Genomic DNA, 57,671 nt, shown 5'->3' with positions numbered 1-57,671 from the left:
GCGGGCGATCCACTTGAAGTTCTTTTCGGTTCCGGCCGCGCCCACCAGCACGGGGATGTGCGGCTGTACGGGCTTGGGCCACGCCCAGCTGGGCCCGAACTTGACGAACTCGCCGTCGTAGGCGGCTTCCTCCTTGGTCCACAGCTCGCGCATCGCCTCGATGTATTCGCGCAGCATGGTGCGGCGCCGCGCAGGCGGCACGCCGTGGTCGGCGAGTTCGTCGGTGTTCCAGCCGAAGCCCACGCCGAGGCTGACCCGTCCGCCGGACAAATGGTCGAGGGTGGCGATGCTTTTCGCCAACGTGATCGGGTCGTGTTCGACGGGCAGCGCGACCGCCGTGGAGAGCCGCACCCGCGACGTGACGGCGCACGCCGCACCCAGGCTTACCCATGGGTCTAGCGTCCGCATGTAGCGGTCGTCGGGCAGCGACGCGTCGCCCGTCGTCGGGTGCGCCGCCTCACGCTTAATCGGGATATGCGTGTGTTCTGGCACGTAGAAGGTCGTGAAGCCGTGGTCGTCGGCAAGCTTCGCGGCCGACGCCGGAGAGATGCCGCGGTCGCTGGTAAAAAGCACAAGCCCGTAATCCATGGGGAGAATTAGAACGTGTTCTACCTCCGCTGAGCAAGCTGCCGGCGCGCCTGCCGTTCCGGGCGAGGCCCACGGCGCGGATCGCGGTCCAAGCCGGTGGTCACGGCACGGGCGTTCCGAAGTGCGCTAGCGTGGTTGGTCGATCGCGTCGCAACGCAACCGCCGGGCACGGCGTTTATGGAACGGCGCGCCCGCAAGCACAGCGTCGCGACCCCACCGTGGCGCCCGCAAAGGCACTTCACAGGCAACGCAACAGGAGGAGCCAATGACCTACTCGCCCGGCAGCCCCGGATACCAACCCTCGCCGCAGGGCGGCTCCTACGCAGGCGCCACTCCGTCGTTCACCAAGGACGACGACGGCACCACCAAGCTCCCGCTCTACCTCAACATCGCGGTGGTCGTGCTCGGCCTGGCCGTGTACCTGCTGAACTTCGGGCCGACGTTCACCATCGGCGCCGACCTCGGCCCGGGCGTCGGTGGACGCGCCGGCGACGCGGGCACGGCGGTCATCATCGCACTGCTGGCCGCGCTGTTGGCCGGCCTGAGCCTGTTGCCCAAGGCGAAGAACTACGCCGGCATCGTCGCGGTAGTCGCGGTCCTCGGGGCATTGCTGGCCATCACCGAGATCATCAACCTGCCCACCGGCGTCTCGATCGGCTGGGCGATGTGGCCTCTCGTGGCGTGCGCCGTGCTCCAGGCGATCGCGGCCGTCGTCGTCGTCCTGTTGGAGGCGGGCGTGATCACCGCGCCGGCGCCGCGGCCGAAGTACGACCCCTATGCCCAGTACGGCCAGTACGGGCAGTACGGCCAATACGGCCAGCAGCCCTACTACGGTCAGCCGGGCCAGCAGCAGTCGCCGCAGCACCCGGGATACGGCTCGCAGTACGGCGGCTATGCCAGCCAGGCCCCGACCCAAGCCGCGGTTCAGACCGGCGGTTTCGGTGCCCAGCCCGCGCCGCAGTCCGGGCCCCAATCGGCCGCGCAGCAAGGGCCGTCCACCCCGCCCACGGGCTTCCCCAGCTTCAGCCCGCCGCCGGCGGCCGGCTCGGGCTCCGAGGGTTCGCCTCCCAATTACTCCAACCAGGGCGGGGCCCAGCAGTCCTACGGCCAGGAGCAGCAGCCGCCCTCATCGCCGTCTGGTCCAGCGCCGGCCTAACCGTGCGCCCTCGCGCCTAAGTCGGGACGTGCGCCGAGAGTGAAAAGGGTGTCGGAAGGCGCGGACAACCGGCCGGTGGGCGCTCGACAGGCCCGTGACCTCGTCCGGGTCGCGTTCGGCCCCGCGGTGGTGGCCCTGGTCGTCATCGCCGCGGTCACGCTGCTGCAGTTGTTGATCGCCAACAGCGACATGACCGGCGCGCTGGGCGCGATCGCGAGCATGTGGCTCGGCATCCACCAGGTGCCGGTCTCGATCGGCGGTCGCGAACTGGGCGTGATGCCGCTGTTGCCGGTGCTGTTGCTGATCTGGGCTACCGCGCGCAGCACCGCCCGGGCCATCTCGCCGTATTCCTCGTGGCTGGTGATCCGCTGGGTCGTCGCGTCGGCGCTCGGCGGGCCCCTGCTGATCGCCGCGATCGCCCTGGCGGTCATCCACGATGCATCGTCGGTGATCACCGAACTGCAAACCCCCAGCGCACTGCGCGCGTTCGCCGGCGTGCTGGTGGTGCACACCATCGGCGCCGCGTTCGGCGTGTGGTCGCGGGTGGGGCGACGGTCGTTGGCGGTGTTGAGCCTGCCGTTGTGGCTGGGCGACGCGCTGCGCGCGGCCTCCGCGGGGGTGCTGGCGTTGGTCGGCCTCTCCGGCTTGGTCACCGCGGCCTCGCTGGTGGTGCATTGGGCGACGATGCAAGAGCTCTACGGGATCACCGAGTCGATATTCGGCCAGTTCAGCCTCACGGTCCTGTCGGTGTTGTACGCGCCCAACGTCATCGTGGGCACCTCGGCGATGGCGGTCGGGTCCAGCGCTCACCTGGGCTTCGCGACCTTCAGTTCGTTCACCGTCTTCGGCGGCGACATCCCGGCGCTGCCGATCCTGGCCGCGGCGCCCAGGCCGCCGCTCGGGCCGGTGTGGGTCGCCCTGCTCATCATCGGCGCCTCGTCCGGGGTGGCGGTTGGGCAACAATGCGCCCGGCGCGCGTTGCCGCTGATCCCGGCGACGGGCAAGCTCCTGGTCGCATCGGTCGCCGGCGCGTTGGCGATGTGCCTGCTCGCGTACGGCGGCAGCGGCCGGCTGGGCAACTTCGGCGATGTCGGCGTCGACCAGGGCGCCCTGTTGATCGGGGTGTTCTTCTGGTTCTCGGTCGTGGGCGGCGTCACGCTGGTGATGAGCGGCGGCATCAGGTCCCGGCCCCGGCGGCGCAAACCCGCGCCGGCCGCGGCGGAAGAACCGGCGGACTTTGCGGAGGTCTTCGAAGAGCCCGCGGCCGAGCCGGACGACGAGCCGCCGGCCGACCACGACGACGTCGACGCGCACGGCGCGCCGGTCAGCGACGACGACGCATCGATGAGCGACGACGACGGGGTGCCGCCGCACGACGACGTCGGGGCGCCGCCGAGCGCGACCGACCGCGAGTCCGACGACTAGCTGCCACTAGGCTCTCTGCTTGTGGCCGAACCGCTCCATGTGCCCCCGAGTGCGCCGGCACGAGTGGTGGTGCTGGCATCGGGCACCGGATCGTTGCTGAGCTCCCTGCTCGACGCCGCCGTCGGCGAGTACCCGGCCCGCGTGGTCGCCGTCGGCGCCGACCGCGACTGCCTGGCCACCGAGATCGCCGCGCGGGCGGCACTGCCGACGTTCACCGCCCGGCTTGGCGAACACCCCGACCGCGCCGCCTGGGACGCGGCCATCACCGCAGCCACCGCCGCGCACTCGCCCGACCTGGTGGTGTCGGCTGGTTTTATGAAAATACTTGGGCCACAGTTCCTTTCGCGATTCTATGGACGGATCATCAACACCCATCCGGCGTTGTTGCCGGCGTTCCCGGGCGCGCACGGAGTGGCCGACGCGTTGGCCTACGGCGTGAAGGTCACAGGTTGTACGGTGCATCTGGTGGACGCCGGGACGGACACCGGGCCGATCCTGGCCCAGCAATCCGTGCCGGTGCTCGACGGCGACAGCGAAGAGACCCTGCATGAACGCATCAAGGTCACCGAACGGAAGCTCCTGGTGGACGTGGTGGCCGAGATCGCGACCGGAGGCCTGACCCTGGTCGGAAGAACAGCGACGATCGGACGAAAGGCGACCAAGCGATGAGCACCGACGACTGGCCGGAGACGGCGAAAAGGCCGATCCGCCGCGCGTTGATCAGCGTCTACGACAAGAGCGGCCTCGTCGACCTCGCCCGCGGGCTGACGGACGCGGGCGTCGAGATCGTCTCGACCGGGTCGACGGCGAAGACCATTGCCGAGAAAGGCATTCCGGTCACCCGGGTGGAGGAGCTGACCGGCTTTCCCGAGGTGCTCGACGGGCGGGTCAAGACGCTGCACCCGCGGGTGCATGCCGGCCTGCTCGCCGACCTCCGCAAACCCGAACACGCCGCGGCGCTCGAGGAACTGGGTGTCGCCGCGTTCGAGCTCGTCGTCGTCAACCTGTATCCGTTCAGCGAGACCGTCGACTCCGGCGCCAGCATCGACGAGTGCGTCGAGCAGATCGACATCGGCGGGCCGTCGATGGTCCGTGCCGCCGCGAAAAATCATCCCAGCGTGGCGGTGGTCGTCGACCCACGCGGTTACGACGGCGTGCTCGCCGCGGTGCGACACGGTGGTTTCACCCTGGCCGAGCGAAAGAAGCTGGCGGCGCTGGCGTTTCAGCACACCGCGGACTACGACATCGCCGTGGCGGGCTGGATGGAGTCGACGCTGGCGCCCGAGCACCCGCCGACCGCGTTCCCCAAGTGGTTGGGGCGCAGCTGGAGCCGATCGGCGATGCTGCGGTACGGCGAGAACCCGCACCAGCAGGCGGCGCTCTACAGCGACCCCGGCGCCTGGCCGGGACTGGCGCAGGCCGAGCAGCTGCACGGAAAAGAGATGTCGTACAACAACTTCACCGATGCGGACGCGGCCTGGCGGGCCGCCTTCGACCACGAACAGACCTGCGTGGCGATCATCAAGCACGCCAACCCCTGTGGAATCGCGATCTCGACGGAATCGGTGGCCGATGCGCACCGCAAGGCCCACGAATGCGATCCGTTGAGCGCATTCGGCGGGGTCATCGCGGCCAATACCGAAGTCAGCCTCGAGATGGCCGAGTATGTGAGCACCATCTTCACCGAGGTCATCGTCGCGCCGGCCTACGCGCCGGAGGCGTTGGAAGCCCTGACGCGGAAGAAGAACATCCGGGTGCTGGTGGCCTCCGAGCCGCTGACCGGGGGCACGGAGCTGCGACCGATCAGCGGTGGGCTGCTGGTCCAGCAACGCGACGAGCTCGACGCGCACGGCGACAACCCCGCCAACTGGACCCTGGCGACGGGATCACCGGCCGACCCCGCCACGCTGACCGACCTGGTCTTCGCCTGGCGGGCGTGCCGCGCGGTCAAATCGAACGCCATCGTGATCGCCGGCGGCGGCGCCACCATCGGCGTGGGCATGGGACAGGTGAACCGGGTCGACGCCGCACGGCTCGCGGTGGAAAGGGGCGCCGACAGGGTCCGCGGCGCGGTCGCGGCCTCGGACGCGTTCTTTCCCTTCCCCGACGGACTCGAGACGCTGACCGCCGCGGGGGTCAGGGCGATAGTCCATCCCGGCGGCTCGGTCCGCGACGATGAGGTGACCGCGGCGGCAGCCAACGCCGGGGTCACGTTGTACCTCACCGGCGCCCGCCACTTCGCCCACTGAGCGCTCAGCGCGTGAGGCGGTTACGCAACGCGTAGCGTGGAGTGGTGCCATCACCCAGCAATCTGCCCCGGACCGTCGGTGAGCTGCGTGCCGCCGGCCATCGTGAGCGGGGAGTCAAACAGGAAATTCGGGAAAACCTGCTGACGCGTCTCGCCGACGGCGCGGATGGGGAAGCGGTATGGCCGGGCATCCTCGGTTTCGACGACACCGTTCTGCCGCAGCTGGAGCGGGCGCTCATCGCCGGGCACGACTTCGTCCTGCTCGGTGAGCGTGGTCAGGGCAAGACGCGGCTGCTGCGCGCCCTGGTGGGCCTGCTCGACGAGTGGACGCCGGTGATCGCCGGGGCGGAATTGGGCGAGCATCCCTATTCGCCGATCACCCCGGAGTCGATCCGCAAGGCCGCCACCCTGGGCGACGACCTGCCGATCGAGTGGCGGCACCGCAGCGAGCGCTACACCGAGAAGCTGGCAACTCCGGACACCAGCGTCGCCGACCTCGTCGGCGACATCGACCCGATCAAGGTCGCCGAGGGCCGCAGCCTCGGTGACCCGGAGACCATCGCCTACGGCCTGATCCCGCGGGCACACCGCGGCATCGTCGCGGTCAACGAGCTGCCCGACCTCGCCGAGCGCATTCAGGTGTCGATGCTCAACGTGATGGAGGAGCGCGACATCCAGGTCCGCGGCTACACCCTGCGTCTGCCGCTGGACGTTTTGGTGGTGGCCAGCGCCAACCCCGAGGACTACACCAACCGGGGCCGCATCATCACCCCGCTCAAGGACCGGTTCGGCGCGGAGATCCGCACCCATTACCCGCTCGAGCTCGACGCCGAGGTCGGCGTCATCGTTCAAGAGGCGCACCTGTCCGCGCAGGTCCCCGACTACCTGATGCAGGTGATCGCCCGGTTCGCCCGGTACTTGCGGGAATCCAACTCCGTCGATCAGCGCTCCGGGGTGTCGGCGCGGTTCGCGATCGCCGCGGCCGAGACCGTGGCCGCCGCCGCCCGCCACCGCGGCGCGGTGCTGGGGGAGACGGACCCCGTCGCCCGCGTGGTCGACCTCGGCACGGTGATCGACGTCCTGCGCGGCAAGCTGGAATTCGAGTCCGGTGAGGAGGGCCGCGAGCAGGCCGTGCTCGAGCACCTGCTGCGCCGGGCCACGGCCGACACCGCCTCCCGGGTGCTCGGCGGCATCGACGTCGGATCCTTGGTGTCCGCTGTCGAAGGCGGTTCCGCGGTCACGACGGGTGAGCGCGTGTCGGCCAAGGACGTGCTGGCCGCGGTTCCCGCGCTGCCGGTGGTCGACAAGATCGCCGCCAAGGTCAACGCCCAGTCGGAGGGTGAGCGCGCCGCGGCGCTGGAACTCGCCCTCGAGGCGTTGTATCTGGCCAAGCGGATCGACAAGGTGTCCGGGGAGGGCCAAACGGTCTATGGCTAGGTCTGATGGTGACGATCCGTCGCGCCCGGCTTCGCCGGGCTTGCGATCGTCACGCGGGCATTCGTCGCGATACTCGGCGTACACCGGCGGGCCGGACCCGCTGGCCCCGCCGGTAGATCTGCGCGAGGCTCTCGAGCAGATCGGGCAGGACGTCATGGCGGGCACGTCGCCGCGCCGCGCGCTGTCCGAGCTGTTGCGCCGCGGCACCAAGAACACGCCCGGCGCCGACCGGCTGGCCGCCGAGGCGAACCGCCGCCGGCGGGAGTTGTTGCGCCGCAACAACTTAGATGGCACCCTGCAGGAGATCAAGAGGCTGCTCGACGAGGCCGTGCTGGCCGAGCGCAAGGAACTGGCTCGCGCGCTCGACGACGACGCGCGGTTCGGCGAACTGCAGCTCGACGCGCTGCCGTCGTCTCCGGCCAAGGCCGTTCAGGAGCTCTCCGACTACAACTGGCGCAGCAACGAGGCCCGCGAGAAGTACGACCAGATCAAGGATCTGCTCGGCCGCGAGATGCTGGATCAGCGTTTCGCCGGCATGAAGGAGGCCCTCGCGGGCGCCACCGACGAAGACCGCCAGCGGGTCAACGACATGCTGAACGACCTCAACGACCTGCTGGACAAGCACGCCCGCGGTGAGGACACCCAGCAGGACTTCGAAGACTTCATGAACTCCCACGGCGAGTTCTTCCCGGAGAACCCCCGCAACGTCGACGAGCTGCTGGACTCGCTGGCCAAGCGGGCCGCGGCCGCGCAACGCTTCCGCAACAGCCTGAGCCCGGACCAGCGCGCCGAGCTGGATGCCCTGGCGCAGCAGGCATTCGGGTCGCCGTCACTGATGCAGGCGCTGAACCGGCTCGACGCGCACCTGCAGGCCGCGCGGCCAGGGGAGGACTGGACGGGGTCCGAAGAGTTCTCCGGTGACAACCCGTTCGGGATGGGCGAAGGCACCCAGGCGATTTCGGACATCGCCGAACTGGAGCAGCTGGCCGAGCAGCTGTCGCAGAGCTATCCCGGCGCCACCATGGACGACGTCGACCTCGATGCGCTGGCACGGCAACTCGGCGACCAGGCCGCCGTCGACGCCCGCACGCTCGCCGAATTGGAACGCGCACTGGTCAATCAGGGATTTTTAGACCGGGGTTCCGACGGGCAGTGGCGGCTCTCGCCGAAGGCCATGCGCAGGCTGGGCGAGACGGCGTTACGGGATGTGGCGCAACAACTTTCCGGTCGGCGCGGAGAGCGGGACCACCGGCGCGCGGGCGCGGCCGGTGAACTCACCGGCGCCACCCGGCCCTGGCAGTTCGGTGACACCGAGCCGTGGAACATCTCGCGCACGCTGACCAACGCGGTGTTGCGGCAGGCGGGAACGGCCAGCCTGGACACCGCCGGATCGCTGAAGATCACCGTCGACGACGTCGAGGTCTCCGAGACCGAGACGCGCACTCAAGCCGCGGTGGCGCTGCTGGTCGACACCTCGTTCTCGATGGTGATGGAGAATCGCTGGCTGCCCATGAAGCAGACGGCGCTGGCGCTGAATCACCTGGTGTGCACCCGGTTTCGTTCGGACGCCTTGCAGATCATCGCGTTCGGACGGTACGCCCGCACGGTGAGCGCCGCGGAGTTGACGGGTCTCGAGGGCGTCTACGAGCAGGGCACCAACCTGCACCACGCGCTGGCGTTGGCCGGTCGGCACCTGCGGCGGCATCCCAACGCGCAGCCCGTCGTGCTGGTGGTGACCGACGGCGAGCCCACCGCTCACCTGGAGGACTTCGACGGTGACGGCACGACCGTGTTTTTCGATTACCCGCCGCACCCGCGGACCATCGCCCACACCGTGCGCGGGTTCGACGACATGGCACGCCTCGGCGCGCAGATCACCATCTTCCGGTTGGGCAGCGACCCCGGCCTCGCGCGCTTCATCGACCAGGTTGCCCGGCGGGTCGAGGGGCGCGTCGTGGTGCCCGATCTCGATGGCCTGGGCGCGGCCGTGGTGGGCGACTACCTCCGGTCTCGCCGCCGCTAGTCCCTTGCCGACCACGGGGATAGGTGCTCGCTCCAGCGGGTACAGGGACCGAGAAGGAGGAGATGCATGAGCAAGGTTCCAACGATCGAACTCAACGACGGTGTCAGCATTCCGCAGCTCGGCTTCGGCGTTTTCCAGATCAAGCCCGACGAGACCGCGGCGGCGGTCAAGACCGCACTGGAGATCGGCTACCGGCATATCGACACCGCCGAGATGTATGGCAACGAAAAGCAAGTCGCACAAGGCATCCGCGACGCCGGTGTCGACCGCGCCGACGTGTTTGTCACCAGCAAGCTCAACAATGGCTTTCACCTACCCGACGATGCTCGCCGTGCCTTCGACCAAACGCTGAAGGCCCTGGATTCGGACTACGTCGACTTGTTCCTCATTCACTGGCCGTTGCCCACCCTCTACGACGGCGACTTCGTTTCGACGTGGAAGGTCTTCGAGGAGTTCGCCCGCGACGGGCGCGCCCGCAGCATCGGCGTCTCGAATTTCCAAGTCGCACACCTGGAACGGCTGGCCAACGAAACCGACACCGTCCCGTCGGTCAATCAGATCGAGCTTCATCCGTATTTTCAGAACACGCAGGTTAGGTCGTACGATCGCGAGCACGGCATCGCCACCGAGGCGTGGGCGCCGATCGCGCAGGGCAAGGTGCTCGACGATCCGGTGATAAACCGCATCGCCGAGGCGCGCGGCAAATCGGCGGCGCAGGTGGTGCTGCGCTGGCACATTCAGCGCGGCGACATCGTGTTCCCCAAGTCGGTCACCCCGGAGCGGGTCAAGGAGAACTTCGAGATTTTCGACTTCGAGTTGGATGACTCCGACATGGACGCGATCTCAGCGCTGGACAAGGGTGAAGCGGGGAGGAACGGGCCCAACCCCGATAAGTTCGACTACGTGCCCGGCTGACTGCTAGCCGTGGGGCCGGCGGGCCTTGCGAATGATGCCGACGGCGCCCCACAGCGAAAAGCCGCGGATCTTCACCTTCGGTGCGCCCGGGGTGCCCTGGCCGAGGACGCTGCGGTCGAAGTTGCCCATGACGCCGCGGCCGTGAATCTCGACGTTCACTTCCGGCGGCAGCAAAATCTTCGTCGCCCCCATGATCGAGATCGCGTGGATGTCGACCTCGGTCGAGGTGAAGTCGGCGTAGCGCAGATCCACCACGCCGTTGCCCCAGAAGGCGAAGGTGGTGAGCTTCTTGGGCACGTTCCACCGACCGCGCCGTTCGAAGCCGCTCAACAGCGCCAGCAGCAGCGTGGACGGCGCCGGATTCGGTTTGGCACCGCGGCGCGGGTTGATCTGTGAGCCAGGCAGGTCGGCGCGCAGCTGATCCAGTTCCTCGTATGTGGTCGCCGCGTAGGCCCGGGTCAGGCGGTCTTCGTAGTCCTTCAGCTGCAGTCGGCCTTGCTCGGCCGCGTAGGCCAGCAACTGCGCGAGCTGGATGCGATCAGTGTCGGCAGCACGCGACGATTCGTCGCGCGTGTCCTTCGCGTCGCGTTGCGCAGAATTGCTCATTACCCACGAGCCTACGACGTCCGGGTCTGGGTGCAAGACGATTGGTCAAACTGCAACCTTGCGCCGCGCCGGCAGGGTTGGCCCGCGGCTTTTGTTTGACACCTGGCTAATTTGCCCAGCTCGGGGCGCGCTTTTGCAGGAACGCCAGCATGCCTTCGCGCGCTTCGTCGGACACGAAGAGCCGGGCGGATTCTTCGGCGAGGCGTTCCGCGTCGCGGTCGAAGCCGTCCAGCACCGCCGCCGTCGTCAGCGCCTTGGAGGCGGCAAGCCCCTGGGGCGAACCGCGGCCCACGTCGGCGAGCAGCGCTGCCACCGCCGCGTCGACGTCCTCGGCGGCCATCGTGATGAGCCCGATGGCCGCCGCCTCGTCGGCTCCGAATGTCTCGCCGGTCAGGTAGTAGCGCGCCGCGGCGCGGGGCGACAGCCTCGGCAGCAGCGTCAGCGAGATGATCGCTGGGGCGACGCCGATTCGGGCCTCGGTCAGGGCGAAGGTGCTACGCGGACCGGCGACGGCGATATCGCACGCGCCGACGAGCCCGAACCCGCCGGCGCGGACGTGCCCGTTGATGGCCGCGATCACCGGCAGCGGCGAGGAGACGATGGCCCGCATCACCGCGGTCATCTCGCGGGCCCGGGCGACGGCCATGTCGTATGTCGACGGTGGCGGCCCGCCTCCCGCGGCGGCGCCGCGCTCGCGATCGCCACCAGGGTCTCCCGCGCCGGCTTCGCTCAGGTCCGCACCGGCGCAGAAGGTGTTACCGGTATGTCCGAGCACGACCGCACGCACTCTCGAGTCCGCGGCGGCGTCACGCAGGCCCCGATGCAGCTGCTCGACGAGCGCGGTCGACAGCGCGTTGCGGTTGTCGGGCGAGTTCAGCGTGAGCCGCGCGAACGGCCCGGCGGTATCGGCCGGACCGGCGTAGTCGACCGGCGTTTCCATCAGTACGACCGGGGCAGGCCCAGCGACGTCTGCGCCACGAAGTTGAGCACCATCTCCCGGCTGACGGGGGCGATCCGCCCGAGTCTGGCCGAGGCGAGCATGGCGGCCACCCCGTATTCCTTGGTCAGCCCGTTGCCGCCCATCGACTGCACGGCTTGGTCGACCGAGCGCGTGGCCGCCTCGGCGGCCGCGTATTTGGCCATGTTGGCGGCCTCCGCCGCGCCCGCGTCGTCACCGCTGTCATACAGCGTGGCGGCCTTCTGCATCATTAGCTTGGCCAGTTGCACCTCGATGTGGCACTGCGCCAACGGATGCGAGAGTCCCTGGTGCGAGCCGATCGGCGTGCCCCATACCTGGCGGGTTTTGACGTAATCGGCGGCCTTGTCCAGAGCGAACCGTCCCATTCCGACCGAGCTGGCGGCGCCCATGATCCGCTCGGGGTTCAGGCCCGCGAACAGCTGGGCGATCGCGGCGTCCTCGGAACCCACCAGCGCGTCGGCCGGCAGCCGGACATCGTCAAGGAAGACCTGGAACTGCCGTTCGGGGCTGATCAGCTCCATTTCGATTGGCGTATAAGTCAATCCGGGGGCATCGGTGGGCACCACGAACAGGGCCGGGCGCAGCTTGCCGGTTTTGGCCTCCTCGGTGCGGCCCACCACCAGGACGGCCTGCGCCTGGTCGATGCCGGAAATGTAGACCTTCTGGCCCTTGAGAATCCAGTCGCTGCCGTCGCGGCGGGCGGTCGTGGTGATCTTGTGGGAGTTGGAGCCCGCGTCGGGCTCGGTGATCGCGAAGGCCATCGTCAGGGTGCCGTCGGCGATGCCGGGAATCCAGCGTTTCTTCTGCTCCTCGGTGCCGAACTTGCTGATGATGGTGCCGTTGATGGCCGGCGAGACCACCATCAGCAGCAGCGCGCTACCCGCCGCCGCCATCTCCTCCATCACCAGCGAGAGCTCGTACATGCCCGCGCCGCCGCCGCCGTACTCCTCGGGCAGGTTCACCCCGAGGAAGCCGAGCTTGCCCGCCTCCGACCACAATTCGTCGGTGTGTTCCTGGGCGCGGGCCTTTCTCAGGTAGTACTCGCTGCCGTAGCCGGCGGCCCACGCGGACACCGACTTACGCAGTGCCTTCCGCTCCTCGCTCTCGATGAAGCTGGTGTCGGTCATGCTGGATCTCCTTCTGCTTGCGGCGCTTCCACTCTTGCCAGGACGGCGCCCACTTCGACTTGCTGGCCGGTCTTGACGTTGAGTTCGACGAGCACGCCCTCGGTCGGCGCGGTGATGGTGTGTTCCATCTTCATGGCCTCGAGCCAGATCAATGGCTGCCCGGCGTCCACGGTGTCGCCGACCGCGGCCCCGACCCGGATTACGTTGCCGGGCATGGGCGCAACCAGCGAACCCTGTTCGACGGCCGAGCCCGGCTCCGGGAAGCGGGGCAGCGCGACCAGATGGACGGGTCCGCGTGCTGAGTCGATGTAGACCTCCCCGCCGTGTCGCGCGACCGTGAAGCCGCACCCCACGCCGGAGCCGTCGGCCAGCACGACCTCGTCCGGTGCGGCGGAGACCAGCCGGACCGGCTCGTCGTCTGCCAACAGCAATCCCGTTCTGCCGAAACGATATTCGACCCGGTGCTCGCCGCCGTCGGCGTCGCGGTAGCTCTTCGACTGGTAGCCGGAGGGCAGGTTGCGCCAGCCGCTGGGTAGCGATCCCAGGACGGGTGCGGACGCGCGGTTGTGCGCGGCGTCGGCGAGCGCGGCGGCGATCGCCGACAACCGGACGGTGGTGCCGTCGGCCAGGGGCGCCGTCAGCTCCTGCAGGCCGTGCGTGTCGAAAAACGCGGTGTCGGTGGCGCCGTCGAGAAAAGCGGGGTGGCGCAACACGTTGACCAGCAGCTCGCGGTTGGTGCGCAGGCCGTGCAGCCGGGTGCGGGCGAGCGCGTCGGCGAGTACCAGCGCCGCCTGCCGGCGCGTCGGCGCGTACGAGATGACCTTGGCCAGCATCGGGTCGTAGTGAATGGACACCGTGGATCCGGCGACGATGCCCGAGTCGAGCCGGATGCCGGTCCGGCGCCCCAGCGTGCGGAATTGCGACTGGACCGCGGGCACCTCGAAGCGGTGCACGCGGCCGGCCTGCGGTTGCCAGCCCTGCGCGGGATCCTCCGCGTAGAGGCGGGCCTCGATCGAATGTCCGTGCGCGGCGGGTGGTTCGGCGTCGAGCCGGTCACCGTCGGCGACGGCGATCTGCCATTCCACGAGGTCGAGTCCGGTGGTTTCCTCGGTCACCGGGTGCTCGACCTGCAGCCGGGTGTTCATCTCCAGAAAGTAGAACTCGCCGTTGTCGTCGGCGAGGAATTCGACGGTCCCGGCGCCCGTGTAGCCGATCGCCTCGGCGGCAAGCCGGGCCGCGTCGAACAGTTTGGCCCGCATGCCCGGTGTGCGCTCGACCAAGGGGGAGGGGGCCTCCTCGATGATCTTCTGGTGTCGGCGCTGAATGGAGCATTCGCGTTCCCCGACGGCCCAGACCGTGCCGTGGGTGTCGGCCATGACCTGAACTTCGATGTGGTGCCCGGTGGGCAGATAGCGCTCGCAGAACACCGTCGCGTCGCCGAACGCGGACTGCGCCTCCCGGCGGGCCGCTTCCACTTCGCCGGCGAGCGCGGACAATTCGCGCACCACCCGCATTCCCCGGCCTCCGCCGCCGGCGGAGGCCTTCACCAGCACCGGAAGCTGCGCCTGAGTTACCGTCTCCGGGTCGAGCTCGTCGAGCACCGGAACACCGGCGGCGGCCATCAGCTTCTTGGATTCGATCTTGGAACCCATCGCCCGCGCCGCGTCCACCGGCGGCCCGATCCATGTCAGGCCCGCGCCCTGCACGGCCGCCGCGAAATCGGCGTTTTCCGAGAGGAACCCGTACCCGGGGTGCACCGCGTCGGCACCCGCGGCGCGGGCGGCCGCAATGATCGCCTCGGCGTTGAGGTAGTCGTTGGTGTTGGGCAGCCGCACGCTGGCGTCTGCCTCCGCGACGTGGGGCGCGGCGGCGTCCGGGTCGGTGTAGACGGCGACGGTGCCCAGGCCAAGCCGCCGGCAGGTGGCGAAGACCCGTCGGGCGATCTCGGCCCTGTTGGCGACTAGCACTCGAGTAACCATGGGGCTCACATCCGGAAGACGCCGAAGTTCGACGTCCCCTTGATCGGGCCATTGGCGATGGCGGACAGACACATTCCCAAGACGGTGCGGGTGTCGCGCGGGTCGATGACCCCGTCGTCGTAGAGCATCCCGGACAGGACCAGCGGCAGCGACTCGGCCTCGATCTGTCCCTCGACGGCGGCCCGCATCGCGGCGTCGGCCTCTTCGTCGACCTGCTGGCCGCGGGCTTCGGCGGCGGCCCGGGCCACGATCGACAAGACGCCCGCAAGCTGAGCGCCGCCCATCACCGCGGATTTGGCGCTGGGCCAGGCGAACAGGAACCGGGGGTCGTAGGCGCGGCCGCACATGCCGTAGTGGCCGGCGCCATAGGAGGCGCCGATCAACAGCGAGATGTGCGGGACGGTCGAGTTGGAGACCGCGTTGATCATCATCGAGCCGTGCTTGATCATCCCGCCCTCTTCGTAGTCCTTGCCCACCATGTAGCCGGTGGTGTTGTGCAGGAACAGCAGCGGGGTGTTGGAGCGATTGGCCAGCTGGATGAATTGGGTCGCCTTCTGTGACTCCTCGCTGAACAGCACGCCGCGCGCGTTGGCCAGGATGCCCAGCGGGTAGCCGTGCAGCCGAGCCCACCCGGTCACCAGCGACGACCCGTACATGGCCTTGAATTCGTCGAATTCGGAGCCGTCGACGATGCGGGCGATCACCTCACGCGGGTCGAACGGGACGCGCAGATCCGCGGGCACAATGCCGATCAGCTCCTCGGCGTCGAACAGCGGATCGACGACCGGGCCGGGCGCGGGCCCCTCTTTGCGCCAGTTCAGCCTGGCGACGATGCGGCGCCCGATACGGATGGCGTCGAGCTCGTCGACCGCGAAGTAGTCGCCCAAACCGGATACGCGGGAATGCATTTCGGCGCCGCCCAGCGACTCGTCGTCGGACTCCTCGCCGGTGGCCATCTTGACCAACGGGGGACCGGCCAGAAACACCTTGGAACGTTCCTTGATCATCACCACGTGGTCGGACATGCCGGGAATGTAGGCGCCGCCGGCGGTGGAGTTGCCGAAAACCAGGGCGATGGTGGGGATGCCGGCCGCCGACAGGCGGGTGAGGTCGCGGAACATCCGCCCGCCTGGGATGAAGATCTCTTTCTGCGTCGGCAGGTCCGCCCCGCCGGATTCCACCAGCGAGATGACGGGCAGCCGGTTTTCGAATGCGATCTGATTGGCCCGCAGGATCTTCTTCAGCGTCCAGGGATTGCTGGTACCGCCCTTGACGGTCGGGTCGTTGGCGACGATCAGGCATTCCACGCCGGACACCACCCCGATGCCGGTGACGGTGCTGGCGCCGACGGTGAACGCGCTGCCGTAGGCCGCCAGCGGGCTGAGCTCGAGGAACGGGGAGTCGGGGTCGACGAGCAGCTCGATGCGTTCCCGGGCGGTCAGCTTGCCGCGGCCGTGGTGGCGCTCGACGTACTTGGGGCCGCCGCCCGCAAGCGCTTTGGCGAGCTCGCCATCGATCTCCTCGAGCCGCGAGGCCGCCGTCGACGCGGCGTCGGTGTAGGCGGCGGATGTCGCGTCGAGCGTCGACTGTAGGACGGTCATGACTGATATCCAAGCGTTTTCGCGGCCAGTGAGGTCAGGATCTCGGTGGTGCCGCCACCGATGCCGAGGATCCGCATGTCGCGGTATTGGCGTTCGACTTCGGATTCGGCCATGTAGCCCATGCCGCCGAACAGCTGGACGGCCTGGTTCGCCACCCATTCGCCGGCCTCGACGGCGGTGTTCTTGGCGAAACACACCTCGGCGATCAGGTTGGTTTCGCCGGCCAGCTGGCGCTCCACCACGTGACGGGAATAGACCCGGGCTACGTCGATGCGCCGGGCCATCTCGGCCAGCGTGTTCTGTACCGACTGCCGCGAGATCAGCGGCCTGCCGAAGGTCTCCCGGTCGCGGCACCACTGCACAGTCAGGTCCAGGCATCGCTGGGCGCTCGAATACGCCTGCGCGGCAAGGCCGATCCGCTCCGCGACGAAGGCCCGTGCGATCTGCAGGAACCCGCTGTTCTCGGCGCCGACGAGGTTGGCCGCCGGTACCCGGGCGTCGATGAAGGACAGCTCGGCGGTGTCGGAGGACCGCCAGCCCATCTTGGCCAGCTTGCGGCTCACCTCGAAACCCGGTGTGCCTTTTTCGATCACCAGCAGCGAAACGCCCGCCGCCCCGGGTCCGCCCGTGCGCACCGCGGCGACGACGTAGTCGGCGCGAACGCCGGAGGTGATGTAGGTCTTGGCGCCGTTGACCACGTAGTGATCGCCGTCCCGCACCGCCGTGGTTCTCAGGTGCCCGACGTCCGAACCGCCGCCGGGCTCGGTGATCGCCAGCGCCCCGATCTTGTCACCGGCGAGCGTCGGCCGGACGAACTCCTCGATCAGCCGCTGATCGCCGGAGGCGATCATGTGCGGCACCGCGATGCCGCAGGTGAACAGCGACGCGAACACCCCTCCGGGGGCGCCGGTCTGATGCACCTCTTCGCAGATGATCACCGCGTCGGCGCCGTCGCCGCCGCCTCCGCCGACCGCCTCGGGAAAGTTCGCACCCAGCAGCCCGGCCGCCCCGGCGCGCCGGTGCAGCTCGCGCGGCAGCTCGCCGACGCGCTCCCACTCGTCGGCGTGCGGCAGGATTTCGCGTTCGGTGAAGGAGCGCACCGTCTTTCGCAGCGCTTCGCGCTCGGGCGTCGTCCAAAGATTCATAACAACCTTTCGGGGATGTCGACGTGCCGGCCGCGCAGCCATTCGCCCAAACCCTTGGCCTGCGGATCGAACCGGGCCTGGTAGGCGACGCCCTGGCCCAGGATGCCGTCGATGACGAAGTTGACCGCGCGCAGGTTCGGCAATACGTGGCGGGTGACGGCTAACTCCGCGGCTTCGGGCAGCAGCTCCTTGAGCAGCTCGACGGTCAGCGTGTTGGCCAGCCACCGCCATTGCTCGTCGGTGCGGACCCAGACCCCGACGTTGGCCGACCCGCCCTTGTCGCCGCTGCGGGCCCCGGCGATGCGGCCCAGCGGCATCCGGCGCGTCGGGCCATCGGGCAGCGGCTCCGGCAGGGGTGCGGGCTCGGCGGGTGCCAGTTCCAAAGTGTCTGTAGCGCAGGGGATCTCGACCCTGGTGCCGTCGGCGTGCACCGCGACGTGGGGCACCTCCGTGGCGTCGACGTAGCCGGCGGTGAAGACGCCGTAGACCTGACCATCACCCGGCGGGGCGGTCACGTGAAAGCCCGGATAGCTGGCGAGCGCCAATTCCACCGCGGCCGAAGAGAACTGGCGCCCGACGTTGGCAGGGTCGGGGTCGCGAACCACGCAGTGCAGCAGCGCGCTGGCGGCTTCCTCGGTGTCGGCGTCGGGGTGGTCGGTGCGGGCCAGCGACCACTGCAGCTCCGCGGGCTTGACGGTCAGCGCGGCCTCCAGCTGCCGGCGCACCAAGTCGGCCTTGGCCTCGATGTCCAAACCGGTCAGCACGAAGGTCATGGAGTTGCGGAATCCGCCGATGCTGTTCAGCGACACCTTGTAGGTGGGCGGCGGCGCCTCGCCTCGCACCCCGCCGATGCGCACCCGGTCGGGGCCGTCGGGGGACAGCTCGATGGTGTCCATCCGGGCCGTGACGTCGGGGTTGGCGTAGCGGGCTCCGGTGATTTCGTACAGCAGCTGCGCGGTGACGGTGTCGACGCTCACCAGGCCGCCAGTGCCGGCGTGCTTGGTGATCACCGATGAACCGTCGGCGTGCACCTCGGCCATCGGGAAGCCGGCGTGGGTCAGGTCGGGTACCTCCGTGAAGAAGGAGTAGTTGCCGCCGGTGGCCTGCACGCCGCACTCGATGACGTGACCGGCGACCACGGCGCCGGCCAGCTGGTCGTAGTCGGTGCGGCCCCAGCCGAAGTGCGCGGCGGCGGCTCCCACGATCACCGAGGCGTCGGTGACCCGGCCGGTGACGACCACGTCGGCGCCGTCGGCCAGGCAGTCGACAATGCCCCAGGCGCCGAGGTAGGCGTTCGCGGTCAGCGGGCTGCCCAGGCCGAGGTCGGCGGCGCGGGCCAGCAGGTCGTCGCCTTCAACGTGGGCGACGCGGGCCGGGATGGCGAGGCGCTCGGCCAGGGCGCGTATCGCGTCGGCCAGCCCCGCCGGGTTGAGGCCGCCGGCGTTGGCGACGATGCGCACGCCCCGGTCGCAGGCCTCGCCGAGACAGTCCTCGAGCTGGGTCAGAAACGTCTTGGCGTAGCCGCGCTCGGGATGCTTCATGCGGTCGCGGCCGAGGATCAACATGGTCAGCTCGGCCAGGTAGTCACCGGTGAGGTAGTCCACCGGGTCATTGGAGCCGCCGGTGAGCATCTCGCGCATCGCCGACAGCCGGTCGCCGTAGAACCCGGAGCAGTTCGCTATCCGGACCGCGTCGCGACCAGGAGCTGAGGCCATGCCGTCCTCCAATCTGCGATTCACCGGTGAGCGCAAACCAACCAACCAACCGGTAGGTTAGCGGGTCGCGCCGGTGCCCCGTCAAGGACGCCCCCCGGCTCCCGTGTCGAGATTGCCGCCACGGCCGTCGACGGCGCCCGGACCACGGCCGTCACGGCAATCTCGGCGCCTGACGGCTTCGTTTTGGTGCCCGGCAGGCCACCGACTATCCTGGTAGCAATCGTCGCACGTTCGGCCGCACCGGCCACGCCGCGCGACAAGCCCCCGACCCGAGGAGTTAGGCCCGACCATGGCCGTACCCAAGCGCAGGATGTCGCGCGCGAACACCCGTAGCCGTCGCGCGCAGTGGAAGGCCACCAAGACCGAGCTCGTCGGTGTGACGGTCGCCGGCCAGAAGCACAAGGTGCCCCGCCGGCTGCTCAAGGCGGCCCGGCTCGGTCTCATCGACCTGGACCGGCGTTAGTTAATCTCGGCAAATACCCGGCGCGCCTCTCAGCCCGCTCTCAGGCGTCGGGACGACACTAGGCCCGTGCGGATACTGGTCGTCGACGACGATCGCGCAGTGCGTGAGTCGCTGCGCCGATCGCTTTCCTTCAATGGCTACTCGGTCGAGTTGGCCCACGACGGGCTGGAGGCGCTCGAGATGATCGCCAGCGACCGGCCCGACGCGCTCGTGCTGGACGTGATGATGCCGCGGCTGGACGGGCTCGAGGTCTGCCGTCAGCTCCGCAGCACCGGCGACGACCTGCCGATCCTGGTGCTCACCGCCCGTGACTCGGTCTCCGAGCGGGTCGCCGGGCTCGACGCCGGCGCGGATGACTACCTCCCGAAGCCGTTCGCGCTCGAAGAACTGTTGGCCCGGATGCGGGCGCTGCTGCGCCGGACCAAGCCGGACGACGATGACGCCGAGTCGGTGGCCATGAAGTTCTCCGACCTGACGCTGGACCCGATGACCCGCGAAGTCACCCGCGGGCAGCGCCAAATCAGCCTCACCCGCACGGAATTCGCCTTGCTGGAAATGTTGATCGCCAATCCGCGCCGCGTGCTCACCCGCAGCCGGATCCTGGAAGAGGTGTGGGGCTTCGACTTTCCCACTTCCGGCAACGCGCTGGAGGTCTATGTCGGCTATCTGCGCCGCAAGACCGAGGCCGACGGTGAGCCACGGCTCATCCACACGGTGCGCGGCGTGGGCTATGTCCTCCGGGAGACGCCGCCGTGACGAGTCCAATTCTGCGATGATCAGGTACCAACGGCCCCAACGCGTGCCGCTGCGCGCCACCAGCTCGTTGTCCCTGCGGTGGCGCGTCATGCTGCTGGCGATGTCGATGGTGGCCATGGTCGTCGTGCTCATGGCGTTCGCCGTCTACGCGGTGATTTCGGCTGCTTTGTATAGCGATATCGACAATCAGCTGCAGAGCCGGGCGCAGCTGCTGATCGCCAGCGGCTCACTGGCCGCGGACCCCGGCAAGGCCATCGAGGGCACCGCCTATTCGGACGTCAACGCGATGCTGGTGAACCCGGGCCACTCGATCTACACGGCCCAACAGCCGGGTCAGACGCTGCCGGTCGGCGCGCCGGAAAAGGCGGTGATCCGCGGTGACCTGTTCATGTCACGGCGCACCGCATCCGATCAACGAGTCCTGGCCATTCACCTGCCCAATGGCTGCTCCCTGCTGATCTCCAAGAGCCTCAAACCGACCGAGGCCGTGATGACCAGGTTGCGCTGGGTGTTGCTGATCGTCGGCGGCATCGGCGTCGCGGTCGCCGCGGTGGCGGGCGGCATGGTCACCAGGGCGGGCCTGCGTCCGGTGGCCCGCCTGACCGAGGCGACCGAACGGGTTGCGCGCACCGACGACCTGCGGCCGATTCCGGTGTTCGGTAGCGACGAATTGGCCAGGCTCACCGAGGCTTTCAACTTGATGCTGCGGGCTCTGGCCGAGTCCCGCGAGCGTCAGGCGCGGCTGGTCACCGACGCGGGGCACGAATTGCGCACGCCGCTAACGTCGTTGCGCACCAACGTCGAACTGCTGATGGCCTCCATGGAGCCGGGGGCGCCGCGGCTGCCCGAGCAGGAAATGGTCGAGCTCCGCGCCGACGTGCTGGCGCAGATCGAGGAATTGTCCACCCTGGTGGGTGATCTCGTGGACCTCACCCGCGACGACGCCGGCCAGGTGGTGCACGAACCGGTCGACATGTCCGAGGTCATCGACCGCAGCCTGGAGCGAGTCAGGCGGCGCCGCAACGACATTCACTTCGACGTCGACGTGACCCCCTGGCAGACGTACGGAGACGCCGCGGGGCTGTCGCGCGCCGTGCTGAACCTGATGGACAACGCGGCCAAGTGGAGCCCGCCGGGCGGTCACGTCGGCATCACCATGCGGCAACTCGACCCGTCGCACGCCGAGTTGGTGGTCTCCGACCAAGGCCCGGGCATCCCGCCCCATGAGCGGCGGCTGGTGTTCGAGCGGTTCTACCGGTCGACGACGGCGCGCGCCATGCCGGGTTCCGGCCTCGGGCTGGCGATCGTCAAGAAGGTCGTGCTGAATCACGGTGGATTGCTGCGTGTCGAGGACACGGTGCCGGGCGGACAGCCGCCGGGGACATCGTTCTACGTGCTGCTGCCCGGCCGGCCGATACCGCCGTCGGCGTATCCGACGCCGCCGCCCGGCGGCGCGGGGGAGGACTCCGTCACCGAACCGACGGTTCGGGTGACCGGCCAGTCGAACTCTCGGGAACCCGCGAACGTTATCTCAGTGGACTCTCAGTCCGCCCGGGCAACGTAGGTGTGCAGCTACTACTGTTGAAGAGCCTGTCGAACCGACGAGCCGAATACTGAGATAGAGGAAGAGCGACCTAGCGCTATGACGAATGACCCGAGGTATTCGCCACCGCCGCAGCAGCCGGGGTACCACCCCGCGCCGAATCAGACTGCGCCCACCCCGAGCCACCCGGGGGCCTCTGCCTACGGCCACGGGCATCAGCAACCGTATGGCCAGCAGTTCGACTGGCGGCATCAACCGCAGACCAACCAATTCCGCCAGCCGTACGACCCGTTCGGCGGCACCGGTCCCGGCCGCATACCCGGCGGAACCGGGGTGGGCCCGATTCCCGGCGCCACCGGCACCGGCCCGATTCCCGGCATGCTGCCGCCGATGCCGCAGGGTCCCCAGAAGCGTTCCCGCGCAGGGCTTTTGGCCGTCGGCGCGCTGACCATCGCGGTGGTTTCGGCCGGTATCGGCGGGGCCGCGGCGACGGCCGTCGAGTTGGGCACACATACGACCACAAGCAATGGGCACACCGTCATCGGCGCGCCCAGCGTCCCGGCGGCCAACATGCCGCCGGGCAGCGTCGAACAGGTCGCCTCCAAGGTGGTGCCCAGCGTCGTGATGCTGGAGACTGACCTGGGCCGTCAGTCCGAGGAGGGCTCCGGCATCATCCTTTCCGCCGACGGGCTCATCCTGACCAACAATCACGTGGTCGCGGCGGCCGCGGGGCCGCCGAAGGCGCCCGTGGTTCCCGGTGCGCCCCCCGGCGGTCCGCCCGGCGGCCCCGCCGGGCCGGCTCCTAAGACGACCGTGACCTTCGCCGACGGACGCACCGCACCGTTCACGGTCGTCGGTGCCGACCCCACCAGCGACATCGCGGTGATCCGCGTGCAGGGCATGTCCGGCCTGACCCCCATCTCCCTGGGCTCCTCGTCGGATCTGCGCGTCGGCCAACCTGTGGTGGCCATCGGGTCGCCGCTGGGCCTGTCCGGCACCGTGACCACCGGGATCGTCAGCGCGCTGAACCGGCCGGTGTCCACCACCGGTGAGTCGGGCAACCAGAACACGGTGCTGGACGCGATCCAGACCGACGCCGCCATCAACCCGGGTAACTCCGGTGGCGCGTTGGTCAACATGAACGGCCAGCTGGTCGGCGTGAACTCGGCGATCGCCACCTTGGGCGCGGACTCGCCGGACGCCCAGAGCGGTTCGATCGGCCTCGGTTTCGCAATCCCGGTCGATCAGGCCAAGCGCATCGCCGACGAGCTGATCAGCAGCGGCAAGGCATCCCACGCCTCCCTCGGCGTTCAGGTGACCAACGACAAGGGCTCCCCGGGCGCCAAGGTCGTCGACGTGGTGCCGGGCGGTGCGGCCTCGACCGCCGGCGTGCCCAAGAACGTGATCGTCACCAAGGTGGACGACCGCCCGATCAACAGCGCCGACGCCTTGGTCGCCGCGGTGCGGTCCAAGGCGCCCGGTGACAAGATTTCGCTGACCTTCCAGGATCCCGCTGGTGGTGGCAGCCGTACCGTGCCGGTGACTCTGGGGAAGGCGGATCAGTAATGCGAGTCGAAGAACCCTCGGCGGCCGGATTGTCCGAGCTCGGTTATACGGTGGCACCCATGGAAACGGGTGCGGAGTTGGTTGTTGGCCGGGCCCTGGTAGTGGTGGTCGACGATCGCACCGCCCACGGGGATGAGGACCACAGCGGGCCGTTGGTCACCGAACTGCTGACCGAGGCGGGCTTCGTCGTCGACGGCGTGGTCGCGGTCGCGGCCGACGAGGTCGAGATCCGCAACGCGCTCAACACCGCGGTGATCGGCGGGGTGGACCTGGTGGTCTCGGTCGGCGGCACCGGAGTCACGCCGCGCGACGTCACGCCGGAGGCGACCGTCGAAATCCTGGATCGGGAAATCCTCGGCATCGCCGAGGCCATTCGTGCCTCCGGGCTGTCGGCGGGGATCATCGACGCCGGGTTGTCCCGCGGTCTCGCCGGCATCTCCGGCAGCACGCTGGTGGTCAACCTGGCCGGTTCCCGCTATGCGGTGCGCGACGGGATGGCGACGCTGAATCCGCTCGCCGCCCAGATCATCGGGCAGCTGTCGAGCCTGGAGATTTAACCGGCCCTACGCCTCGGCGTCGGCGCGCGGTCCGTGCTCCGGCGGGGGCGTCGTGGTGATGGTGCCGCCGTGTCGACCGGACGAGTCGCCGTTCGTCTGCGCGAGCAGGTCGCGGATCTCCTTCAACAGAACGATTTGTGCGTCGTCGGCCTGCTCGACCTCGCCGCGCCTGCGCAGCGTCGTGTACGGCAGCACGATCACGAAGTACACCACCGCCGCGATGATGACGAAGTTGATAGCGGCCGACAGCACGTTGTTGAGATCGATGGTCTGGCCGCCGCCGATGCTGATCCGCAGGATGCCGATGTTCGACTTCTCGTTGACCCCGACGCGGTTGATCAGCGGCTTGATGATGCTGTCGGTGAACTGGGTGACCAGCGCGGTGAAGGCGGTACCAATGACCACCGCGGTAGCCAAGTCGATGATGTTGCCTCGCGAGAGAAACTCCTTGAACCCTTTGAACATTCAGATGTCCTTCCTCGGATTGGGCAGAGTTTGCTATCAGCTGCGGGGCCAACAGCGGCGAGGCACTCAGTGCAGGGTGAGGGTCACCGCCTGACCCAGCGCCGTCCCCGCCACCGTGTTCGCCACGCGAGCCGGCAGCGCAACCAAGACTACGCGGTCGGCGTCGGCGGCCTGGACCTTCGGCTTGGCCGACACGAGCACCACGACGGCATCGGTGGCTACCACCCTGGGCGCGGCCTGGGCCGCCTCCGGCGCCGCCGTAGCCGGCGTCGCCAGCACGTCGACGACGTCGCCGACGCGGACGAGGTCGATCAGGGCACTGTCGGCCAGGCGCAACGGCACGATGCGGGCACCGGGCCCTGCGGTCGACTCGGCCAGCCGGCTGCCGAGCAACCGGACATCGGTGAGCACCTCGCCGCGCCGCATCGGACCGGCCAGCGTCGACGCTGTCACCGCGTTCACGTCGGCCAGAGATCCATCGGGAATGGTTGCGGCCAAACGCTTTTCGAGGCGAACATCGGCCGCTGTCAGCGCGGCACCCGGTCGAAGGTCGTGAGCGGCGACCACCACCTCGGCGTAGTCACCGGCCGGGTCGGAGCGCAGCGCTGCCACGCCGGCCAACGCGACCAGCCCGCCTGCGGCGACACGCCGCGCCAGCACGGTCCGCGTCCAATCCGGCCGCAGCAGCAACAGGCGGCCGAACAGGTCTGGATTCAGCGAGGACTCGCCCACACCGCAACGTTAGGCGCGCCGCTGTCCGCGGCGAATGCCGTCGGGTGCGGCGTTTGTGGATAACCCGGTTAGCTCGAGGCGGCTGCGGTGGACGCCGTGGAATTGCTGGTCGACTTTTCGCTCGAGCCGGACTTCTCGCTCGACGCGCCGTTGGAGCCTGACGCTCCGTTGGAGCCCGAGTCGGTCGACGAGGACCCGTTGGTCGAGCTCGTGGCCTTCTTGCCGGACTCGCGGCTGTCGGTGCGGTAGAAGCCGCTGCCCTTGAACACCACGCCGACGGAGTTGAAGCGCTTGCGCAGCCGCCCGGAGCAGCGCTTGCAGGTGGTCAGCGCGTCGTCGGTGAAGGCCTGCACGATGTCGAAGCGATCGTCGCACTCGGTGCACTGATAGCTGTAAGTCGGCACGAAAACCTCCGGATGATTGCAAAGTCTGTTAGCACTCTAACGTCTCAAGTGCTAGAACCGCCACGTGACGTCACTCATTCCCGAGTTTGAGAGCGACTAGGCCCCCTCGCGGCGTCAGGGCGTCGGTCATCGGAATGTCGTGCGGCTCGGCGGGCAAGTGGTCGACCAACTCCGCGTCGCGTACGACCGCGACCAGCCGCGCGTGCGGGTCCCGGTCGCCCAGCGAGCGATCGTAGAACCCGCGACCGCGGCCCAACCGGACGCCGGAACGGTCGACGGCCAACGACGGCACCAGGATCAGGCTCGCCCCGGCGATGGCAGCAGCCGGGAGCCACGGCTCCGGCGGCTCCAGCAATCCCCAGCGCGCGGACGTCAGGGTGCCGGGCCGGTATTCGCCCCAGCGCAACGGCAGCGCCCCGCCGGCGGTGTCGGTGCGCGCAACCGGCAGCAGCACCCGCCCGGACCGCCGTAGCAACACGTCGAGCATGTCTATCGACCCGGGTTCGGCGCCTACCGGCACGTACGCGCACACGGTGTCACCGCTGCTCAGGATGCTTTCCGCGGCTTCCAGTCGCCCGCTCAACATCCGGGACTCCTCCGCGCGAACGTGATCGGCAACGCGGCGGCGGGCCGCCTGCAGCTGGGCCCGCAACGCGGCCTTACCGGTGGTCGCCATGCATCAACCTTGGCAGCCCGATGTTTGGCCGCGCCACATCGACTCGGCAAACCCCCATCGGGTTATCGTGTGAACAATGTCAAGCCCAAAAGTGGTGGTCCCACACACGGCGATCGTGCCCGCTGCCGGGCTTGGTACCCGCTTCCTGCCCGCGACGAAAACGGTGCCCAAGGAGCTGCTGCCGGTCGTCGACACCCCCGGCATCGAGCTGGTGGCCGCCGAGGCGGCCGAGGCGGGCGCCGACCGCCTCGTGATCATCACCTCGGAGGGCAAGGACGGCGTCGTCGCGCACTTCGTTGAGGACCTGGTCCTCGAAGGAACGCTCGAGGCGCGCGGTAAGAAGGCGATGCTCGACAAGGTGCGGCGCGCGCCACAGCTAATCAAGGTCGAGTCCGTCGTGCAGGCCGAACCGCTCGGCCTGGGGCACGCCATAAGCTGCGTGGAGCCCGCCCTGACGTCCGACGACGACGCCGTGATGGTGCTGCTGCCCGACGATCTGGTGCTGCCGACCGGCGTCCTCGAGACGATGGCGAAGGTGCGGGCGCAATACGGCGGCACCGTGTTGTGCGCCATCGGGGTGGCCCCGGAAGAGGTAAGCGCCTACGGGGTTTTCGACGTCGAGCCGGTGCCCGGCGACGACAACCCGGACGTGCTGAAGGTCAGCGGCATGGTGGAGAAGCCCAAGCGCGAGGACGCCCCATCGCTGTTCGCCGCCGCCGGCCGCTACGTGCTCGACCGCGCCATCTTCGACGCGTTGCGCCGCGTCCACCGCGGGGTGGGCGGCGAAGTCCAGCTCACCGATGCGATCGCCTTGCTCATCGCGGAGGGCCACCCCGTGCATGTCGTCGTGCACCACGGATCTCGACACGACTTGGGAAATCCCGGCGGCTACCTCAAGGCTGCGGTTGACTTTGCATTGGACCGTGACGACTACGGCCCGGATTTGCGGCGATGGTTGGTGGCGCGGTTAGGCCTGGCCGAGAAGTAGCCGGCCGATACGCCCGGTCCACCACGGCGCCCGTTCAGGGCAGTGGCGGCGGTGCCCGCCAGGGCATTAGAGGGCAGAGCCCGCCAGGGCAAAGAGGGCAGAGAGGCGCGCTGTGCGTTCTGTTGAAGAGCAGCAGGCCCGGATAACCGCTGCCGCGGTGGCCCCGCGGCCCATCCGGGTGGCCATCGCCGAGGCGCAGGGATTGATGTGTGCCGAGGAAGTGGTCACCGAACGGCCCATGCCCGGCTTCGACCAAGCCGCGATCGACGGCTACGCGGTGCGCAGCGTCGACGTGCTCGGCGTCGGCGAAGTGGGAGCCGACAGCCTGCCCGAGCCACCCGGCGACGCCGAGCTGGACGAAGACCGGCGCGAAGGCCTGGTCCTGCCGGTGATGGGAACCGTCGAGGCCGGCGCGCGCACGCCCAGCCGCCTGCAACCTCGCCAGGCCGCCCGCGTGCACACGGGCGCCCCGCTGCCCACCCTCGCCGACGCCGTGATCCCGCTGCGCTGGACCGACGGCGGGAGCAAGCGGGTGCGGATCCTGCGCGGCGCGCCCTCGGGCGCCTACGTGCGCCGCACCGGCGACGACGTGCAGCCCGGCGACGTCGCGGTGCGCGCCGGCACGGTGATCGGCGCGGCGCAGGTCGGGCTGCTCGCGGCGGTCGGGCGCGAGCGCGTGCTGGTGCATCCACGGCCCAGGGTGACGGTATTGGCCGTCGGCGGTGAACTGGTCGACATCTCCCGCACCCCGGGCAACGGCCAGGTCTACGACGTCAACTCCTATGCACTGGCGGCGGCGGCGCGCGATGCCGGTGCGGAGGTCAACCGCGTCGGCATCGTCAGCAACGACCCCAAGGAATTCCGCGACACCGTCGAGGGTCAGATCAACCGCGCCGAAGTGGTGGTGATCGCCGGCGGGGTCGGCGGCGCCGCGGCCGAGGCGGTGCGCTCGGTCCTTTCCGAGCTGGGCGAGATGGAAGTCGTCCGCGTCGCCATGCACCCCGGATCCGTCCAGGGCTTCGGTCAGTTGGGCCGCGACGGCGTGCCGACGTTTCTGCTGCCCGCCAACCCCGTCAGCGCGCTGGTGGTCTTCGAGGTGATGGTGCGGCCGCTGATCCGGCTTTCGCTGGGCAAGCGTCAACCGATGCGCCGGATCGTGCAGGCCCGCACGCTGTCGCCGATCACGTCGGTCGCCGGGCGCAAGGGCTACCTGCGCGGCCAGCTGATGCGCGACCAGGAGACCGGCGAATATCTGGTACAGGCGCTGGGCGGGCCGCCCGGGGCGTCCTCGCACCTGCTGGCCACACTCGCCGAAGCGAACTGCCTCGTGGTGGTGCCCAGCGGCGCCGAACAGATCCGCACCGGCGAAATCGTCGATGTCGCCTTCCTGGCTCAGCGCGGTTAAGTGCAACGACTCCGCCAGCTCGTGAACCTGTTGCGCACCAACGCCCGTCACCCGGGTTGGCCGCTGGACGTCGGCCCGTTGCGGGTGTCGGCGGGAGTGGTGCGGCTGCGGGCGGTGCGGATGCGCGACGGCGCCCAATGGAGCCGCATCCGGTTGGCGGACCGCGCCCACCTCGAGCCGTGGGAGCCCAGCGCGGACACCGATTGGACGACCCGGCACACGGTCGCCGCGTGGCCGGCGCTGTGCTCCGGCCTGCGTGCCGAGGCCCGGGCGGGCCGCATGCTGCCCTACGTCATCGAGCTCGACGGGCGGTTCTGTGGCCAGTTGACCATCGGCAACGTCACTCACGGGGCGTTGCGGTCGGCGTGGATCGGCTACTGGGTGCCGCGCTCGGCGACCGGGGGCGGGGTGGCCACGGCGGCGTTGGCGCTGGGCCTGGACCACTGCTTCGGTCCGGTGATGCTGCACCGCGTGGAGGCCACCGTGCGGCCCGAGAACGTCGCCAGCCGCGCCGTCCTGGCGAAGGTTGGCTTCCGCCAGGAGGGGCTGTTGCAGCGCTACCTGGAGGTCGACAAGGCCTGGCGGGACCACTTGTTGATGGCCATCACGGCCGAAGAGGTGTCGGGATCGGTCGCGTCGACCCTGGTCCGCGGCGGGCACGCCAGCTGGGTGTGAGCGCGCCGCCCGTGGCGGTCGTGCCGGCGCCGGTATGTGGCTATCGCGACACGAGTGACTCATGGTGCTTGTGGGAGGCAAATTACAGGTGTGTAATTGTCCTGGTCACCTAGACCCGGCCGCGCTGGCCTCCGATGGGCTTCGCGGGATCGGAACCGAAGAGAGCAGGTCGTCATGCCAAGCATTCCGCAGTCACTGTTGTGGATCTCGCTCGTAGTGCTCTGGCTGTTCGTCTTGGTGCCCATGCTCGTCAGCAAACGCGACGCCGTGCGCCGCACCAGCGACGTGGCGCTGGCGACCCGAGTCCTCAACGGTGGCGCGAATTCTCGCTTGATCAAGCGCAGCGGTCCGGCCGCGGGTCATCGCAGCGATCCCAACTGGACGCCGCCGGAAGACTCCGCCGACAGCGAGCTCGACCTCGCCGAGGATGAGAAAGACGAAGAGCACGACACCGAGGAGCTGCAGGCCGCGCGCCCCGTCGTTATGAAGCTCGCGACGCCCGAGCGCACCGAGCCCGACTACCTCGACGTCGATGTCGTCGAGGATTCCCAGGCGCTGCCGGCCGGTGTCGAAGCGATCGTCGAGGACGGACCCGAGGCCGACGAAGCCGACGAGGATTCCGACACCGACGTGGTGGCGCACGCCGGCGACGAAGCCGACGAGGGCTTCGAATACGTCGAGGACTCGTCGGGTCTGGAGCCGGAGGCCGAGGCCGGCGACGAGGAGATGCCGCCGCCGGTCCCGCGGAACGCCTCCCGGCGCCGCCGCTTCGACACCACGACCGCCGCCGCGGTCAGCGCCCGCAAGTACGCCTTCCGCAAGCGCGTGTTGATGGTGATGGCCGTCGTGCTGGTCGGCACGGCCACGGCCGCGTTCAAGATCTCGCCGACCGCCTGGTGGGCGTGCGGCGGCGCCACTGCCGTGACGCTGCTGTACCTGGCTTATCTTCGGCGCCAGACCCGCATCGAGGAGAAGGTCCGTCGCCGCCGGATGCAGCGGATGGCGCGGGCGCGTATGGGCGTGGAGAACGCCTACGACCGCGACTACGACGTGGTCCCGTCGCGGCTGCGGCGCCCGGGCGCGGTGGTGCTGGAGATCGACGACGAAGACCCGATCTTCGAGCACCTGGACTACGCGATGCCGATGCGCAACTACGGCTGGCCCAGGGACTTGCCGCGGGCCGTCGGCGAGTAGCGATCGCATTTCGGCGGTTCGACCCGCGGCTGGTAGCCTGCTAGCGATCAGGGGCTATGGCGCAGTTGGTAGCGCGACTCGTTCGCATCGAGTAGGTCAGGGGTTCGAATCCCCTTAGCTCCACAATTGTGATGTCTCAGGACATCGGAATAGGTCCGAACCCTCGTTTAGGGTTCGGGCTTTTTCTTTGGGCGGCCGGTTGGGGTGTGTCGGGGTTGGTAGTCCCTGGTGGGGTCCAGTGTTAGCTGGCGGATGGGTTCGCCGGTGGCGGCGTTGATGATTCGGATGTCGAGGTCGTGGATGAGGATCAGGACGCGGGTGCGTGCGTGGGTTCGGCCGACGCCGATGTGGTGTAGGCGGCCGGCGTGGCGCAGGGTGAGTTTGCCGAATCGGTCGACGGTGTCGTGGCGGATGCGAAAGTGCGGGCTGGTTTGGCCTGTTGGGTGGGCTTTGGGTCGTGCGTGGTAGGCCTGTTCGGGGGTAGTGGTGCCGGGGTGGGCGCGGTGGGTGCGTTGGGTGTTGTAGATGGTTCGGAATGTGTCGAGCAGGGTTTGCAGTTCGGCGTTGGTGGCGGGGTGGGGTCGAGCTGCTAGCCAGCGTTTGAGGGTTTGGTGGAAGCGTTCGATTTTGCCTTGGGTTTGTGGGTGGTTGGGGTGACCGTTTTTCTGGATGACGCCCAGGCTGGCAAGGAGGCGTTCGAAGTCGTTGTGGCCGTGGGTGAATCGGGATGTGTAGACGGCGCCGTTGTCGGTGAGTGTGGTCGCGGGTAGGCCGTATTGGGTGGTTGTGGCGGTGAAGCTGGCCACGACGTCGGGTCCGGTGACGCGCCGGTAGGCGGTGCAGGCCAGCAAGTAGCGGGAGTGGTCGTCGAGCCAGTTGAGGATTTCGACGTCGGTGCCGTCGGCCAAAGCCCAGTGGGTGAAGTCTGATTGCCAGCATTCGTTGGGTTGCTCGGCAGCAAAGCGGTGGTAGGAGCTTTTGGGGCGTTTGCGTGGTTGTGGGGTGATCAAGCCGTGGTGGTGCAGGATGCGCCGGATAGTGGAAGTGGCCGGCACGGGCAGGTTCTGTTGAGCCAGGTGCCACTGCAGGGTCAGCGGCCCGGCATCTAGCCCCTCGGCGCACAACTTTTCCCGGAGCAACACGATCGCGGCGATGACGTCGTCGGGCACGGCGCGGGGATTGCTGGCCGGGCGCCGCGACCGTGGCTCGACCGCCTCTAAACCGCCCTCGCCGATAGCGGGCGAGGAGTCGATAGATGTGTTGCCGCGAGAGCCCGTAGGCCCGGGCGGCGCCGGTCACTGACCGATGGCCACTAGTGACTTCAAGGACGACCACACGCGCTTTGGACATCCATCATGACTGTCACCTATGACGCGACTCATCGAGCATCGACACAGGTGTAACCCATGACGCGACTCATGTGTCACCTAGATCGCCGAAATCAGACGAACGGAACCACGCAACGACTGCCAGGTCATGATCCGCCGGGCGGACGAAGGCTGTCGGCAAGTGTCCACCGGCGCGGTTTTCTAGCTCCGGACGCCGGGCAGCGGCACCGGTCATCGAATTGAAGTCAATGAGTTTTAGTCATTGACGTCAACTCAGCCGGACGACTAGTGTGATCTCCCGCACAGCGGGTGCACGCAAGCGACAACCGTCACGCGAAGAGCCGAGTACGCCAGCCCGAGTCAAGACGCCGATGGAAGGGGTGCAGCGACGTGACCGCCAACGTCACCACCGATAAGTCGCACGCGGCGCGAAGCTCCATTGGGGAGGCGCCGGTCATCGAATACAGCCAAGCGCACGCTGATCGACGAGGTAATCGGCAGCTCTCGGCGTCTAGTCGAGAACATCCGCCACGCGTTGAAGCGATGACAGCTCTCGTCGATTTTCCGACCGCCTACTGCATCGCAATAGAACACGACGTGGAATGTGAACAGCACGGCGAATGTGACCACATCATCGCCGTTGACTCCGATGATGTTGAGATCGCCGGCGCGCACGGCCTTCGCACAACCTGGGTGGGCTATATCACCGACACCGTGAAGCAGCGCACCGGCATCTGGAATTGCGGCCATGCGATGTTCACTTCCCGGGGAACTGCGATGAGTTGGGTGGAAACCCTGGCGAAGCTGTTCACGCAGCGTCACCGTGCAGGTGGCGTTGCCGCCGCGCAGGCGGTCATTGACCCATTTTCGGACACCGCGGATTAGGTGAGGGGCATGACGCTGGACATCGTGGACGACGCAGGCCCCTCCTCAGGGCAGGTGGCCCGCCAGGCGCTCCTGCTGCCGCGGTTTCCTGGCGGATGGCTCCAGCCCTTGCGCAACGTCGGCGGGTTCTTCGCGACGTCGCTCGATATTTTCGTGGCAATTTTCAAGCGGCCGTTTCCCTGGCTTGAGTTCCTCGAGCAGACGTTATTCGTAGCCAGAGTTTCGACGGTGACCGCGCTGGTCCTGTCGGTTCCGTATGTCGTGACATCAACCTTCATGATTAACGTGCTGCTGACCGAGCTTGGCGCGGCAGACTTGGCCGGCGTCGGCGCCTCGGTCAGTGCGGTTGGTCAGCTCGGCCCCTTCGTGACGGTGATTGTCGTCGCCGGCGCCGGCGCGTCGGCGATGTGCGCCGATCTGGGTGCGCGCACCATACGAGAAGAGATCGATGCACTGCGCGTGATGGGGGTTGATCCCGTTCGCGCACTTATGGTTCCTCGCGTGCTGGCCGCCACGACGGTTGCGCTGCTGCTCTGCTCGCTGGTGACGATCGCCGGACTCGTCGGCGCCTTCCTGTTCTCGGTGTTTTTTCAGCACGTCACTCCCGGGGCATTCGCGTCCGGCCTGACCCTGATCACCGGATCGGGCGACATAATGGTCAATCTCGTCAAAGCGTCGTTGTTCGGCCTGACAGCGGGATTAATCGCGTGTCATCAAGGCACACACGTCACTCGGGGCCCCGCTGCGGTGGGAAACGCGGTCAACGAGACCGTAGTGCTGTCGTTTCTGGCCTTGCTCGTCATCAATGTTGTGGTGACCGCTATCGGCTATGAGGTACTCAAGTGAGCACGAAAGTAGTTGTTTCGCAGCGGTACCCGCGCATCTACAGAAGGGCTGCTGCAGCGCGGGAACGGTGGCGAGAGACCGGTGAGCAGACCCGCTTCTACGGCCAGACACTTTCTTCCCTGATCGACGTGGTCGTCAACTACAGATACGAAGTGCTTCGTCAAATCGCATCGATGAGCTTGGGCACCGGCGCGCTGGCGATGGTCGGTGGGACCGTCGCAATCGTGACTTTCCTCAATCTCTCCACCGGGGGCCTCATTGCCACACAGGGCTACAACCAGTTGTCGATGATTGGGGCGGAAGCACTTACGGGCTTCGCATCGGCATTTATCAACACCCGGTTGATCAGTGTGGGCACAGCTGTCGTCGCATTTTCCGCGACGCTCGGCGCCGGCTGCACCGCGCAGCTGGGCGCCATGCGCATCAACGAAGAGATCGATGCGCTCGAGGTGATGGGGATCCGCTCGGTGTCCTATCTCGCCGGGACGCGCGTGGCAGCCGGCGTCGTCGTGATTGGACCCCTGTATTGCGTTGCGCTGCTGATGGAGTACCTCGCAGCGCGATTTGGCACCACTGTGCTCTACGGGCAAGGGACGGGTGTCTACGACCACTACTTCCACACCTTCTTCGTGCCCGCAGATGTGCTCAACTCCTTTGTGACGGTGACTTTAATGACCGTCATCGTGATGCTCGTTCACAGCTATTACGGCTTCACGGCCACGGGAGGTCCCGCAGGAGTGGGGCGAGCCGTTGGCCGGGCGACCCGGCTTTCGTTGGTTGCCGGCGCCGTGGTGCTGATGTCGTTCAGCCTGGCGCTCTACGGCCACACCGGCAACTTCAACTACGCAGGATAACGCGATGGATAAGGTGATGAGCGGCACCAGGCGCCGGCGCTCCGGGACGCACCGTATCCCCGCCGAGTGGTTAGCCGTGCTGCTGGTGGTCTTGGTGGTCGCTGGCATGGCACTGGCGTTGGGTGCGTTCAACCGCAGTTTCACGCCTACTGTGCCCGTGACGCTGGTGTCCGACCGTTCGGGTCTGGTAATGGAGCCCAACGCCAAGGTGAAGATGCGCGGCGTCATGGTGGGCCAGGTCGCGACGGTGTCCAGCGGCGTAAACAACGCCAGTCTTCGACTGGACCTCGATCCTGATCAAATCCGTTACATTCCGGCCAATGTAGGGGCACGCATCGAGGCGACATCGCTATTCGGGGCGAAGTTCGTCGACCTGGTTTACCCGGACAATCCCAGCCCGCGGCGCTTGACTGCCGGGGCGATGCTGCGATCGCAAAACGTCGCCATTGAGGTCAACACGGTCTTTCAGAACCTTGTGTCGCTGATCAAACAGCTCGATCCGGCCAAATTGAACTCGGTGCTCTCCGCAGTGGCGGAAGGCGTTCGCGGCCAAGGCGAGCGCATCGGTCAATCGATCACCGACACCAATGAGGTGCTGCAGGCCCTGAATCCGCGCGCGGAGACGTTTCGCGCTGACTGGCACGCAGTGGCAGCGGTGGGCGACACATACAGCGCCGCGGCGCGGCACATCATCGACACCTTGGCCGCAGCCACTGTCACCAGCGCGACCGTCACATCGCAGGCGGCTCAGCTTGACGCACTGCTACTCAGCCTGGCGGGGCTGTCGCGCGCCGGAATCGACGTACTCGGACCAACAAAGGACAACCTCATCAAGGCAATCAACCTGTTGGAGCCGACAACAGACTTGCTGATGGATTACAACCCGGAGCTGACCTGCATGCTCGTTGGCGCCGATAAATTGCTTGAATCCCATGTGCCGATGCTTGGCGGCGCCAACGGCAAGTCCCTGGTCATGGACGCCGCCCTGATGCTGGGCGACGACCCTTACAAGTTCCCCGACAATCTGCCCGTGATCAACGCCAAGGGCGGCCCCGGCGGGAAGCCAGGTTGCGGATCGCTGCCGGACGTCGCCAAAAACTGGCCAGTCCGCTACCTGGTCACCGACACGGGCTACGGGACAGGGCTCGACATCCGTCCCAACCCCGGCATCGGGTTCCCCGGATGGTCGAACTACTTCCCTGTGACGAAGGCCGTGCCAGAACCGCCCAGGATCCGGTATCCGGGTGGCCCGGCTCCCGGCCCCATCCCGTACCCGGGCGCCCCGCCATACGGCGCACCCCAATACGCACCTGACGGCACCCCCCTGTACCCGGGTGTTCCCCCGCCTCCCTCCCCGCCCGACGGGGGACACCCGCCTAGCGAACCCTCCTCCGCACCACCGGCTTCGGAGAGCCCCCCCGCCGCCGTGACGCACTAGCCCGAACTACCTACCCTCGATCAGCACAATAGTCGGAAAGGCAATCGCGTTGCACAACAGGGCCTTTGGCACTCTTTGGCGCCTCGCCGTCTACGCCGCGGTCTGCCTCGCGGGCACATTCGCATTGATTGCGATCTACGGGCAGTGGAGGTTCCAGAAGGAGACGACGTACAACGCCGTCTTTAGCAGCGTCAGCGGGCTCAAAGGCGGAAACTTCGTGCGCATCGCCGGTGTCGAGGTCGGCAAGGTCAAGGCAATCAAGATCCAGGACGACGCCACGGCGAAAGTCACCTTCAGCGCGGACGATTCGGTAATCCTCACCCACGGCACTAAGGCAGTCATCCGCTATGACGATCTCATCGGCGGGCGCTACCTGGCCCTCGAGGAGGGCCCGGGTGACCCCAAGAAACTGCCGCCGGGCGCCACCATCGCATTGAGCCAGACCGCACCGGCATTGGACCTTGACGCATTGATCGGGGGGTTCCGGCCGCTATTCCGCGCATTGGACCCCCAACAAGTCAACGCCCTGAGCGGCCAACTCATCGCGGCGTTCCAGGGCGAGGGTCCCACTATCGGATCGATCCTTTCTCAAACCGCCGCGCTGACGAACACCCTTGCTGACCGTGACGACCTCATCGGGCAGGTGGTGGTGAACCTCAACACCGTGCTGGGATCCCTGGGCGACCGCACGGATAAGCTCGGCAGCGCAATCGATTCCCTGTCCCAGCTTGTTCACGGACTCGAGAATCGCAGGCAAGACATCGCCAACTCGGTCGCCTACGCCGATGCCGCCGCGGGCGGCATCGCGGACCTGCTCGCACAGGCCCGGCCACCGCTGCAGAAAGTCGTCCACGAAACCGATCGCACAGCGGGCAACGTGTTGGCAGATCACGATTACTTCGACGACCTCCTCAGGACCCTTCCCGAGGCGTACCAGGTGCTCGGCCGCCAGGGGCTGCAGGGAGACTTCTTCAGCTTCTACCTCTGCGACTTAGTCCTCAAAGTCAACGGCAAAGGAGGACAGCCAGTTTTCATCAAGGTGGCTGGCCAGGATTCAGGCAGGTGCACCCCGCAATGAAGTCTTTCGGTGAACGAAATCCCATCATCATCGCAATTGTCGCGCTGGGGTTGATCGCCGTGGTCGTCGTTGGCGCGTTCAACTACGGCAGCTTGCCGTTCATTCACTCCACGACAACGTATTCGGCGTACTTCGACGAGGCAGGCGGATTGACCACGGGCGCGCCGGTTCAGGTTTCTGGGTTCAAGGCCGGGCAGGTGCAAGACATCACCCTGGACCCTCAAGGCGTGTTGGTGAAGTTCACCGTGGCCGACGATATCCGCCTGGGCGTTGATACGGAGGCGGCGATCAAGACACTGAGCCTGCTGGGCAACAAGGTCCTCGACGTCAGCCCACGCGGCCCAGGGCACCTGCATAGCACCATCCCGATGCAGCGCACCACCTCTCCCTATCAGTTGCCCGACGCGGTCGGCGACCTGACTGCCACCATCAGCGGCCTTAACACGGACCGGTTATCGACCGCCCTGCAAACGCTGTCCGAGACGCTTCGAGACACCCCGCCGCAGCTGAAAGTCGCGGTCGAGGGCGTGGCCCGGTTCTCCGAAACTCTCAGCCAGCGTGACGCCGAACTGCGAAACCTGCTGTCGAACGCGCGCAAGGCGACGACAGTGCTGGCCGAGCGCACCAACAAGATCGTCGGACTCATCCACGACACGAACGCGCTACTGATCTCGCTGCGCCGGCAAAGTGCGGCCCTAGATCAGATCTCCCAGCACATCTCGTCACTGGCCCAGCAACTCCACGGATTCATCAGCGAGAATCGGGGCACGCTCAAACCCGCCCTGGATAAGCTCAACGGCGTATTGGCCACGATCAACAACCGCAAGAGCGAGGTCCAAAAGTCGATCAAAGGCCTGAACACTTACGTGATGTCGTTCGGCGAAGCGCTCTCCTCGGGCCCGTTCTTCAAGGCATATCTGGCCAACCTGGTGCCGGGCCAATTCCTGCAGCCGTTCATCGATGCGGCGTTCTCCGATCTCGGGCTGGACCCGAATGTGCTGTTGCCGTCGCAACGCACCGACCCCCAGACCGGCCAGCCCGGCACACCTCCGTTGCCAATCCCGTACCCGCGCACCGGACAGGACGGTCCACCGAGGCTGAATCTTCCCGACGCCATCACCGGCACGCCGGGTGACCGACCGTGCGGCCCGCCGGGCATCCCACTGCCTGGGCCTGGGTGCTACCCCTACCGTGAACCATCGCCTGCCCCGCCACCGGGCGGGCCACCTCCCGGGCCGCCAGCTCTTCCGCCCGGTCAAACCGGCCCCAAACAACCGGTGCCCAGTCCGGTCTTCGTGCCCGCTCCCGGCGAACCAGGTTCCGCGCCAACCGAACCCAGATCACCAGGGGGGAGTCAATGAGCCGCAGGAATATCATCCGTGTGGTCCTTGCCGTGGCGCTTGTCGCGGTGATCGCAGTCGGCGTGGCCATGGTGGTTCAGGCCGTCCGCGAAGCCAGTCGCATTTACGTCACCGCCTACTTCGACAACAGCAACGGCGTCTTCGCCGGTGACGACGTCCGGATCAGGGGCGTCAATGTCGGCAAGATCGACAGCATCGAACCGCAGCCGAAGCGAGTGAAGATCACGTTCTGGTTCGACGACAAATACCGGGTGCCCGCCGACGCTAAAGCCGTCATCATCTCTCCAACCCTGGTGACCGCTAGGGCAATCCAGTTGACTCCCGCCTACCACGGCGGCCCCGCCATGGCGGACAAGGCCGTGATCCCCGAAGACCGGACAGCGGTACCCATGGAATGGGACGACTTTCGCAAGCAGCTTCAGCGACTCACCGAAATGCTCCAACCCAACCAGCCCGGTGGGGTAAGCACCCTGGGCGCCCTGATCAACACGACCGCCGACAACGTACGTGGCCAAGGCGGCAACATCCGCGACGCCATCACCCGACTCTCCCAGACGATTTCGGCGCTCGGCGACCACAGCTCTGACACGTTCACCACCGTCAAGAACTTGTCCGCCCTGGTGTCGGGTCTGCAAGACAGCACCGATGTGATCAGCCAACTGAACCGGAATCTGGCCGCGGTTACCGGAGCGCTCGCCGATGACCCGCACGGGGTCGGCAACGCCGTCAAGGACCTCAACGACGTTGTTGGCGAGGTACAAACCTTCGTTGCCGACAATAGGGAAACCGTAGGTACCACATCGGACAAGCTGACCGAGCTGTCGCAGACGCTGGTCGAAAGCCTCGATGACATCAAACAATTTCTCCACGCTACGCCCACGGTGACGGCCAATTCCCAGAACCTGTATCAGCCTGCCCAGGGAACGTTGAGCGGAGTCCTGGCCGCCAACAACTTCGCCGACCCGCTGACCTTCCTCTGCGGAGCCATTCAGGCAGCCTCGCGCCTGCGCGCGGAACAGTCAGCCAAGCTCTGTGTGCAATACCTCGCGCCGATCATGAAAAACCGCCAATACAACTTCCTGCCACTCGGCGAAAACTTGTTCGTCGGAGCGGCTGCGCGCCCCAACGAACTGACGTACAGCATCGACTCGATGAGACCGGACTACGTTCCACCGCAGCCTAATCCGGCGGCGCCTGCCGCGCCGCCGCCGGAATCGGGACCCCCAACGATCGTGGCGCCGCCCCCGGCCGCGGCCCCCGCGCCGATCAACGTGCCGCAACCAACCGATCCGGCCGCGGGCTTGCAGGGACTCATGCTGCCGCAAGGACCGGGAGGAGGTTCCTGATGCGGCCGCAATGGCGTCGCCTCCTATCCATATGCCTGGCAATGTGTTTGGCCGCCGGGATGTCAGGATGCGGGTGGCGTGGGGTGAACTCGCTGCCGCTACCGGGCACACAAGGCAGAGGCCCAGGATCATTCACCATCCAGGCTCAGATGCCCGACGTCAACAACATCCAACAGAATTCCCGGGTCCGGGTCGGCGATGTCAACGTCGGCACCGTCACCAAAATCGAACGCCAAGGATGGCACGCGCTGCTGACCATAGCGCTCAACGGTGATGTCAAACTGCCCGCCAACAGCACTGCGACCTTGGGGCAAACAAGCCTCCTCGGTTCACTCCACATCGAGCTCGCGCCGCCGACCGACGCTGCGCCCCAAGGGCGCCTGCACCAAGGCTCCCTGATCCCGTTGGCCTCGGCAGGGACCTACCCGTCAACCGAGCAAACCCTGGCGGCTGCGTCTCTGCTGCTCAACGGCGGTGGACTGGGACAAGTGCAAGACATCACCAAAGCGTTGACCACCGCCTACGGCGGTCGCGAGGATCAGCTGCGCAGTATGCTTGCCCAGCTGGACATCGCCGTCGGCCATATCAACGACGAAAAACACGACATCCTTGCGGCTTCCGACAGCCTTAACAGGCTTCTCGATAAGTTCGCCGCTCAGAAGCCGGTCATCGACAAAGCGCTCGACGCCGTCCCGGGCGCCCTGGCGGTGCTGAACCGCGAGCGCGACACGTTGATTGAAGCAGTTGACCAACTTGGCAAGTTCAGCGCGCTGGCCGCGGATTCCGTGCGTCAAACCAAAGGCGCGATTGTCGCAGAACTCAAAGACCTTGGGCCCGTGCTGGAATCGCTCGCCAACGCCGGACGTTCCCTGACCCGTTCCTTGGGCTTGTATACGACTTATCCGTTCGCCAAGGACAGCCTGAAGAAATGGTTCCGTGGTGACTACGCCAACATCACCCTGGTCGTGGATTTGACGTTGAGCCGAATAGACTCGGCGCTTTTCACCGGCACCCGGTTCGAGTGCAACCTGACCGAGCTCGAGATGCAGTGGGGCCGCACCGTCGGCCAGCTGCCCAGCCCGTGCACTGGCGGCGGCCCCGCGCGCCCGGGACACCGCAAACCTTTCAACCTCGGCAACCCTCTGCTTGCCCCGTACCGTTACGATCAAGGGCCTTAACCGATGCATCTCAGCCGACGAGTCCGGCTCCAGCTGGTCTTCTTTGCGGTCATCACCGTCGTCGCCGGCGGCGTTATGACATTCGCTTTCGTCGATATCCCCAACGTGTTGTTCGGAATCGGACATTATCGCGTCACGGTCGACCTGCCGGTGGCCGCGGGTTTGTACGAGAACGCGAATGTCACCTACCGGGGCACCGAGGTCGGGCGGGTGGAACAAGTCCACCTGACCGACTCTGGTGTCGCGGCCGTGCTGTCGTTGCAGTCGGGCATCGCGATACCTGCCGACTTGCAGGCAGAAGTACATAGCCAGACCGCAGTGGGCGAACAGTTCATCGAATTCGTTCCCCGCAGCGCCAAGGGCCCCGCACTCAAGAACGGCGATGTGATTCCGCTGGATCGAACAACGGTGCCGCCCAACATCAACTCCCTGCTCTCAGCGACGAACGAGGGATTGTTGGCCATCCCACACGACAATCTCCGCACCGCAATCGACGAATTGTCCACCGCTGTAGGAGGGTTGGGTCCCGAGCTCGCCCGATTCGTCAAAGGATCCACGGCCCTGTTGGCCGATGCCCGCACCAATCTGGACGCATTGACCAACGTGGTCGATCACTCCAAGCCCATCTTGGATGCCCAGAGCGACTCCTCAGATTCGATTCAAGCGTGGGCAGCCAACCTCGCCGTGATCAGCGGGGAAGTCAAAGACCAGGACCTTGCCCTGCGAGGCGTGCTTGAAAACGCACCCGGCTCCGCAGAAGAGGGACGGGCCCTGTTCGAGCGGCTGCACCCGACATTGCCGCTCTTGATGGCAAACCTGGTGGGCGTCGGGCAGGTCGCCGTCACCTACCGGGCTGACATCGAGCAACTCCTGGTGCTGCTTCCACAATTGGTGCAGACCGTCCAAGGGGCCGAACTCGCCAACCGCGACATCAAGTCGGCGTACCGGGGCGTCTACTTGTCCTTTAACCTCAACCTCAACGAACCACCGCCGTGCACGACGGGATATCTGCCCGCCAATCAGGTGCGGTCGCCAAGCGAGGTCGACTACCCTGACCGCCCGCCGGGCGACATGTACTGCCGGGTGCCTCAGGACTCCCGACTCAACGTGCGTGGAGTCCGAAATGCGCCGTGCGAGACGCGGCCCGGTAAGCGGGCCCCGACCGTGAAGATGTGTGAAAGCGACGAGGAATACGTCCCCCTGAACGACGGCAACAGCTGGAAGGGCGACCCGAACGCTACGTATTCAGGCCAGGCGGTACCGCAGCCGCGGGAGCCCACCGCGCCACCGCCGCCGGTCGCCGTGGCAACTTACGACCCGGCCACGGGCACCTATACCGGACCCGACGGGCGGCAGTACACCCAGTCCGACCTGGCCGCCGGGGGCGGCTCCAACCATCGCTGGCAGGACATGCTGGTCCCGCCGAAAGGAAACTGACAAGTCATGGTACGTACCGCGACTACGGTCACGCCAGACGGCGCGTCCCTCGACGCCGACCCAGACGAGGACGTCAATCGGGCTTGTGACGAACAGGCGGCCGACGCCGCTCATCTCGACCAAGAGCAAGCTGTCGTCGACGACCCCGACGGTGAAGACATTGCCGTCGACGATGCGGACGGCGAAGACGTCGCTGTCGACGATCGCGGCGGTGCCAAACGCAGGCGGCGGTTGCGGTTGCCACCCCACCAGTGGGCGATGGTGGTGGGAATAGCGATGGTCATCACCTTGGCTGTGCTGACCGGCTGGTTGGGATGGCACGTCTATCAGGCCCGCCAGCAAGTCGACCAGCGCGCCGAGTTGCTGCAGGCCGCGCGCCAGGGCGCATTGAACCTCACCACCATCGACTGGCAACACGCCGATACCGACGTGCAACGGATCCTGGATTCAGCTACCGGGACCTTTTACGACGACTTCTCCAAGCGGACCCAGCCGTTTATCGAGGTGATCAAGCACTCTCAATCCAAGTCTGAAGGAAGCGTACTTGCTGCGGGTCTGGAGTCGGCCTCGGCCACCGACGCTCGCGCGCTAGTCGCCCTGAGCGTCAAAATCACCAATGCTGGTACAGCCGAACCGATTCCACGGTTGTGGCGCATGCGCATCTCCGTTCATAAAGCCGATCAAAATCAAGCGAAGGTGTCCAACGTGGAGTTCGTGCCATGACAGCCTCGGCCGACACAGCAACAGCAAAGCCCACCACGTCGAGCGGCGAGATCGAGCACAGCGATGGCCAGTCGCCGTCCGGTGCGGCCGTGCAAGCCAACCGGCCCACCCGGTGGTGGTCTCCTGCCCGGCGCAAAAAACTCAACGTCGTGGGCAGCCCCTCAGACGATGACTCCCATCAGCGGACAGATCCGGACGCGCTCGATGACGACGGGGCCGGTCGCGCCCAGGTGACTGCCAGCGACGCCGCCACGAGTGCGACGATGACGTCGAACACTCGTGGCGCCCGCATCGTGCGCGCGGTGACCTTTGGCGTCATACCACTGCTGGCGATGGCATTGGCGCTGGGCTCGGGTTATCTGAAGTACATGGGTGCCTCGGCCTCAGATGCTCAACGCGCCAGCGTCGATTCGGTACAGGCCGCCAAAGAGACTACCGCTGAGATGCTTTCGTATAGTCCCGAGACCGTCGAGAAGAGCCTCACCGCGGCGCGCGACCGAATGGTGGGGCCGTTTCGCGATTCCTACGGGTCGCTCGTCCACGATGTGGTGATCCCCGGCGCCAAGGAAAAGAAGGTAACCGCGGTGGCCACCGTGCCGGTCGCCGCGTCCATATCGGCGACCGCCACCCACGCCGTGGTGCTGGTCTACGTCAATCAAGCCATCACTATGGGCGATGGTGCACCGACACAGACGAATTCAGTGGTCCAGGTAACGCTCGATAGGTCCGCGGGCCGGTGGCTGATATCCGGATTCGACCCGAAATGACACGCCGTCTCAACCCCGGCTGCTCGGCTACTTCGATGCCGGGTGACCGCAGACCACCTACGACCGGTGTCGTCCGAATGGCAAACCCTCGAACCGCGTTGCCCCTTCCTACGAGCCGCCCAGCGACACCCGGTGTCACCGCTGACGCACCGAATCCCAAGGGGTCCAACCGATGAAAACCCAACGGGTCCGGTCTACGAGGTCGCGTCGGCCCGTCATGGCAGCTGGCTTGGCGGTGACTCTAGGCACCGCCGCCTTACTTGCTGCTGGCCAGGTGCATGCCGACAATAAACGCTTCAATGCCAGTGTGGTGTCCAATGTCTACACCCTTCAGCGGCAAGCCGGGTGTACCGACGACCTCACGGTCAGCCCACAACTACGGCTGGCCGCGCAATGGCACACCGACGACGTTCTTAACGATCGTTCACTTGCCGGCGACGTTGGCAGCGACGGCTCTACTCCTCAGGATCGAGCCCGCGCAGCCGGCTACCCTGGCCGGGTCGCTGAGACCGTCGGAATCAATCCAGCGATGGCAATGAGCGGTATCGAGCTGATCAACCAGTGGTACTACAACCCCGACTACTTAGCGATCATGCGTGACTGCGCCTATACACAAATCGGCGTGTGGTCAGACAACAGGCTCGACCGCACCGTCGTGGTTGCGGTCTATGGATCAAAGGGAGCGTGAATCATGGACCAAAGCCCCGACTACGACGTCAGTGATGAAGTCGAGTACGCCGTCAATTGGTTCGCATGGATTCTCCGCGGTGTCTACCCGCCACCCGCCTACCCCCAGACCTAGGCGCCGGTCCGGCCATGTCCGAATTTCGCGATCGCCCGATACGGAAACCAGCGTTGGTGTCTGGCAAACGGGCTGCGGCAACCAACGCGCGTAGCAACCACCCCACGCGGCAAAGCCGCCAATTTTCAACACAACTCGACAATGGCGCCGAGTGGTGCGATTTAGCGAGTGGCCGATTCGCTAAGGACCGGGGCCCGGCATCGCGTGCTGACCCGTACGAGCCCGTTGTCGACAACCCCCTTTCACCAGATCGCCGAAAGCCGAAGCCCCACCTATGGCGTCATGGCCTCACGGCCCTGCGCCTGGCATTGCTAGTCCTCACCGTGGCGAGCCTGTGGACGGCCGCGCGAGCCAATTCGCAACCTGCAGTGGAAAACCTGATGGTGCCCTCCGCCGCGATGGGGCGCGACATCCCGGTCACCTTTGCCCAAGGTGGTCCGCACGCCGTGATCCTGCTCGACGCCTTCAACGCGGCCCCCGATGTTAGTAATTGGGTGACTGCAGGAAACGCGATGAATGTCTTTGCCGGCAAAGGCATCTCGGTGGTGGCCCCAGCCGGCGGCGCATGGAGCATGTACACCGACTGGGAGCAGGATCGCAGTCGTCAATGGGACACATTCCTCTCTCAAGAGCTCCCCGACTGGCTGGCCGCCAACAAGGGCTTAGCACCTGGCGGGCACGCTGTCGTCGGGGCCTCCCAAGGAGGGACCGCGGCGGTGACGCTCGCGGAGTTTCATCCCGACCGATACCGCTACGCGGGGTCCTTATCGGGGTTTTTGACCCCGTCCAACACGACACTCAACGGCGCGATCACCGCCGGGCTCGAGCAGTTCGGAAATGTGGATGCCCGCAACATGTGGGGCCCTGCGCAGTTTCTACGCTGGAGATGGCATGACCCGTCAGTGCATGCGCCGTTGTTGGTAGACAACAACACGCGGTTGTGGATCTTTAGCCCGGGCACGGTCACGTGCAGCGATCCGCCCGCGATGATCGGATACTGCGACCAAGCCCAAGGCAGTAACAGGGCGTTCTACGCCCAATACCGCGCGGTGGGCGGCCACAACGGTCATTTCGATATACCTGTTGGAGGACAACATGACTGGTCTCAGTGGGGTCCCCAGCTGGCGGCCATGTCGGCCGACTTGGCCGCCAATGTGAGGTAACCGGCGAGCCCATCACTTAAGGAGTAAGAATTGAGTACGCTCGCCATTGGTCTCGTTGGCAGTAGCCCCCTGGGCGTGTCGTTGTGCCGCCGCTTGATTGACGGCGGCTATGAGGTGCTCACGTTCGCGGCGGATCCCACCGGGCGGGACAGCACCGAACTGAGCGGGGCGATTGCGGGCCGCTCGGCTGCCGACGTAGCTGAATGCGCCGACGTCATCATCTCCGCGGCGACGGCCAGCGACGTCGATGATGTGTTCAAGACCGCTGGCGGAGTGCTCGGAGCTAGGAAAATTCCGCCGGTCATCGATACCACCAATATACCGCTGCCGATGAAGCGAGTACTTCGTAAGGCACTGGTAGACAGGGGAGCTCAGTACCTGGACGCGGCTGTTGACGGCACGCCCGCCATGCTGGCCGCCGGGGCGGGGGAGATCTACGTCAGCGGTGACCGTGACACGTACCTGAAATACAGACCCGTGCTGAAAGCGATGTGCCCCAGGCTGAAGTACGTCGGTACATCACTGAACAGCTCAAAAGTGAGGCTGGTCGCCCAGCTGCTGGCAACCATCCACACGACGGCGGCCATCGAAGCCATGCTGTACGCGAAACGTGCGGGACTCGATGTTGAGGACGTTAACGAACTCATTGCGACTCAACACGGTGCCATGCGTGACCTCTTCGGGAATCGCCGAACCGACGCCGCTGATGGCTCATTCGGGCAGGAGTCTGCCACAGTAGATGTGAACCTCATGGGCGCAGACGAAATAATGGCCTACGCAACACAAATCGGCGCGCCCCACAATTTGACCAGCGCGGCGGCCGAGTACTATCACCGACTCAGCGCCGCCGGATGGGGCGGCGCGGATCCCTCGTCGCTGTTCACCGAACTGTTGCGGGAATGGCCCTCAACCAACGGCGGAACGGAGCCCTCCGCTGGCACGACGGCAGCCACGTCAACGTCATGTTCTCTCAACGGGTCACTTCGGTCACAGAGGAGTTCCTTCGCCGGCTCCGGACGGCTTGACCGGAGTCGGCCCCGTGCCAAAGGGTCTCAGTAATGTGGGTTGGTGAAATGCACGAGTCGTGGGCCACGGGTCATATCCCTAGGTGAGGTCACGCCGCTAACGCCGCAACACTGGAACACCCTGTTCGAGGCCCGCGTGGTCAGCGGCAACTTCAAGGCCGAGCACAACCACCGGCACCGTGACTCGTGCCCGGGCTACCGCACACCGGCCGACTGCGCTGCGGCCTGCAGGGGCACTCCCATCCCGATGGCCTGCAGCATCAACTGAATCTGCATCAGCCGTTTGGGCTCGAATGCCCAAGCGGGACCGGACACAGACGGTCGCAGTTGCACATCATGTCAATGGCCAAGCAGAAGCCCCGCTGGTGGCCAGCAGAAGTCCAGACGCCATCAAGCAAGTAGCAGCGCGATGTCGAGATGTGACGTATCTTAAAGTTCCGTTGTGGAACGTTGACGTTCCACTTATGGACGAGTAGGTTCCGTATCGACGGAATAGATGATCATGGGCCGAGCGCGGACCCTCCGATGCAGGCCGGAGAGGTGATGCGATGCGGGCCGTTCTTCGAATTCTCGACCGCGGATGGATCTCCCTGGTGCTAATCGTCTCAATGACCGTCAGCGGATTCGCGATGTACAAAATGCACGGTATCTTCGGAAGCCACACCGCGAATAGTGCCAGCAGCCAAAGCAACGCTGACGACATTGTGGAGTTCAATCCCAAGCACGTGCTCTACGAGATCTCTGGGCCCCCCGCCACGACGGGTAGCGTCAGCTTCCTTGACGCCGACGATCAACCGCACCGCGAGGATTTCACTCGACTACCGTGGACGCATTTGGTCACCACCACGCTTCCGACAATATTCGCCAACGTGGTGGCACAAGGCGACGCTGACAACATCAGCTGCCAAATCACCGTCAATGGCCAAGTGCGTGACCAAAATTCGGTCACCGGCCAAGACGCCCAGGCTTTCTGCTTGGTAAAAGCCGCATGAGCGCTCACCAGGCTCAGCGGCATTCCGGGACTGCCCGCGTCATCCGGATCTCAGCGATCCCGATCATCCTGTTCTGGATAGGGCTCGCCGCAACCGTCAACACCATTGCTCCGCAGTTAGAAGCTGTCGGCCAACAGAATTCGGTTTCGCTGTCGCCCGATGATGCGCCGGCGGTGATCGCGATGAGAAAGATCGGTTCCCAGTTCCAGCAATTCAACTCCGACAGCGTCGCAATGATTGTCCTGGAGGGTGACCAGCCGCTTGCTGAACAGGCACACCGCTACTACGACGACCTGGTCCGCAGGCTCGAACGGGACACCAGCCACGTCCAGCACGTCCAGAACTACTGGGGCGACACGATCACGGCGGCGGGATCTCAGAGCACCGATGGCAAAGCCGCCTACGTCCAGGTCAATCTTGCCGGCAACCAGGGGGAGACGCTGGCCAATGAGTCAGTGGCCGCGGTGCGCCGGATCGTGGCCGATTCTCATCCGCCCGCAGGGCTGAGGGTCTACGTCACAGGTCAGGCGCCGCTGACCACCGACATGACCGAGGCCGGCGACAAAAGCATGATCAAGATCACCATGATCACAATGATTGTCATCACCATCATGCTTCTGGTCGTTTACCGGTCGATCGTCACGACGCTGCTTGTCCTATTCATTGTCGTGGTCGAAATGTCGGCCGGGCGGGGAGTGGTCGCAACGATCGGCCATGCGCACGTATTCGGCCTGTCGACATTCGCTACGTCATTATTGACCTCGCTTGCCATTGCCGCGGGAACGGATTACGCCATCTTCCTCATCGGCCGATACCATGAGGCGCGCCAAAAAGGCGAAGACCGAGAGACCGCCTACTACACCGCATTCCATGGCGTTGGGCACGTCATCCTCGGGTCCGGCCTGACTGTCGCAGGCGCGATGCTATGCCTGAACTTCACCCGCCTGAACTACTTCCGCTCCATGGGAATACCAAGCTGCATCGGCATCTTGGTGGTCGTGCTGGCCTCATTGACGTTGGCGCCGGCGGTGCTGGTGGCCGCCAGCCGGTTCGGCCTGCTTGACGCCAAGCGCACGGTGCGCTCGCGCGGCTGGCGGCAGGTCGGGACGGCGGTGGCGCGCTGGCCAGTCCCAATCCTCGCCGTTGCCATCGGGATCGCATTGGTCGGGCTTTTGGCATTGCCGGGCTACAAGATTGCTTACGCTGAGCGCCATTACATCCCTGCAGACGTACCGTCCAACGTCGGATATGTTGCCGCTGAACGGCACTTCACCGCGGCGCGGATGAACCCGGACTTGCTGCTCGTAGACGCGGGCCGCGACCTGCGCAACCCCGCCGACATGATCGTGCTGGACAACATCGCCAAAAGCTTGATCCGCCTTCCGGGCATTTCCCGTGTCCAGAGCATCACCCGCCCCCTGGGGCATCCCATTGCGCACAGTTCGATTCCCTTCCAGGTGAGCATGCAGTCGGTCACGATGACGGAGAACCTTAAGTTCCTCAAAGAACGCATGTCCGACATGCTCAAGGTGAGTGACGATCTAGGATCGATGGTCACCATCATGGAACACATGCAAAACCTGATGCGGCAAATGGCCGACATCACTCACGAGCTCACCGGCAACATGGCCGAAATGAAGGCCACTACTGACGAAATGCGAGACCATCTAGCGGATTTCGAGGACGTGTGGCGTCCGCTGCGCGGCTACTTGTACTGGGAGAGGCATTGCTTCGACATCCCGATTTGTTGGTCCATTCGATCCATCTTCGAAGGACTCGACGGCGTCGACAAGCTCAGCGACGACGTGAAGTCGACGCTGCAGACTATGAACCGAATGGACCAGCTGGTGCCCCAGCTGGTGGCTCAACTTCCTCCGTTGATCGCCATATCGAAGAACGTGCAAGCCACCATCAATACGATGCACAGCACCTTCTCCGGGATGATCGACCAGATCGCGCGAATGACCGACACCGCCACGGCCATGGGACAGGCGTTCGATCAAGCCAAAAGCGATGAGTTCTTCTACTTGCCGCCAGAGGCCTTCGACAGCCCAGACTTCCAACGTGGTCTCAAGCTGATGGTGTCGCCCGATGGCAAGTCCGCGCAGTTCATCATCACCCACGATGTCGATCCGGCGACCACTGAAGGTATTTCGCATGTCCAGATGGAACTTCAGGCTGCGAAAGGGGCAGTCAAGGGCACACCGCTGGCTGACGCGAAAATTTCGCTTGGCGGTACCGCGGCCACCTACAAAGACATCGCGCTCGGCGCCCAGTGGGATCTGCTGCTCTCCGCGCTCGGCGCAATCACATTGATCTTCATGGTCATGTTGGTTCTCATCCGCGCACTGATCGCCTCGATCGTTATCGTTGGCACCGTGGTGATCTCGCTTACCGCGTCATTTGGGCTGTCAGTGCTCGTGTGGCAATACCTGATCGGTATCCAGCTGCATTGGATGACGCTGGCATTCTCGGTGATCATCCTGCTTGCCGTCGGATCCGATTACAACCTGCTGGTGGTGTCGCGGATGAAAGAAGAAGTTGGCGCAGGCATTAACACCGGCATCATCCGGGCCATGGGCGCCACCGGCGGCGTGGTCACCTCGGCCGGCCTGGTTTTCGCCGCCACCATGGCGTCGATGGTGTCCAGCGACCTGGTCAACATCGGGCAGGGCGGCACCACCATCGGGTTGGGGCTACTGTTCGACACACTGGTGGTGCGTTCTCTCATGACGCCGTCAATTGCCGCGATCTTGGGCCGCTGGTTCTGGTGGCCGCTGCGAGTAAACCAACGGCCACCCCGTCACATCCGCCGCCAGCACAGCCAAACTGTCCAATACGCACACAGCGCATCACGGAGCACGGCGAGCGAGGTTCAGCATGAGACTCGGCACGTCCAAGTACAATGAGTCCACCGGCGGCGGCTGTCCGCGACCCGATCACCGGTGTCGACGCCTACGACAACGCCATACACGACGATTAGGTGGGTATTGAACGAACGACAACCCGCCACAGCAGACAATGCGCCAGCCGACATCATGCGCAGCTACACCGGCGATCCCGTAGGCCGATGACCGCGAGTTCAGACAAGCTCACCGGGACCCAGGCCCGTACCCGGCACGCCATTATTGAAGCGACCGCCACGGTTCTTGCCGGCGACCGGACCGCCACTTTGCCCGAAATCGCGAGGGTCGCAGGCGTGGGCCGCACTACCTTGCACCGCTACTTCCCCGACCGCGAAAGCCTGATTTTTGAAACAATTTCGGATTCGATCCGGGTGGTGAGCCAGGCTATGGTCGACGCCGCCCCCGAAGAAGGCAGCCCGATCGACGCGCTGCGCCGTGTGGTCAACGCACTGATCGCCATTGGCGATCGCCTCCTGTTCCTATTTGAGGACCCAGGAGTGCTGCGCGACGTACCCCCCAAACTACGGCCGGATACCAGCAAGCTGGCCACGCTGATAGAACGCGGTCAGGCCGAAGGCGCATTCGACAACCAGCTCAGCTCGATATGGATCGAACACGCCCTTTACAGCATGATCCGCTGGGCGTCGGAAGATGCCAATGCCGGTCTCATGCCCCGCCACGCGGCAGCACCTGCGGTCATCCGCATCCTCGAACGTGGTATTCGCGTCGACGACTAGAGACCTCAGGCGTGGTATCTAGTTGCCCGTCCGCGTGAACACGGATGTCGACCTATTGGCCGTGATCGTTACGGCATGCCAGGCCAAACGGCGTTAACTGACAACCTTTGATCCGGGACGTCGGCTGCTTAGCGACGTGAGTTGCAGGGGACTGCCTGAACCGCGGTGAATCTGACACTGCCGGGCGAAGGTTTGGAGATGAGGGCGGCGATATCAGAAACCGCGATCGCCTTGCACTGCAGCGAGATCGACCGCGGCTGGGCTGAACGGCTGCTGGCCAACACGAAGCGGCACGGTGCCAAACTGGTCACCCCGACAGGTTGCTGACAGATCGTCGCCGGAGTGTTACTCAGGTGTGGCGTGCACGGGATCGCACGTGTTCGAAGCCCCGCTAGCACCGGAACTGAGCCTTCATGGCGTGCCGGCCAGACAGGTCAGGCAGCAACATGCCCGATCGATTGCGGTGGACGTGACGACTGCGCGCTTCGCACGCGACGACCGCTTTCGCCGTCGTACCGGCGCCCGGCGTCTTCGGATTTCGGTTGCTCACCGCCACGTTACGAACCGTCGTCTCCCCTCCGCCTCGGCTCGTGCTCCCAGGTGCCTGGAATCATCGGAACCCGTGGGCCACCGCCGAACTCGTCGCCGGCCAGCGTTGCCAGGCCGGTCGCGCCCACGGCGCTCCCATTGTGCGCGGTTCCCACCAGGCCCAGCATTCCGGCCCCGCTGTCTGACTGCGCCGCTGAGACCAGCTGCTCACGCTCTTCGTTGTCGGTCCTAACGCCGAAATCGGGATCCATGCTCAAGAATTCGTCGCCGTACTGGCGGATAGTGGCGCGGCGGCGCCGCTGCGGCCGCGTCCCCGCTGGGGTGTGTGCCGCCGCCTCGGCAGCGGGGGTGGTGGTCGCCGACGCCTTGGCGCCGACCCGGCCGCCGACCGGCGGCCCTGACTCCGCGTCCGGGCCGCCGGCGAATGGCACCGCATAGGCGAGCGTCCCCGGGGCCGCAGTCGGCGCGGGCGTGCCAGGTGTGCCGGCACTCGCCGCTCCCGTCGTCGCCGGTGCGCCCGCCGGGGTCGGCGCCGTCGCGGCCATTCCAGCCACCGGCCAAGCCGACAAACGCGGCACGGTAGTTGCGGCGATGGCTCTCGCTACCGGTGCCTCCGACACTGGAGGCGCCGCGGCTGCGGTCGTCAGTGCCAGCCGCAGCGTCACTGCAAGGATCAGTCCGATGAAAGGACCTCCGAAGTACGTGATTCCGCCAGCGACCGCGGAGATAGCCTCGTAGGCGACGAAGAAGAGAAGCGGGAAGTTGGCAACGAGCCACGGCCCCAGCGCCGACATGAAGTTCGACAGCAGCTTCTGCAGGTCCTGCATGAAATCCCGCAGGATCTGCGCTATCTGCTGGAGAAGGTTCTCCAGCGAGTTGCCGGTGGCGGAAGCGGCCTGCGGGGTGAAGGACAGGGTTCTGGCTGGCACGCCAGCGGGATCCACGATGTCGGGCGCCGCGCTCGTCCTGGGGGCGGCGGCCAGCGCTGTGCCCGAGACGACCTGGTAGGTGCCCATCGCGGTCGCGGCCTGCACCCACATGCGGACGTAGTCGGCTTCGTTAAGCGCGATCGGGATGGTGTTTATCCCAAAGAAATTCGTTGCCAGCAGCGCGCCGTGCAGGATGTGGTTGTTGGCCAACTCCGGCAGCGTCGGCATGAGCGCGAGCGCAGTGGTGTAGGCCGCCGCCGCCACCTCGTGCTGCGCGGCGATACTCGCGCTGTCGGTGCTGGCCTCCTGCAGCCACAGCAGATATCGCAGGTGCGCGGCCACATACTGTTCGGCGCTGGGGCCGTCCCACGTCCCGGCCTGCACCGTGCTCAGCAGCCCTTTGAGTTCGGCTGCGGTGGAAGCATATTCGGCGCTGAGCGAGGTCCACGCAGCAGCGGCCGCCAGCAGCGAACCCGGACCGGGGCCGGCGCTCAGCAATGCCGAGTGCAGCTCCGGCGGCGAAGCCATCCAGAAGGACGCGGTCATTGTCAGCGACCCAGCACTCCGTACGTCGCGGCGCCCGCGGTGTCGCCCGGCTGGGCGACGCTGACATCGGCCCGGCCTGCGTGGTTACCGCAGACGCGTCGTTCGTGTGAAGTGCACTCGCCTAGAAGCACATTCGGATCTGTCCCCGCTCGCTGATCCATAGGCTGGACCCCTGGGCGCAGCATCAGTGCCTCTAGGGGGGATCGATGTCTGGCGGTGCTGTCGAATCTGGCGAGAAGTATTGTGCCACCGGCAAAGTCGCTGTCTGTGGATTTGTATTCGCGGCTGAGGTGGTACACCCAGCTATATTAGCATAGCCTAGCCTAACTATTCGCCATCTCAACTGTGACGACTGTCCGGTCCGGGCTACGCCGTGTCCACGGAAGGAATGCCTTTCACTGCAGGTCCCCAGTCGATTTTCTGGGGCGGCTCGCTCGTGGTCAACGATCCCGAAGCCCGTATGACATTCGCCTATGCCATGCGGGCTGGGGCAGGGAACCGTCGGTCACGAGCACACGGCCAAGCTGCTGGCACAGGTGTACCGCGGTCTTCGCGAAGCCAGCTGACTCGAAGGCCCCGGCGCGGTAAATCCGCACCAGGCTATCGGCGGTATAGGTCGCTACGAATGCGCGGCCGGCACAAACTCGCTAACGGCCGTTTACCGAGCCGTCGTAAATTGGGCAGCGGTGAGTTGTTCTGTCCAAGGCTTTGCGTGAAACATGGCCAGTAAATATGTTGTGTGTGGGATAGATATTTATTGTGCTGCGGGGCTTATGGTTTGCTGTCCTCGACTGGGCCCCGGCGTGCTTGGAATAGCTTCGTGTGGCCTCGTACGCCCTTGAGTCGGGGCGCTCCGACGAAGGACCACGCGAACCCTTGAGTGTCACCGACCGCGTCTCGCGCGGATCCTGCCACCAGCACCGCACCCGGTGGTGCTACCTCGGTGACGCGGCTGGCAACGTTGACCGGACTGCCGAACCAATCTCGGGCGCGGCTCACCGCCCAACCCGACGCAATACCGATCCGCAGTTGCGGCAGAACCTCGTCACGGTCGGCCGCTTCGGATAATTCCAACACCGTGTCGATCAACTTGACGGGTTCCGGGCAGACAAGCATCACCGCATCGCCGATCGTCTTGACCAATCGTACTGGCGGGTCCACGATTTCACGCGCCATATCGGCCAAGCGCTCAACCAACCGCACCAGATCCTCCGGCGGCACCGCCTCGCCCAGACGAGTGAACCCGACCATGTCAGCGAACGCGACGGCCAGTTGACGAGGTCCGGGGAGTGCGGTGCCAGCCGCGCGCTCGCTGGCGTTGAGCTCTTCGCCCTCCACTGCACGTCGTAGTTGCACGAACATGATGTCGCAGATGAGCGGGCCAAGTAGCGGGGCGACTTGGCGCACTAACACCTCGTGCGCCTTAGCGACTTCAAGCTCAGTGATTCCGGGATGCATGACCGCTGACATAGCGCCATATCGCATTGCCGGAACCGCGCGTGAAAGTCCCTCAGCGAGTCTGCGAACCATCAAGATCACGCGATCGACATCGAGTCCACTTGCGATGAGCTGTTGCTGGCGCGCCGCAGCCTCAGCATCCGCGCGCAGGTAGACAATCGCGTCTGCATCCTGCGCCCTAGGCAGCCTCAATGCCCGCATGATGCGCTGTAACACCTCTAAGTCGATGCCATGAGCTGCGCTGATCATGCGCGCCGAGACGCGGCCACCATCGTCACCGAGGGCGCGGCGCGCCGGCAGTAACATCGGAGCGGCCTCGGTGCGGATCTGCTCCATATCGAAACCTTGTTCCAGTAGCCAGGCGATGAGCTCAGCCCGCTCCGCACGGATGCTGTCATCCAACCCGCCCAACAGGTCCGGTTCCTCAAATGCGCCAGCGTCGTTCACCCGCTCATTATCGATTAACTACCAACGATTATGGTCCGCTGCTGCGGGAAATCTGGTAGACATCCACACCACCTTTTCGTGCGCCCGGGGAGTATTTAAATCTCGGTGTAAGTGGCCTCGACAGCGCCGACCGAATGCCCTGGGCTGCGCTCGCGAAATTCCTCACCTGTGGGCAGCGGTCAGCATAGTTGTTGGCGGGTGCTGGTTCGGCGCAGGGCTTCCGCGGCGGCGTGGTGATCGCGTAGGCGGTAGGACTCACCGTAGAGGTTGATGACCACGGAACGGTTCAGCTTGCGATCGAGCATGGCGGCGGCGGTGCCGCCGAGATCTCACCCTAGGCTCCCACGCCGCGGTTGGCGGTGATGACGATGCTGGCCTTCAAATACCGTTGTGACACAACTTGAACTAGCGCTGAGGCAGCCTCGGCCGGCCAGCAGGCAATTGAGGGCGTGGGTCGCTGCGAACCTCTGAGGGGTGTGCCCGAACCGGTTCCGCGTACATCCCGGTAATCCTGGGGATTGAAGGTAGGCGCTCGTCGCGTGCTGATCTTTGCCGCTTGCGGTGGCCCTGGTGTGAAGTGCTGGCTTCGAAGCGAGCACGCCAGCATCAATATCATTGCACCGTACGTTTGGCCCCTGAAATCCTCGGCCGTGCAGCGGCCGGGCTAACCCACCGCCGCACTGGCGCTGGCGGGATTTTTCAGTCTCTGGCGCGAGTGGTGCGTCGAATAGCGCTGGTATGTGGCACATTCACCACACGGCGAGAACTCCCTCGGGACTGCGGAAGAAGTAGCTGGCAGCGTACGTGGGCTGGAATCCGGGGGCCAGACGAAGGTCGGGCAGGCGGTTTCGTAATACCTCGAGCGCCACCAAAACCTCCTGGCGGGCCATCGGGGCCCCGGGACAATGATGGATTCCTTTACCGAATGCCATGTGTTCGCGCACGTTACGCCGGTCAATATCGAACAGCTCAGGGTCGCCGAAATGCTGTTCGTCACGGTTGCCCGATCCAAACAGTAGGAGCAAGCGCGCGCCCTTCGGAAGCTGCTTGCCTCCGAGTGTCACCGCATGGGTGGTCACCCGCATGAGGCCGCGGTGCGGCGCTTCCAATCGAAGCGTTTCTTCGATGACGCGCCTGATGGTGCGGTCGTCCTGACACGCGACCCATAGCTCACGCTTGGCCATCAATATCAGTAGTGCACTAGCGATAGTGTCGCGCGTCGTGTCGTAGCCGGCGCTGAGCGTGCCGCGCAACAGGTAGAGCGCCTCATCAAAGCCAAGTGGAGGTAGCTCCTGGTTTCCAACGATCAACCACGAGGCCAGATCATCTTGTGGTTGAGCGGCGCGAGATCGCAGAAGTGCGGTCAAGTACTCTTCGTACGGCCTGTAGTGTTGCGCTGCTTCGAGTTTGGCTTGGACGGGAAGAAGGGGATTGAACACCTTCATAAACTCTTCGTTCCACTGATGGACCTGTGCAATATCTTCGTTGGGAATGCCCACCGCCAGACTCAGCACGTGACGGACGAATGGCGCCGCGTATTCCGCCACCAAGTCAGCCCGTCCGTTTTCGGTGAACCCGGCGACCAATTCGTTGGCTTTGAGCACCATCGCGGGTTTGAGTTCGTGGACTCGGCGCCCGGTGAAGGCGAGATTGAAGACCCGCCGCATCCCAAGGTGTATTGGTTCGTCGGCGTTGATCATCATGCTGGCTTCCGGGATGCACCCGTGAAGTGCCGCCAGCACCTCTGGAGGATTGTCCCAGACGCTGGGTAGTGCCGGGGCGGACGAATACGTTTGGGGATCGCTGACAACGGCCATGAGATCGTCGTAGCGGGTGACCAGCCATGCTTGCAGCGGCTGACTGAACACCACCGGCTCCTCTCGCCTGGCCCAGCTGTAGAAAAGTTCCGGACGCTGGCGGTGCGGTTCAATCATCGGATTGAATTCTTGGTGCAGATCGCCGACAGAATCGACAGCCATGTCGAAGCCCCTTCCAATCAACACTGACGCGGGAGCACTTTGGGGCCGTTCTTGCGCCGGCCGAGTTGCTCGTCGCACGGCGGGTTGGCAGCCGCCGCTGCAATAGCGTGGGGCTTGAACACCGACTCATGCATCGGTAGATATGCGGCACTTACTACGCACGCGGTTGGGCTGACTCGATCCGTTGGTCAATCGTCTATGAGAGTCACGCGGCCCAGGTTGTGGAAGGCGAAGCCGAAAAGATTCTCGGCTTGAACCGCTATCCCGGAGCTCGGCGTGCCCGGCCTACGCTTGGACCTGCCCATTGGCACATGGTTGTACTGCGGAGAACTTGTCAAGCCAGGTTTGCCGATGCGGGGTTGGCCGAAGCGGATGCGCGTGTTCCGCGTGGCGATTTCGTGCGGGAACGTCCCCGGGTGTGGTGTAAGTAGCGGCGTGTCGGTGCCGATGTAGAGGGGCCATCGCGTGAGTCTCTGTGGTGAAACGACCAAGGATCACTACCGAGAGGAACATCGCGATGGCCCTGGAT

General features: G+C 66.0%; 50 protein-coding genes, 1 tRNA gene and 2 pseudogenes (1 of these 53 running past the window's edge). 36 read left to right on the top strand and 17 right to left on the bottom strand.

Going from position 1 to position 57,671, the window contains the following annotated elements; translation table 11 throughout:
* A protein-coding gene (locus BRW65_RS00265; RefSeq protein WP_073869944.1) for an LLM class F420-dependent oxidoreductase crosses the window boundary here: on the bottom strand, positions 1 to 588 show its 5' portion. The gene continues 261 nt to the left of window position 1, outside the view; only the first 588 of its 849 coding nucleotides appear in the window; it begins with the start codon at positions 586 to 588; the stop codon falls past the left edge of the window.
* A gap of 265 nt (positions 589 to 853) precedes the next feature.
* Here BRW65_RS00265 and BRW65_RS00260 point away from each other — a divergent pair, with 265 nt between their 5' ends.
* The 7 genes from BRW65_RS00260 to BRW65_RS00230 all read left to right on the top strand — a co-directional run bounded on the left by BRW65_RS00260 (position 854) and on the right by BRW65_RS00230 (position 9,792).
* Entirely contained in the window at positions 854 to 1,744 is an 891-nt protein-coding gene (locus BRW65_RS00260) for a DUF5336 domain-containing protein (protein ID WP_073869942.1), read from the top strand.
* Positions 1,745 to 1,783: 39 nt separating this feature from the next.
* Positions 1,784 to 3,169 (top strand): cell division protein PerM, encoded by a 1,386-nt coding sequence (locus tag BRW65_RS00255; RefSeq protein ID WP_073869939.1) that lies wholly within the window; start codon positions 1,784 to 1,786, stop codon positions 3,167 to 3,169.
* A gap of 21 nt (positions 3,170 to 3,190) precedes the next feature.
* Complete coding sequence (gene purN, locus BRW65_RS00250; RefSeq protein WP_073869937.1) at positions 3,191 to 3,838, top strand: phosphoribosylglycinamide formyltransferase; 648 nt, start codon at positions 3,191 to 3,193, stop codon at positions 3,836 to 3,838.
* Positions 3,835 to 5,418: a bifunctional phosphoribosylaminoimidazolecarboxamide formyltransferase/IMP cyclohydrolase gene (gene purH / locus BRW65_RS00245; protein ID WP_073869935.1), complete on the top strand. Its 1,584-nt coding sequence runs from the start codon at positions 3,835 to 3,837 to the stop codon at positions 5,416 to 5,418. The genes purN and purH overlap by 4 nt, the downstream gene beginning before the upstream one ends.
* Positions 5,419 to 5,459: 41 nt before the next feature.
* Positions 5,460 to 6,854, top strand: coding sequence for an ATP-binding protein (locus tag BRW65_RS00240; protein WP_073869933.1), 1,395 nt, complete (start codon positions 5,460 to 5,462; stop codon positions 6,852 to 6,854).
* On the top strand, positions 6,847 to 8,877 hold the full coding sequence (locus BRW65_RS00235; RefSeq protein ID WP_073869931.1) for a vWA domain-containing protein: 2,031 nt from the start codon (positions 6,847 to 6,849) through the stop codon (positions 8,875 to 8,877). The genes BRW65_RS00240 and BRW65_RS00235 overlap by 8 nt, the downstream gene beginning before the upstream one ends.
* Before the next feature lie 66 nt (positions 8,878 to 8,943).
* Positions 8,944 to 9,792, top strand: coding sequence for an aldo/keto reductase (locus tag BRW65_RS00230; RefSeq protein ID WP_073869929.1), 849 nt, complete (start codon positions 8,944 to 8,946; stop codon positions 9,790 to 9,792).
* A 3-nt stretch (positions 9,793 to 9,795) separates the two neighbouring features.
* Here BRW65_RS00230 and BRW65_RS00225 read toward each other — a convergent pair whose 3' ends face one another.
* The 7 genes from BRW65_RS00225 to BRW65_RS00195 all read right to left on the bottom strand — a co-directional run bounded on the left by BRW65_RS00225 (position 9,796) and on the right by BRW65_RS00195 (position 18,944).
* Positions 9,796 to 10,398 carry a DUF1707 SHOCT-like domain-containing protein gene (locus tag BRW65_RS00225; protein ID WP_073869927.1) on the bottom strand — a complete coding sequence of 201 codons (603 nt, stop codon included), beginning with the start codon at positions 10,396 to 10,398 and terminating at the stop codon, positions 9,796 to 9,798.
* 106 nt (positions 10,399 to 10,504) lie between these two features.
* Positions 10,505 to 11,338, bottom strand: coding sequence for an enoyl-CoA hydratase family protein (locus BRW65_RS00220; protein WP_073869925.1), 834 nt, complete (start codon positions 11,336 to 11,338; stop codon positions 10,505 to 10,507).
* Positions 11,338 to 12,504: an acyl-CoA dehydrogenase family protein gene (locus BRW65_RS00215; RefSeq protein WP_073869923.1), complete on the bottom strand. Its 1,167-nt coding sequence runs from the start codon at positions 12,502 to 12,504 to the stop codon at positions 11,338 to 11,340. Before BRW65_RS00215 ends, BRW65_RS00220 begins: the two co-directional genes overlap by 1 nt.
* Complete coding sequence (locus BRW65_RS00210; RefSeq protein ID WP_073869921.1) at positions 12,501 to 14,483, bottom strand: acetyl/propionyl/methylcrotonyl-CoA carboxylase subunit alpha; 1,983 nt, start codon at positions 14,481 to 14,483, stop codon at positions 12,501 to 12,503. The genes BRW65_RS00215 and BRW65_RS00210 overlap by 4 nt, the downstream gene beginning before the upstream one ends.
* Positions 14,484 to 14,488: 5 nt before the next feature.
* A complete protein-coding gene (locus BRW65_RS00205) occupies positions 14,489 to 16,084 on the bottom strand; it encodes an acyl-CoA carboxylase subunit beta (protein ID WP_073869919.1) in 1,596 nt (531 codons plus the stop codon).
* The gene (locus BRW65_RS00200; RefSeq protein WP_073869917.1) at positions 16,081 to 17,229 is read right to left on the bottom strand and encodes an acyl-CoA dehydrogenase family protein; all 1,149 of its coding nucleotides are present in this window, start codon (positions 17,227 to 17,229) and stop codon (positions 16,081 to 16,083) included. The genes BRW65_RS00205 and BRW65_RS00200 overlap by 4 nt, the downstream gene beginning before the upstream one ends.
* Positions 17,226 to 18,944, bottom strand: coding sequence for an acyclic terpene utilization AtuA family protein (locus tag BRW65_RS00195; RefSeq protein WP_073869915.1), 1,719 nt, complete (start codon positions 18,942 to 18,944; stop codon positions 17,226 to 17,228). The genes BRW65_RS00200 and BRW65_RS00195 overlap by 4 nt, the downstream gene beginning before the upstream one ends.
* A gap of 289 nt (positions 18,945 to 19,233) precedes the next feature.
* Between BRW65_RS00195 and rpmF the strand changes: the two genes are divergently transcribed.
* From rpmF to BRW65_RS00165, 5 genes are all read left to right on the top strand, one after another.
* On the top strand, positions 19,234 to 19,407 hold the full coding sequence (gene rpmF / locus BRW65_RS00190; protein WP_007168835.1) for a 50S ribosomal protein L32: 174 nt from the start codon (positions 19,234 to 19,236) through the stop codon (positions 19,405 to 19,407).
* Between the two features lie 66 nt (positions 19,408 to 19,473).
* Positions 19,474 to 20,163 (top strand): two-component system response regulator MprA, encoded by a 690-nt coding sequence (gene mprA / locus BRW65_RS00185; protein WP_073869913.1) that lies wholly within the window; start codon positions 19,474 to 19,476, stop codon positions 20,161 to 20,163.
* Positions 20,164 to 20,179: 16 nt separating this feature from the next.
* Positions 20,180 to 21,727, top strand: coding sequence for a HAMP domain-containing sensor histidine kinase (locus tag BRW65_RS00180; protein ID WP_073869911.1), 1,548 nt, complete (start codon positions 20,180 to 20,182; stop codon positions 21,725 to 21,727).
* Between the two features lie 78 nt (positions 21,728 to 21,805).
* On the top strand, positions 21,806 to 23,272 hold the full coding sequence (locus BRW65_RS00170) for a S1C family serine protease (protein ID WP_073869909.1): 1,467 nt from the start codon (positions 21,806 to 21,808) through the stop codon (positions 23,270 to 23,272).
* Positions 23,272 to 23,829, top strand: a complete 558-nt coding sequence (locus BRW65_RS00165) for a MogA/MoaB family molybdenum cofactor biosynthesis protein (protein ID WP_073869907.1) — start codon at positions 23,272 to 23,274, stop codon at positions 23,827 to 23,829. The genes BRW65_RS00170 and BRW65_RS00165 overlap by 1 nt, the downstream gene beginning before the upstream one ends.
* Positions 23,830 to 23,835: 6 nt before the next feature.
* On the opposite strand, the gene mscL is transcribed toward BRW65_RS00165, so the two are convergent.
* From mscL to BRW65_RS00145, 4 genes are all read right to left on the bottom strand, one after another.
* Positions 23,836 to 24,294 (bottom strand): large-conductance mechanosensitive channel protein MscL, encoded by a 459-nt coding sequence (gene mscL, locus BRW65_RS00160; RefSeq protein WP_073869905.1) that lies wholly within the window; start codon positions 24,292 to 24,294, stop codon positions 23,836 to 23,838.
* A 66-nt stretch (positions 24,295 to 24,360) separates the two neighbouring features.
* Positions 24,361 to 25,026 (bottom strand): SAF domain-containing protein, encoded by a 666-nt coding sequence (locus tag BRW65_RS00155; RefSeq protein WP_073869903.1) that lies wholly within the window; start codon positions 25,024 to 25,026, stop codon positions 24,361 to 24,363.
* Positions 25,027 to 25,094: 68 nt separating this feature from the next.
* Positions 25,095 to 25,430 (bottom strand): FmdB family zinc ribbon protein, encoded by a 336-nt coding sequence (locus BRW65_RS00150; protein WP_073869901.1) that lies wholly within the window; start codon positions 25,428 to 25,430, stop codon positions 25,095 to 25,097.
* 70 nt (positions 25,431 to 25,500) lie between these two features.
* The gene (locus BRW65_RS00145; protein ID WP_073869899.1) at positions 25,501 to 26,106 is read right to left on the bottom strand and encodes a 5-formyltetrahydrofolate cyclo-ligase; all 606 of its coding nucleotides are present in this window, start codon (positions 26,104 to 26,106) and stop codon (positions 25,501 to 25,503) included.
* 76 nt (positions 26,107 to 26,182) lie between these two features.
* On the opposite strand from BRW65_RS00145, the gene BRW65_RS00140 reads away from it, so the two are divergent.
* The 5 genes from BRW65_RS00140 to BRW65_RS00120 all read left to right on the top strand — a co-directional run bounded on the left by BRW65_RS00140 (position 26,183) and on the right by BRW65_RS00120 (position 30,491).
* Positions 26,183 to 27,094 (top strand): UTP--glucose-1-phosphate uridylyltransferase, encoded by a 912-nt coding sequence (locus tag BRW65_RS00140; protein ID WP_073869896.1) that lies wholly within the window; start codon positions 26,183 to 26,185, stop codon positions 27,092 to 27,094.
* A 112-nt stretch (positions 27,095 to 27,206) separates the two neighbouring features.
* Complete coding sequence (gene glp / locus BRW65_RS00135; RefSeq protein WP_073869893.1) at positions 27,207 to 28,499, top strand: molybdotransferase-like divisome protein Glp; 1,293 nt, start codon at positions 27,207 to 27,209, stop codon at positions 28,497 to 28,499.
* 21 nt (positions 28,500 to 28,520) lie between these two features.
* Positions 28,521 to 29,174, top strand: a complete 654-nt coding sequence (locus BRW65_RS00130) for a GNAT family N-acetyltransferase (protein ID WP_208611742.1) — start codon at positions 28,521 to 28,523, stop codon at positions 29,172 to 29,174.
* A gap of 174 nt (positions 29,175 to 29,348) precedes the next feature.
* Positions 29,349 to 30,368 carry a divisome protein SepX/GlpR gene (sepX, locus tag BRW65_RS00125; RefSeq protein ID WP_073869890.1) on the top strand — a complete coding sequence of 340 codons (1,020 nt, stop codon included), beginning with the start codon at positions 29,349 to 29,351 and terminating at the stop codon, positions 30,366 to 30,368.
* A gap of 50 nt (positions 30,369 to 30,418) precedes the next feature.
* Positions 30,419 to 30,491 (top strand) — tRNA-Ala (locus BRW65_RS00120).
* 44 nt (positions 30,492 to 30,535) lie between these two features.
* Here the strand turns inward: BRW65_RS00120 and BRW65_RS00115 are convergent.
* Positions 30,536 to 31,718 (bottom strand): annotated as a pseudogene (locus BRW65_RS00115) (IS481 family transposase).
* A gap of 368 nt (positions 31,719 to 32,086) precedes the next feature.
* Between BRW65_RS00115 and BRW65_RS00110 the strand changes: the two are divergent.
* The 19 genes from BRW65_RS00110 to BRW65_RS00025 all read left to right on the top strand — a co-directional run bounded on the left by BRW65_RS00110 (position 32,087) and on the right by BRW65_RS00025 (position 51,234).
* Entirely contained in the window at positions 32,087 to 32,581 is a 495-nt protein-coding gene (locus BRW65_RS00110) for a hypothetical protein (protein WP_139272795.1), read from the top strand.
* A gap of 9 nt (positions 32,582 to 32,590) precedes the next feature.
* On the top strand, positions 32,591 to 33,427 hold the full coding sequence (locus BRW65_RS00105) for an MlaE family ABC transporter permease (protein ID WP_084187617.1): 837 nt from the start codon (positions 32,591 to 32,593) through the stop codon (positions 33,425 to 33,427).
* A complete protein-coding gene (locus BRW65_RS00100) occupies positions 33,424 to 34,281 on the top strand; it encodes an ABC transporter permease (protein WP_073869885.1) in 858 nt (285 codons plus the stop codon). Before BRW65_RS00105 ends, BRW65_RS00100 begins: the two co-directional genes overlap by 4 nt.
* A gap of 4 nt (positions 34,282 to 34,285) precedes the next feature.
* A complete protein-coding gene (locus BRW65_RS00095; protein WP_432206389.1) occupies positions 34,286 to 35,719 on the top strand; it encodes an MCE family protein in 1,434 nt (477 codons plus the stop codon).
* Between the two features lie 49 nt (positions 35,720 to 35,768).
* A complete protein-coding gene (locus BRW65_RS00090) occupies positions 35,769 to 36,797 on the top strand; it encodes an MCE family protein (RefSeq protein WP_073869882.1) in 1,029 nt (342 codons plus the stop codon).
* On the top strand, positions 36,794 to 38,158 hold the full coding sequence (locus BRW65_RS00085; protein WP_073869879.1) for an MCE family protein: 1,365 nt from the start codon (positions 36,794 to 36,796) through the stop codon (positions 38,156 to 38,158). The genes BRW65_RS00090 and BRW65_RS00085 overlap by 4 nt, the downstream gene beginning before the upstream one ends.
* Positions 38,155 to 39,504 (top strand): MCE family protein, encoded by a 1,350-nt coding sequence (locus tag BRW65_RS00080; RefSeq protein ID WP_073869877.1) that lies wholly within the window; start codon positions 38,155 to 38,157, stop codon positions 39,502 to 39,504. Before BRW65_RS00085 ends, BRW65_RS00080 begins: the two co-directional genes overlap by 4 nt.
* Positions 39,504 to 40,682, top strand: a complete 1,179-nt coding sequence (locus BRW65_RS00075) for an MCE family protein (RefSeq protein WP_073869875.1) — start codon at positions 39,504 to 39,506, stop codon at positions 40,680 to 40,682. The genes BRW65_RS00080 and BRW65_RS00075 overlap by 1 nt, the downstream gene beginning before the upstream one ends.
* Before the next feature lie 3 nt (positions 40,683 to 40,685).
* Positions 40,686 to 42,119, top strand: a complete 1,434-nt coding sequence (locus BRW65_RS00070; RefSeq protein WP_073869874.1) for an MCE family protein — start codon at positions 40,686 to 40,688, stop codon at positions 42,117 to 42,119.
* A 6-nt stretch (positions 42,120 to 42,125) separates the two neighbouring features.
* Positions 42,126 to 42,842 (top strand): hypothetical protein, encoded by a 717-nt coding sequence (locus BRW65_RS00065; protein WP_073869873.1) that lies wholly within the window; start codon positions 42,126 to 42,128, stop codon positions 42,840 to 42,842.
* On the top strand, positions 42,839 to 43,609 hold the full coding sequence (locus BRW65_RS00060; protein ID WP_139272794.1) for a hypothetical protein: 771 nt from the start codon (positions 42,839 to 42,841) through the stop codon (positions 43,607 to 43,609). Before BRW65_RS00065 ends, BRW65_RS00060 begins: the two co-directional genes overlap by 4 nt.
* 217 nt (positions 43,610 to 43,826) lie before the next feature.
* Positions 43,827 to 44,297: a CAP domain-containing protein gene (locus tag BRW65_RS00055; RefSeq protein ID WP_073869869.1), complete on the top strand. Its 471-nt coding sequence runs from the start codon at positions 43,827 to 43,829 to the stop codon at positions 44,295 to 44,297.
* A gap of 3 nt (positions 44,298 to 44,300) precedes the next feature.
* The gene (locus tag BRW65_RS32845; RefSeq protein ID WP_139272793.1) at positions 44,301 to 44,411 is read left to right on the top strand and encodes a hypothetical protein; all 111 of its coding nucleotides are present in this window, start codon (positions 44,301 to 44,303) and stop codon (positions 44,409 to 44,411) included.
* A gap of 380 nt (positions 44,412 to 44,791) precedes the next feature.
* Positions 44,792 to 45,574 (top strand): alpha/beta hydrolase-fold protein, encoded by a 783-nt coding sequence (locus BRW65_RS00050; RefSeq protein WP_244167960.1) that lies wholly within the window; start codon positions 44,792 to 44,794, stop codon positions 45,572 to 45,574.
* A 30-nt stretch (positions 45,575 to 45,604) separates the two neighbouring features.
* Positions 45,605 to 46,633 carry an NAD(P)-dependent oxidoreductase gene (locus BRW65_RS00045; RefSeq protein ID WP_073869866.1) on the top strand — a complete coding sequence of 343 codons (1,029 nt, stop codon included), beginning with the start codon at positions 45,605 to 45,607 and terminating at the stop codon, positions 46,631 to 46,633.
* Between the two features lie 9 nt (positions 46,634 to 46,642).
* Positions 46,643 to 46,867 (top strand): hypothetical protein, encoded by a 225-nt coding sequence (locus BRW65_RS31110; protein ID WP_139272792.1) that lies wholly within the window; start codon positions 46,643 to 46,645, stop codon positions 46,865 to 46,867.
* A gap of 280 nt (positions 46,868 to 47,147) precedes the next feature.
* Positions 47,148 to 47,591 (top strand): MmpS family transport accessory protein, encoded by a 444-nt coding sequence (locus tag BRW65_RS00035; protein ID WP_073869864.1) that lies wholly within the window; start codon positions 47,148 to 47,150, stop codon positions 47,589 to 47,591.
* Positions 47,588 to 50,500 carry an RND family transporter gene (locus BRW65_RS00030; RefSeq protein WP_084187615.1) on the top strand — a complete coding sequence of 971 codons (2,913 nt, stop codon included), beginning with the start codon at positions 47,588 to 47,590 and terminating at the stop codon, positions 50,498 to 50,500. The genes BRW65_RS00035 and BRW65_RS00030 overlap by 4 nt, the downstream gene beginning before the upstream one ends.
* Positions 50,501 to 50,661: 161 nt before the next feature.
* Positions 50,662 to 51,234 carry a TetR/AcrR family transcriptional regulator gene (locus BRW65_RS00025; protein ID WP_073869862.1) on the top strand — a complete coding sequence of 191 codons (573 nt, stop codon included), beginning with the start codon at positions 50,662 to 50,664 and terminating at the stop codon, positions 51,232 to 51,234.
* A 557-nt stretch (positions 51,235 to 51,791) separates the two neighbouring features.
* Here BRW65_RS00025 and BRW65_RS00020 read toward each other — a convergent pair.
* The 4 genes and pseudogenes from BRW65_RS00020 to BRW65_RS00005 form a co-directional block, all read right to left on the bottom strand.
* On the bottom strand, positions 51,792 to 53,258 hold the full coding sequence (locus BRW65_RS00020; protein ID WP_073869859.1) for a PPE family protein: 1,467 nt from the start codon (positions 53,256 to 53,258) through the stop codon (positions 51,792 to 51,794).
* A 771-nt stretch (positions 53,259 to 54,029) separates the two neighbouring features.
* Complete coding sequence (locus BRW65_RS00015) at positions 54,030 to 55,163, bottom strand: adenylate/guanylate cyclase domain-containing protein (RefSeq protein ID WP_073869857.1); 1,134 nt, start codon at positions 55,161 to 55,163, stop codon at positions 54,030 to 54,032.
* A gap of 179 nt (positions 55,164 to 55,342) precedes the next feature.
* A pseudogene (locus BRW65_RS30830) lies at positions 55,343 to 55,593 on the bottom strand (ATP-binding protein); the annotation flags it as partial.
* Positions 55,594 to 55,912: 319 nt separating this feature from the next.
* Positions 55,913 to 57,142: a cytochrome P450 gene (locus tag BRW65_RS00005; RefSeq protein WP_073869853.1), complete on the bottom strand. Its 1,230-nt coding sequence runs from the start codon at positions 57,140 to 57,142 to the stop codon at positions 55,913 to 55,915.
* Positions 57,143 to 57,671 lie beyond the last annotated feature (529 nt).

Origin of the sequence: Mycobacterium paraffinicum, from assembly GCF_001907675.1 — a bacterium.
Lineage (GTDB): Bacteria > Actinomycetota > Actinomycetes > Mycobacteriales > Mycobacteriaceae > Mycobacterium > Mycobacterium paraffinicum_A.
Note: the sequence above shows the minus strand (reverse complement) of the source record. Positions and strands in the feature narration are given on the sequence as shown.

Excerpts from the sequence above, each read along its gene's own strand:
- BRW65_RS00235 (WP_073869931.1), top strand. The coding sequence starts at position 6,847 with ATGGCTAGGTCTGATGGTGACGATCCGTCGCGCCCGGCTTCGCCGGGC.
- BRW65_RS00225 (WP_073869927.1), bottom strand. The coding sequence starts at position 10,398 with ATGAGCAATTCTGCGCAACGCGACGCGAAGGACACGCGCGACGAATCG.
- BRW65_RS00060 (WP_139272794.1), top strand. The coding sequence starts at position 42,839 with ATGACAGCCTCGGCCGACACAGCAACAGCAAAGCCCACCACGTCGAGC.
- BRW65_RS00070 (WP_073869874.1), top strand. The coding sequence starts at position 40,686 with ATGCATCTCAGCCGACGAGTCCGGCTCCAGCTGGTCTTCTTTGCGGTC.
- BRW65_RS00105 (WP_084187617.1), top strand. The coding sequence starts at position 32,591 with ATGACGCTGGACATCGTGGACGACGCAGGCCCCTCCTCAGGGCAGGTG.
- mscL (WP_073869905.1), bottom strand. The coding sequence starts at position 24,294 with ATGTTCAAAGGGTTCAAGGAGTTTCTCTCGCGAGGCAACATCATCGAC.
- BRW65_RS00080 (WP_073869877.1), top strand. The coding sequence starts at position 38,155 with ATGAGCCGCAGGAATATCATCCGTGTGGTCCTTGCCGTGGCGCTTGTC.
- BRW65_RS32845 (WP_139272793.1), top strand. The coding sequence starts at position 44,301 with ATGGACCAAAGCCCCGACTACGACGTCAGTGATGAAGTCGAGTACGCC.
- BRW65_RS00170 (WP_073869909.1), top strand. The coding sequence starts at position 21,806 with ATGACGAATGACCCGAGGTATTCGCCACCGCCGCAGCAGCCGGGGTAC.
- BRW65_RS00025 (WP_073869862.1), top strand. The coding sequence starts at position 50,662 with ATGACCGCGAGTTCAGACAAGCTCACCGGGACCCAGGCCCGTACCCGG.
- BRW65_RS00005 (WP_073869853.1), bottom strand. The coding sequence starts at position 57,142 with ATGGCTGTCGATTCTGTCGGCGATCTGCACCAAGAATTCAATCCGATG.
- rpmF (WP_007168835.1), top strand. The coding sequence starts at position 19,234 with ATGGCCGTACCCAAGCGCAGGATGTCGCGCGCGAACACCCGTAGCCGT.
- BRW65_RS00180 (WP_073869911.1), top strand. The coding sequence starts at position 20,180 with ATGATCAGGTACCAACGGCCCCAACGCGTGCCGCTGCGCGCCACCAGC.
- BRW65_RS00210 (WP_073869921.1), bottom strand. The coding sequence starts at position 14,483 with ATGGTTACTCGAGTGCTAGTCGCCAACAGGGCCGAGATCGCCCGACGG.
- BRW65_RS00055 (WP_073869869.1), top strand. The coding sequence starts at position 43,827 with ATGGCAGCTGGCTTGGCGGTGACTCTAGGCACCGCCGCCTTACTTGCT.
- BRW65_RS00140 (WP_073869896.1), top strand. The coding sequence starts at position 26,183 with ATGTCAAGCCCAAAAGTGGTGGTCCCACACACGGCGATCGTGCCCGCT.
- BRW65_RS00195 (WP_073869915.1), bottom strand. The coding sequence starts at position 18,944 with ATGGCCTCAGCTCCTGGTCGCGACGCGGTCCGGATAGCGAACTGCTCC.
- sepX (WP_073869890.1), top strand. The coding sequence starts at position 29,349 with ATGCCAAGCATTCCGCAGTCACTGTTGTGGATCTCGCTCGTAGTGCTC.
- BRW65_RS00035 (WP_073869864.1), top strand. The coding sequence starts at position 47,148 with ATGCGGGCCGTTCTTCGAATTCTCGACCGCGGATGGATCTCCCTGGTG.
- BRW65_RS00095 (WP_432206389.1), top strand. The coding sequence starts at position 34,286 with ATGGATAAGGTGATGAGCGGCACCAGGCGCCGGCGCTCCGGGACGCAC.
- BRW65_RS00220 (WP_073869925.1), bottom strand. The coding sequence starts at position 11,338 with ATGGAAACGCCGGTCGACTACGCCGGTCCGGCCGATACCGCCGGGCCG.
- BRW65_RS00165 (WP_073869907.1), top strand. The coding sequence starts at position 23,272 with ATGCGAGTCGAAGAACCCTCGGCGGCCGGATTGTCCGAGCTCGGTTAT.
- BRW65_RS00085 (WP_073869879.1), top strand. The coding sequence starts at position 36,794 with ATGAAGTCTTTCGGTGAACGAAATCCCATCATCATCGCAATTGTCGCG.
- BRW65_RS00230 (WP_073869929.1), top strand. The coding sequence starts at position 8,944 with ATGAGCAAGGTTCCAACGATCGAACTCAACGACGGTGTCAGCATTCCG.
- BRW65_RS00050 (WP_244167960.1), top strand. The coding sequence starts at position 44,792 with ATGGTGCCCTCCGCCGCGATGGGGCGCGACATCCCGGTCACCTTTGCC.
- BRW65_RS00145 (WP_073869899.1), bottom strand. The coding sequence starts at position 26,106 with ATGGCGACCACCGGTAAGGCCGCGTTGCGGGCCCAGCTGCAGGCGGCC.
- BRW65_RS00205 (WP_073869919.1), bottom strand. The coding sequence starts at position 16,084 with ATGACCGTCCTACAGTCGACGCTCGACGCGACATCCGCCGCCTACACC.
- BRW65_RS00030 (WP_084187615.1), top strand. The coding sequence starts at position 47,588 with ATGAGCGCTCACCAGGCTCAGCGGCATTCCGGGACTGCCCGCGTCATC.
- purH (WP_073869935.1), top strand. The coding sequence starts at position 3,835 with ATGAGCACCGACGACTGGCCGGAGACGGCGAAAAGGCCGATCCGCCGC.
- BRW65_RS00065 (WP_073869873.1), top strand. The coding sequence starts at position 42,126 with ATGGTACGTACCGCGACTACGGTCACGCCAGACGGCGCGTCCCTCGAC.
- BRW65_RS00075 (WP_073869875.1), top strand. The coding sequence starts at position 39,504 with ATGCGGCCGCAATGGCGTCGCCTCCTATCCATATGCCTGGCAATGTGT.
- BRW65_RS00020 (WP_073869859.1), bottom strand. The coding sequence starts at position 53,258 with ATGACCGCGTCCTTCTGGATGGCTTCGCCGCCGGAGCTGCACTCGGCA.
- BRW65_RS00200 (WP_073869917.1), bottom strand. The coding sequence starts at position 17,229 with ATGAATCTTTGGACGACGCCCGAGCGCGAAGCGCTGCGAAAGACGGTG.
- BRW65_RS00260 (WP_073869942.1), top strand. The coding sequence starts at position 854 with ATGACCTACTCGCCCGGCAGCCCCGGATACCAACCCTCGCCGCAGGGC.
- BRW65_RS00215 (WP_073869923.1), bottom strand. The coding sequence starts at position 12,504 with ATGACCGACACCAGCTTCATCGAGAGCGAGGAGCGGAAGGCACTGCGT.